Genomic DNA, 57,671 nt, shown 5'->3' with positions numbered 1-57,671 from the left:
ACCAAGCAGGAACTAAGCTGAAGAAGCAGAATGTTTTTGATGATTTTATTGGGGCGGCTGAGTGGCTGATTGCCAATGGGTATACTTCGCCTGCTAAACTAGCGATCGCAGGTGGCAGCAATGGGGGATTGTTGGTGGGTGCGTGTATGACTCAGCGTCCCGATTTATTTGCGGCTGCGTTACCATCTGTGGGGGTGATGGATATGTTGCGCTTCCATAAGTTTACGATCGGCTGGGCTTGGTGTTCTGAGTATGGTTCGGCTGACAATCCAGAGGAGTTTGAGGCGCTTTATGCTTACTCGCCTCTGCACAACCTCAAATCTGGCACGGCTTATCCGGCTACAATGATTACTACAGCCGATCGTGATGACAGGGTAGTACCCGCTCATAGTTTCAAGTTTGCAGCGGCTTTGCAGGCGGCGCACGCTGGCTCTGAGCCTGTTTTAATTCGCATTGAAACTAAGGCTGGTCACGGTGCTGGGAAGCCTACGGCTAAAATTATTGAGGAGGCGGCTGATAAGTGGGCTTTTTTGGTGCGGACTTTAGATGTAAGCTGACCCCACCGGGTGTGGTCTCTCACCCGTTGGTGATGTAGGGGACAAGGAGGACAAGGGAGACAAGGGAGACAAGGCCCAGAAGAAAAGCTTTTCGTTTCAACCAACTACTTATGACCACACCCGACCCCACCCCCCTACCCCCTCCCCGTCCACAGGGAGGGGGGGAAGAGAAGCGCCTCTCTTTACTTCGACTCGTTCCCAGGTTGAGATCGGCGATACGCACTCTACTTATTGGTGGATTGCGATCGCAACTTGAAATATGTGCGATATTAACAAGAATAGAGAATAGAGCTATCTGATTATAGGCTTTAATTTTGTATGGATCTTAATAGTTTGCTGATCTGGATAATCGGATTTTGGTGCATTTTGCTACTGATCTGGTTGACACGAATTCCCTTTAACCAATTGCGTGGCTGGGTGATAGTTACCCTATTTATTTTGGCGGTAACAGGAGGGATATTTTACCTGAATCCTAACGTGGCTGGTTTGATTGGTGGCAGTCTGTGGATAATACTGATACTGCTTCCCCTCAATGGTATGAAAAAGGCTAGCCAATTGATTTCTGTGGGGCGCTACGGTGAAGCTAGCAAACTGATGAAACGCTTGCGCTGGCTGCATCCTGCTGATGGATGGCTCGAACAACCGGAATTATTACGGGCGCTGGAAATGGGGCAACGTGGCAATATGGCTGATGCGATGAAAATCTTAAATCGCTATCAGACTAATGCTACTCCGATCGGTCTAAGTGCCACAGTTTTACTTTATCGAATGGGATCTCGCTGGGAAGAGTTACTCTTATGGATACGTAATAATTTACCTGAAAAGGTCTTATTTAAAGACTCGACTGTGGTGTCGTACTACTTGCGAGCTTTAGGGGAAACGGGGGATTTGAATGGTTTGCTGCATGAGTTCGATCGCTTTGAATCTTTTTTAGAGAAGGCGGGTGATGGGGCAGGGGTGAATACGGTGCGAATGTTTATTTTAGCATTTTGCGGTCAACCCGAACATTTGCAAAAATTGTTGTCAGGCCCGTTGGCGGCAATTTTTACCCAGAATATCAGCGAATTCTGGTTAGGAACTGCTGAAATGGCAGCAGGAAATCAGAATGTGGGTCGCGATCGACTGTTGGCTCTTTCAGATAGGGGCGATATTGGTTTAGATAATGCGATCGCACTTCGCTTGTCCCAGCCTCCCATCGCTCCCGAACAAGTCCTCACTGAGTCATCAAGAAAAATTCTCGCCCGTGTTGCTAATGAATTAAAGCAGGAAGGTCAATACGGCAGATCTGTAATTTTAAGCGGGAATAAATTTTATGCTACTTACGCGCTACTTTTGATAAATTTCCTCGTATTTGCGTTAGAAATAAGATCGGGTGGCAGCGAGAATCTTAATAATTTATACAATCTAGGTGCATTGTCTCCAAAAGCGGTTTGGGCTGGAGAATGGTGGCGTCTGCTTAGTGCAACTTTTCTGCACTTTGGCTTTTTGCACTTAGCGATGAATATGATGGCTCTCTATGCTCTTGGTTCTTTTGTGGAAGCTAGTCTGGGCATTTGGAGATACATGATATCCTACTTGATAAGTGGGATGGGGTCGATGTTAACGATCGCGGTTTTGTCTAGATTAGTAGATGTTCAAGATCAACTTGTGGTTGGTGCATCTGGCGCGATTATGGGTTTGATTGGCGTCATGGCCGCAATTATGCTCCGGGGTTGGCGAAAAGACAAATCTCGTGTTGCAGCTAAGGGTTTGCGAAGCATTTTATTGATTATTGGATTGCAAGTTATTTTTGACTTAGTGACTCCACAGGTTAGTATGTTGGGTCACAATTCCGGTCTAATAATTGGCTTTTTAATAGGTAATTTGTTATTAATTAACTGGCAAAGTAAGAAGTGAGAAAATGAATGCGATCGCACACTATCATGTAAAATCGGGCTATGGCTATGGATGCGAAATTCACCGCAGTTTTAGGCAGTATTTTCATCTTCGGCATATTGGAAAATTTGTTTCCGTTTTTCCAATATAAGCAGAGCTTTTCTAGAAGAATGTCTCAGAATTTTGCTCTGGGGCTGCTGAATGCGATCGCAACAAGTTTAACAACAGTTTTACTGTTAAAATGGGTCTGGCAGCAAAACATTTGGTTAGGTTTATTTCAAGGAATTAAACCAGTTTGGTTGGTTGGTATATTATCTTTTTTAGTTCTGGATGTGTATCTCTATTTTTGGCACCGATTAATGCACACTTGGCCTATGGCGTGGCGATTTCATCGCGTGCATCATACTGAAATGTCGATGAATATTTCCACAGCTTATCGTTTTCACACTGTTGAGGTGCTTTTATCGAATTTGCCTAAGATATTTTTGATTTGGCTGTTTGGCGTTAGGCCAATTCATGCAGTAATCTATGAATTAGCATTTACAATTATTGTGGTTTTTCACCATAGCAATTGGCATCTTCCAGAGCGTGTAGATAAATTTTTAAGTTATTTTATCGTTACGCCTAATTATCATCGCTTACATCACTCTCAAATTGTCAAAGAAACTAACTCTAATTATGCCAGTTTATTGACTATATGGGATAGATTATTTGGATCTTTTAGAGATAGTAGTAATCCTCAATTGATTAAATTAGGGTTAGTGGAAGAAACGCGAGAAATTAATTTTTTCAACTTGTTAAAATTGCCATTTTGATAGTAGAGACACGGCATAATTAACCTTATTTCGCAACGCCAAAATATCTCGGATGCCGTGTTCCTACTTATGTGGACTCGCACTGCCTTATGGCAGAAAGTTTAAAAATATAATATAATATCAATCAATACTGTACTGTTTACAGAACGAGGTAATCAATTATGTTATCAACTGATCCTAAACAAGAATCAATGATTAAGAGAATTGAGCAAGTTGTATCTATTTTAATGGAAGAACGTCCTTTATTTAAGGAAGATATTAATTATGCAGAAATGGTAGAACATTTAGCTAAAGTATTTGCAGAAAACTTGTCTTTTGAAAAATTTAATATCATATCAGAGCAAAGTTTTAAAAACCGTTGTAGTGGCATAATGTCATTACAACTTTTGGGTAAAATTGGCGAAGATTTTACTCCAGAACAAATGGCAATTTTTGATGAAGCAATTAAGCGGAAATAGATGATTATGAATTATTTATTAGAATCGCGCTATATAATTGTAGTTTAGGTAACAACAAATAAAACCTAAATTATTAATTTTCAAACTTTAGAGAATAGGAAATAGCTAAAATGACCACTTCTCAAAAAAGTTCTCAATTAATTGTTTCGCTTGACTTACAGTTGTTCCCAATAACCTTCCTATTTCATAACTAATACTACCAATCCATTCTCTAAAAGAACTTTGAGATTTAGTTTTAATACTTCTTTCAAAAATATCCATTTCATCAAGTTTCTGAATTAAACGCTGTCTTAATAATTGAGTTGTTGAAAGAGCATTTTCTACTTCCGATGCTTGAAAGGTATAGCCACAAGAACAGTGAAACTCACTATTCATAACATACCATTCTTTATAACAAGAATCACAGCGAACTTGTCTTTGATAAGGATCAACTAATAATTGTCCTTTAGATAAACAGTTTCTATGAAAATTCTTGCCCCAACTTTTTTGACACTTGGGACATTTAGGAAAACAAAAGGTAATCCATTCACTCATGATCTTAATTGTTTATTTTTTAGTAATAAACACTAATTAGTTAATCTCCCAACCCTTCTTTCCATCCTTCATTCCAACCTGTAATAATACCTCTACCTATATCTCTGAAAGTACCAACAACTTGGGCAACTATATAACCGAAAAGTTGAGCAATAGATTTAAATGCCTCAGTAAGATAAAATCTGAAACTAGCTTCAGATTTAGCTATAATACTTACTTCATCTGCTTCCATATCAGCAATTTGCTTAATCAGCCTAGCTTTAATTTTGTTTAAATCATCGCTAGGAATATCAGTTTCATTTTTTACATATTGTGCCATTTTAAATTTCCTCAAATAAATTAAGTTGATTCCACGAATGTTTTTTTACAATCCTTCTGCTTTTAGCCACTTTTCAAAAACCGCTTTATCGCTTGATAATCTAGCAAATTCTTCAGGCGGCATATTAGCAACAATGTCTGACATTTTTGATGGGCGAGGTTGTTTATTTTGCGATTTTTCTCGTCTTTTTTCCGCTGGCAATAATTGAGGATCGACTAATTCCAGAAAATCAGCTAATGCTTTTCGAGAAGCAACTACCCATCTTCTTTTATTGGGTACAGCATCCATCATGGCATCAAAAAGATGAGGTAAATTGTATCTTTTATTAGCAGAGTAACCAACTATTTTACCTTGCCAATTAGGAAGTACCTCTCGAATTTTTCTCTTAACATCAGCAATTCTTCCTTTTATATTTTCTTCTTGCTCCTCACTAGGTAAATTAGCTAAAGGATGCCAATGAGTTTCACCCGGATAGATCAAATCTACTTTATTTAAAGCAATAACCATCCTTTCTAACAGTTTAGGATGAATTAATTTTAATTCCACTTCAAGATATTCTTGTATTTGCGCGATCGCTCTATTTTGACCATCTAAAATCCATAAAGCTACATCAACATCTTTTAGAATTTTTTCATATATAGCAATATGTTCTTTTTGTTTAAGGCGACTTTCACCTAATCCTGGCATATCATAAGCGATTAATGCCCCATTAACTCCTTCAAGTTCATTCAATGATATTTCAATACCTCTCGCTGTTTGGGTACAGGCTTCAATATGACTAACTTCTAAACCTGCGTTGAACAGTGCATTGAGAGTAGAGGATTTTCCTACTCCTGTTTCACCAATAAAAGCAAAGCGAGGAGGAGGTTCATTATCTACCTTATCCTCAATCATTTGGTAGATTTCCTCGAAATGTTCTTTCGACATTTGTTGACCCGGTAGAAGATCTTTGACTATCCCCTGTAATACGTCTCGTAAATCCACAAATTTTTCCTTTTTTGATTTTTCGATACTTCTAGCCTAAACTTGAACTTTGGATTTAACTACTCTAAAAAAACGGATTTTCACGGGAGTTTTATTACAAAGTGTTAAGCAAAAAAACGGAAAAGTTCGGAAAAAACAGGATTCAGGTTAAGCTATAATGGGTGAAACCTTTACCCTGCATAGTTTTATGGATGTAAACGAAGTGTTACAATTTGTGGATAGGTTAGTTGTTGAACGAACTGGAAAACACCTAGATGATGTTCAAAGGGCTGTAGTTGAGGGAACTTGGCAAAGACAAACTTATGATGATATCGCCCAGAAATGTCATGTCACTAAAAATTATGTCGGTGATGTGGGGGCTGAATTATGGAAACTTTTATCTGAAGCATTAGGCGAAGATATAAAAAAGACTAATTTTCGTTCTAACTTAGAAAGAGTCTATATTGAATCATCTCAAAATATTTGTATTGGTACTAATCATAACTTTACTTTTAGTTCACAAATCTTAAATCAGCCTAATAAACAACATCAAGAAAGTAATACAAATACTCAATCTAAATCAACTAATCACGATTTAACATTAGCCCCTCAAATCATCAAATTTCATAACAGAGAATCTGAAATTAAAAACATTTCTAATTGGATATTTAATCAAAATATACATTTAATCTCAGTTTTAGGATTATCGGGAATTGGTAAAACAACTTTAGTTAAAAGATTTGTCGATCTCAATTTACAACAATTTGAAGTAATTATATGGAAAAGTTTAAAATTCCCCAAATCATTAGAGTTACTTCTTACCGATTTATTGAATGTTTGTCACCAAGAAGCTAAAGAAACTATAGACGCTAAATTAAAACAATTATTTAATATCTTCACTGATAAAAAATGTTTAATTATCATTGATGATGTGCAAAATATCTTTATCAGTGGTGAATTGGCGGGACAATATCAAACTGAATACAAAGATTATCAAAACTTTTTCACCATGATTACCGAAACTCAACATCAAAGTAATGTAATTTTAATTAGTCAAGAACAATGTGCAGAAATGGAGTGTTTAGATGAGGAATTATATCCTATTAGGTGTTTAGAATTGTCAGGATTAGATGATGTAGAAATTCTTAGAAATATGGGACTAAAAGATAGTTCGACTACGCTCACTAACCATGAGGAAAGTTGGTTAAAATTAATTAATTTATATGAAGGTAATTGCTTTTATTTAAAAAGCATTAGTATGTTAATAAATAAAAATTATGATGGCAAAGTTACTGATTTTTTAGCTGAGAATACTTTACATATTACCAATCAAATGCAGTCTCATTTTAGGGAAATATTTAACCATTTGTCACCTAAAGAACAAGAAATAGTATTACAATTAAGTAAATTCGATCGACCTATTTCTAGGGAAGATTTAAGACAAAGTTTAAACTTATCTTCAGTAGATTTTAATAATGGTTTACAATCTTTACAACAAAGGTATTTAGTAACGAAAATTAAAGAGGATAAAATTTTGTTTAAATTGTCTCTAGTTTTTAAAGAAACAGTTTTATGAAAATCAAATTGCTGAATTTAGCGGACATCAAGACTGGGTATGGAGTATCTGCTTTAGTCCGAATGGGAAATATCTGGTGACTGCATCGGATGTACAGAACTGCGAAGTTGTGGCGGGTGGAAGGATTAGAGGAATTGTTGGCGCGGGGGTGCGAGTGGTTGAAATTTTACTTTGCTTCCCATCGGGAGGCGCGGGAAAGATTGCAGGTGTGTGGGGATAGGCGGATTTGAATGAGGTACGTAGTTGCGCTTGGGCGCTAGATTTGGCGCTAAAGCGCAACTACGTACCTTTTTTTAGTTGTCAGTTGCGTAAGTTTGCATCTACTCAATAGCACCAGCTGGCTGTTTTCCCACTTCTCTAATTTCATCCTGAATTTGACACTTCAATGCCATTAGGGTTGCCATCTCATATAATTCTCTGGCTTTTTGTTCAGTAATTCTAGCAATTTCAAGGATTTCATTTAATTCTGCCAATTGCTTTTCATTTAAAGATGGTTCATTCATGGCCAATTTTCCAAACGAGTTTTCAGCCTATTTGCATTTATTTTAACTTCAATCACCTGTCCCAGCAAAGTCGCTAAATATTCTCCTCTGTCCTGGATTACCTCAGCAGTCGCATCAGCAGACGAAATACTATCAACGCAACTTTTCCTCTATTTCTGTTGCTAAATCGTACACTGCTTTAGGTTATATAGCATAAATATTTTTAAAAATAATCTTGACTAAACTCTTTTTTACTACTACTCTTTAAAAATCACCCATAAAATCAGAAACCCGATTTCTGACGAGTCCCGTCCCATTTCCCAACTATGAACATTCCCAGCAATCCCGCCACAGACCTCGCCAGCCAAATCCTGGATAGAGAAAACCAAGAAAAACAAGCACTAGCCCTACTTTTAGACCGATTTATCAGCCGAAACGACCAAATTTTAGTTCAAAAAATCGAAATGGGTGGTAGCGAAGCTTATATCGGTTCAGTCACCCTCGAATGGTTTGCCAGTCGAGTTCGCTTCGCCTCCCGCCTCCCGCTTTTCCGTCCCAAATTCAATCCCGACACCCAAAATATTGAAATTGACGCCGAAACCATAGAAGAAATTCAACAACGTCCCTTAGATTGGTCGCGCCAAGCACCTTTAGCGCAGTATTTAGCAGCGCGAAAACATCACAAATTCCCACCAGTTTTAGTAGTAATAAATCAACCTTGGGTAGATAACCCCAAAGCTGACGAGTGGGGAGAAAACGGAAAGGCAATTAAATCTGCCGCTGATTTTATGCCATTAGATAAAGATGCGAAAGTTGGTTTATTGAACGTTTCCGAAGATGTAACTATTTTTGCTTTAGACGGTCAACATCGCCTCATGGGAGTACAGGGATTAATGGAGTTAATCCAAACTGGGAAACTCCAGCGATATAAAAAGGAGAAGAAACCTACAGGCGCGGTAATTACAGTTGATGACCTCAAAGAGGAATACCAAGTAGACCCTGCTTATTTGCAAAACTTAGCTAAAGAAAAGATTGGCATTGAATTTATTTCCGCCATTGTTCCAGGGGAAAGCCGCGAAGCCGCAAGAAGGCGAATCAGGTCTATTTTTGTTCACGTTAATTTGATGGCGGCACCTTTAACAAAAGGACAGTTAGCGCAATTAGATGAAAATAACGGTTTTGCGATTATTGCCAGAAAAGTTGCCGTCACTCATCCCCTATTCAAAGATAAAGAAAATCGCAATCCTCGCGTGAATTGGGATAGCGCGACAGTCGCATCAAAAGCAACCGTTTTAACAACTTTGCAAGCCATGACAGAGATGTCAGAACGCTATTTGGGTCAAAAATTTCCTCACTGGAAACCATCCCAAGATAAGGGTTTAATTCCCATGCGTCCCGATGATGAGGAACTGGAAGAAGGGTTGGCAGAATTTCATAAATTATTCGATAATCTAGCCAATTTACCGAGTTTGCAGAGATTGGAATCCGGTGAGGAAACCCCCCAATTGCGCCGCTTCAGTTTTGAGAAAGATGGGGGGGAAGGGAATATACTTTTCCGTCCGGTGGGACAAGTTGCTTTAGCGCAAGCTTTGGGAATTGTGGTATTTCGGAAAAAGTTGTCGCTAAAAACTGTTTTCGATAAACTTCGCAAATTCGATACTGATGATGGTTTCAGCAATATGGAGTATCCAGAGTCGCTTTGGTATGGTGTTTTATATGACCCGAATAAGAAGAGAATTCTAGTTGCGGGAAGAGATTTGGCGACGAAATTAATAGTGTATATTTTGGGGGGAATTAATGATGATTTGGAACGTGCGGATTTGCGTCGGGATCTTGCTGAAGCGAGAACTTTTGAAGATAAAGCAGTAGGATTTAATGGGAAATTCGTTGCACCGAAGGAAGTGGGATTACCGCCTGTTTTGAATTAATTTTATTCTCACCGCAGATGAATCTAATTTTATCTGCGGTTAAAAATCTTTAATTCCATTCAAGACAGAAACCTGGTGAGATCGAACTCGCCTTCTATTTCCTCTCGCTTTCCTTTTTCAGAAATTAGGAGTAACAGAAGTGTTTCGGAATAGTTTACTGTTCCTCGTAATTCATCTTGCAAAATCTCCAGTCCACCATTAGCATATTCTTCAAAAATATGGATGCGTTGTTCTTCTGAATTTTCATCATTTGGAGAAAGGATTTGTGTGTTTTTAGTTTCTGCGATCGCTAACAACTTAATTACCGCATCATATCCCCTTGATATAAAAATTTCTATCCCTATTGGTAGGGGATCTCTTTTGGAGATTTCACCCAGAGGCGATCGCTTTTTTCGCTTTGCACCCAATGCTGCTGCAAATACCATCACATCAGCATAAGTTTGAAAAGGCCCAGTTGTTTCTTTGGAGATAGTTAAAGCTTTCACAAAATCAGCTTTATCTTTAGCAATTCTAATTTTACTCGCACTCATTTTAAATTTACTCCTTGTTCGCTTTAACCCAAGCCAGCTATTACCTCATCTACAATCTCATCAATACTTGGTATTGGCCAGGGAATAATAGAAGCATCTCGCTGATGTTTATGATCGTCAAATCCCAAGGGTGGTTTATGTTTGGAATTGTCGTACCTAAAGATAAGCGTTTTATCCGCCGCCTGATACTGATAGGAGTAGTCAATTCGCTCAATTCCATTCTTACCATTTACATACTCTCTCAGATAAATCTCTGAATCATTAATTAAGATCACCTTGCTAGTAACAAATATTTCGTCCTCATTCCTAAATTCAGATTTCAATTCAATCGATTTAGCCAATCCATAATCATCGAGTCTGTGGATGGCTATTTTTACAGACTCGATATACTCATTAAGTGACGACATATTCTAAACTATTTAAAACTTTTAAGTCTTCGTCTATACTAATCAAACAATGATATTCTCCAGCCCATTCTACATACTCCATATCTTTCCCCTCTAAGTCTTCAGCAGCCCATTCATCGATAAACTTTTCCGATGTTATATTATATTTGTTTTCAAACTTTTCCAAATTTTTTCGAGTGTGTTGCCTGCTATGTTCTAAAAGGGCAATCTTTTTACCGATCGCATTCTTAATCATTTCAGTCGCCCTTTCCATATATGGACTTTTCACAATTAGTTTTTCCATTGTATTGGACTCCTATTAATAACTCCTTATTCAATCTTAGCATAGATAAAATTCCCTTTCAACTTTGACTGAAAGTTTGGATTAGCCAGCGATTAATTTCTCCATCATCCTGTGTTTGTCTACGTTCTAATGCCTGTTCAACTAAGGATAATCTTAATCCTGGTAACACCAGCGATTCCCGAATTTCACCACTACGTCCTTCAGAAATAGAAAAGCCAATTACCCTGCCTGAATTTGCATCATTTACCCAGTATTCTTGCACTCCTGCCCGTTCATATAGTAACCGTTTCGGCCCCAAATCATCACTTAAAGTTGTGGTAGCAATTTCTAACACCAAAGTAGGTGGATCGTATTCATCCAAATCAACTGATGAATTACTTTCGGGAGGCACTCTTAAACCCGAACCAATGTAGAAAGATGAGTCAGGTTGAAATTCCCTTAACCCAGTCTTCCGAAAACTGGTATTAGTCAACTCAATAATTTCCAAATTCCTGATAGTTGCAAAAAGAACAATTAGATTAGCAACTATTGAATTTTGACGCCCATGACGAAAACCAAGTGCTGCCATTTCAATCCTCATATAACCGCGATCGTAATAAAATCTGGCATCTGCATAATCAGGATGATCCTCTAATTCTAGAAACTCTTCCCAACTTGCTTTCACCCAAGTATCAGTTACCAAATTACGCAACATCGGCGATGAACTAAAACTCATACTCCACCTCTGTAATCTCAGTATATTCAAACTCATTCGGACTTTGCCGCACCAAAGAATAGGGAACACTATCCAACTCAATTACATCTTCTTCGCAATCTGGTTTAGAAGAGTAATAAGTCAGCACATACTCCTTACCAATACGATTAGTCATTTCCTTTTCCACCTCACCCCGCCACTGCGTTTTAGTAACTAAAACCACCAATTGATTCGCCAATTTGGGAATAATCTTAGCAATTTGCCTGCGATATATTTCATCCAAACTGCCAAACGGCGAATCCATCACAATTGGAAATGTGCTGCTATCTGGCACCATCAATTCATCTTTAGTCCACTCTCGCACCCTGTCAATAATGCCACCAATAAATGATAGACTGAGAATTTGGTTTTCTCCCGTCGATGCGGCAACTGATGCTTCTCTACCAGATGTATTTTCTACTAGCGTTAACTCATATTTATCGGTGAGTTTTGGCAGGTAATTCTTAAATGAGATTGAACTGAATATCTCCTGAACCCGCTTTTCCAACTGCACCCGAAAATGCTTATCTAAACGATATCGAAAATCCGTTAAACGTTCGATCGCATCCTGAGTAACGGTAATGCGTCGCTGTGCGATCGCTTGCTTTGCCTCATTCAATTCCTGTTTGGCGATTTGCTTACCGAGATTTTCTATCTCAATATTTAAATCCGCAATCTTCTGCTTATTCTCTCCCTCTTCTAAAGTTAATTCTCGGATTTTACCTTCAATTTCATCCAATCGCTTTTGCAAGTTGCGAATCTCTTCTGCCGGATTCTTTCTTAATTCTTCGCTAATATTATCTAACTGCGTCTCAACGCGGGAAATTTCTTGACGGAACTGATTAATATTAGCTTGCTCTTTGTCAATATCCTCCCAAAGTTTCGGCGTTTGTTTATCAATTTCATCCACCTGTGCGATCGTGCGGATAGTCGTTTCTTCCACAGCAGCTATGCTAGCTTTATCTAACCAACTGCTGACATTTTCGTGAAAGTGATTTCCCTCGTGTAACTCTGCACCACAAATACAGCGTTTAGAATTCAGTAATTCATTAACAAATTCCTGTGAAATTCCACCAGTTAACTCACCTCGCTGTTTCAAATCATTTACGATCGCACGAAACTCAGCGCTTACTTCTGGTAGGAAAACCGCGTAACCTCTGGTTGAAATAGCTTTTTGTAATGCTTCTTTACTTTGTTTTAGTCTGTCTATGTTTGTGGTTTTTTGAGTTTCTAACTCTTTGCGTCTCTCTTCTAAATCTTTGGCACCGCTGACATCCCGAAAACGGTTGCTGGTTTCTTTTTTGAGCGTCTCTTGGTGCGATAACTCCTGGCTAATCTCAGTTTGGCGATTAGTTAATTTCTCAGTCTCTTTCTCTTTTTGTTCCTTCTGCTTTAATATTTGGCGCGTCTCCGTATTGCCAATCGATCTTAACTCTTCTTCCAAGGCTTTCTTCGCGTTTCCCAGATGCTCAATGGAACGATTTAATACCTTCATTCCCAGCATCGTTTTCGTTGCTTCTGCAATTTCTAGTTTATTGTCAGAACGCACAATTCTCTCGATCCTCTCTCCGTCAAAGAAGAAATACTGATGCAAACTTTCCGGTAAAATTCGCCCAATTATATCTTCGGGAAGCTGTTGTGGAAGGTTCCATCTCCCATCGTCTCCAGCTATCTGCATATACAGTTTACTTTCACCTTGTTCGATGGTTTCGCCTTTGTAGGCGCGACATTCTCGTTTAGCGCGATAGCGTTTATCGTCGTGTTCCCAAACAATTTCTACCCAACATTCTACAGATTCTCCCTGTTTTGCTTCTGCGATCGCTCTTTTATTCACCAACTGTTCTTCCGAAGCAAAAGCCGCTGTAAATTTCTCATACAGCACCCACGTAAACGCATTCAACAACGTCGTTTTTCCCGATCCGTTGTTACCGTGAATAATCGTCGTGTTTCGCTGTTCTTCCCCAGAAAGTAAAATTTCTGGCATTTTCCCATAAAAGCAGCGAAAGTTACAAATTTTGAGAGAAATTAACTTCATTTGACGCATTCCTTTATAATTGCGAGAATGTCGTCGTTAATGCCTTTGGGTTTTGACATATAAAGCTTATCCTTCTCAGCTTGTCTCACCCGCTCAATAATTTGCCGTACTTCTGGTGGAGCCGTCGCGAGGGGCTCTTGTACGTAACTTAGGCTGATTTCCTCACTCATGTCGTCCCTACCCTGAAAATTTGTGCTTATTCGATCGATCTTAGAACGTAAGTGCGTAGAGTGTAGCAACTGCTGACGATCGTCGGCGCTGGGAGTTATAATAGCCTGAAAACACGGCAACGAGGATGCCTTGCTTGCTTACACATATTACCCTTATTCCTTTTTGGATAAAAAGGGCAATTTTATGTTGTAAGATTTAAAAAATCAACTCCTCGTTGTTATGCGCGATCGACCAGAAAGTTCCAAAAACGAAAACTCTCATCCTTATAACTCCCGTCCCTTGTATACAGAGGCGTTTCTGAGAGCGCGAAAGCTACTCAGACGGGGAGAATGTCCAAGTCAACAAGATTTGGAACATATTTACGAACAGGGATGGGAAACTCATCTGGGATATTCCGAAAGAGAATTAGCTGAACAGTTTATGCGCGATTACGGGTTGAAAGATTGAAATGTTAGTCCAAGTAGCCTCCAAATGGGAAAAAGTAGAGCGTTGGCTCAAACAAACTGATGATTCGCAGTGGGTGAAGATTCAAGCAACAGGTGATTCTAACGGAATTCCTGTCACCCCTGCTAACATTCTCGAACTCACTCTCAAATGTGAGTGGGCAGAAATTGAAGATATGTCCGAACTTCTTTATAATCAGCAAGGCATAATGTTTCCTCACGGATTAGAAATTGGCTGGGGCGACCCATCTAAAGCTTACCGTGAAGGTAACTCATCCGACGCCGGAGTTTATTTTTTTAACGCTTACAAAAGAGAAAGCATGGAAAGCTTAGCTGAGTAAATAACTCAAGTTGCGGTGTTATATAAAATAGGGTGCATGACTGGCGATAAAATTAGCGATCGTATCCAAAATCCTGCTATCTGATTTTAAGAACTTGATCCCGAATTTGTTGGGGAAGGCTAATCTGTCCGGTGTCGGTGACTGTTGTAATAAACATTACTAAGATTGCTGAGTGAGTTAGGCTATTCAATTATAATCGCTTTTGGTGTCATCGCTAATCTCTAGTACGCCTGCTATGTTTGCGATCGCCTGAATGGGTTATCTAAATAGCGATCGCTTTCTATAAAATAAAATAGCGATCTCCTGAGAGTTGAGAAACCGGGTTTCTTCATACCATCTCTGTTAGGAGACAAAAATTCTCGCAGAAACCCGGTTTCTTTTTCCTCAGTTCTGGATTATGCTATGATAATAGTGGAAAGCAATATCATTTTCTATAAAATAAAAAAATTGCTGCATGAACAATTCAACACTGGAGGATTTATGTTAATCCAAAAAATCATACAAGAACTAAAAGATATACCAGAAAATAAGCTGACAGAAATTTATGATTTAATTCACGACTTCCGTTTAGGTTTAAATCAAGAAGATACCCAACATCGTACCCCTGGACTACTCATAGGACAACTAGGAGAGGCATTTTTTGAACCTCTACCAGAAGAGGAACTTCAGCAATGGGAATGAGCTACCTGCTTGACACTGAGAAATGTTATGATTAAAGAAATTTTTTTTCGTTAAAGACCAGTGCCGATCAATAACAATACAAACGGTGAAGCAATAGAACCATTAGAATCTATTAATGAATTCAAACGAGTTGTGGTGCCGACAACGCTATACGCATTTGGCAAAGATAAAATACAAAACAAAAAAGGAGAAACGATGTTAAGTCAGCAGCAAACTGTAAACAATATCGATCTATGGCAGTCAGTTGTCGCCAAAGAATTTGCCTATATTGAGAGTCGTAAAGAGTTTTTCAATAGTTGTACGGACAGGGTAGCAATTCTCCAAAAAGGATTACAAAATCCTAGAGAAAGAGGAACGGCATTGCGCTTGTTCTTTTACCTCACTTTGCCAGAACGTCAGAGTTTATTGGATGAGTTAGTGGATCTAGCAAGCGTCTCTCATTCGGATATCGAACTGTGCAGAGAAGCAATTCTTTCTCTGCCAAAAACCTGGTTATTGGTTAATATCGAAAACAGTGCCGAAGGGTTGTTAGCTGATGGGACGGATGAAGAGTACAGGCGGTTGTTAGAACTATATATTAATATTGATAAAAACCTAACTGAAAAGCTGGTTAAACGAGCGTTGCAGCATGAGGATGCAGATATTAGGGAAGCAGGAGAAGATTTCCAAAAATATCTGAACAATTGCTGAATTAATTAAGTTGCTAAAAATAAAAGAGCGATCGCCTTTATGTAGAAAAAAAGCTCAATTAGTAGGGTGCGTCAGACACTTAAACCCTGATGCGATCGTTCACATCTAATGTCTGACGCACCCTACAACTACAACTCAATAGGGAAAAATCGAACTACTTTTATGAAATTTTAATCCGAGTTTTTCCCTTCTACGATTTTAATTTCCTCTTCAGTTAATCCGTAAAGTTGATAAACCAGTCGATCTATTTCGATTTCTAATGCGGTTATGTCTGCTTGGGGGTTAGATTTTTTAGTAGTGAGGATTTGGTTAACTATTTGTTCTAATAATTTCTGATGTGGTTCTGTGCTTTTCGCGATGGGTATTTGAGAAACATACATCGGTTTAAATTCAAAAAAACCACCCTGTTTAGATGCGGCTATTTGTTGAATAAACCACCACATTAAAGATGAGTTAAGAATTCCTAAAGTATAATTGATGTTTTGGGGAATACAAATAGAGGTTTTATCGTTGCTGTAATATCCTGAAAAATCAGGAGCATATTCAACATTATTAGTAATTGCAGGAATAATAATTTTAGGTTGTTCAAATTCTTGCCAGTAAGCAATATTATCCTGAATTTCATACCATTGATAAGTACCTGCTTTTCTACCCGTACCAGGTGTAAGTTCTTTTTTATATTGACTCAAATAATTCTCAATTGCTGGATATTTTTTAATATCAATTCCTCTCCTAGTGAAAATTAGCCATAAATCTTGATAATCAACACACCAACGCTTAACATCTCGACCCCGTAAAAAAGGCTTTAACACCTCAGCAGAGGAGGGATGCTCCTTAATCAATCGATCGCGGGTAGCAAGATCTACAACAAAAGCTTCATTAAATCCTGTTTTAATACCATAATAAAATCTACCGTTTACATACTCTTCTAGCGGTGTTCCAGCGGTTCTGATTTTTGCTAATAAATCTAAAATTTGCGAAGATTCTAACCTCCACCCGTCAGATTTTAAATTTTCTTGTGAAATGCTCAAACCTTCCTGATGTAATACCGTTGCAAATTGGGCAATATTTTGGTGTTTCGTTGCATCCCATGACAAAGCCTGTACTTGGTTTGTGTCAGATGGAAATTTACTTAAAGCGATAATACTAGGATAAGCGATCGCCTCTTCAAAGACAGGGAAATCACCAAAATCAATTAAATTATAAATCGTTGTTTTCTCTGTCAACAGTTGACGTAACTTTTCCCCATAACCCGCTCTAAAATATTTATTAGAAGAGATATAAGTTAAATAACCCTTTGGCTTTAATAATTTCAAACTTAGCTCATAAAAATATACAAATAAATCAGCAATTCCTGTATAGCATTTATAGTTTTGTTGCAAACTTGGTTTAAGTTCCTTAATTTCTTCCTGTCTAATATAAGGCGGATTTCCAATCACCACATCAAAACCCACAAAACCCCCCTGATCATTCAACGCTTCAGGAAATTCAAAACGCCATTCCAAAGCATTCTCATAAATCTTACCGCTTTCAATATCCTCAATCTCAACTTTTAACTTATCAATCTCATTATTTAACTTAGAAATTCTTTGTTCCCGTTTCTTTTGATCGGCTTTAGTTTCCTCAAATAATAAAGTTTGATTTTCCAAATTATAAAGCTCACCCTCTAAGTTTCTTAATTTACTTTTATTTGGATCAATTCCTTGTAGCGTTATCCTCAAATTACCCTTAATATCATTAATCAGTCTTTCCATCTCCCGCTTCTGCTCCTTATTTTCAGCATGGCGGTAAGTTTGTACAGCATCGCGATAATTATCGATACTATATTGCTTTTTCTTTAAAGCTTGTCGCAAATCAGCATCCAATGAAAACCGACTAATCAAAGAATTACCGCATTTAATGTTAATATCAATATTCGGTAAAGTTTCTAACTCCATGAAATTACTGTCAGCTTTATAATAAGCATTTTTCAAAAGTTCAATCCACAACCGCAACCGACATATTTTCACTGAATTAGGATTAATATCAACCCCAAATAAACACCCTTCAATAATCATCTGCTTTTCGTGAAAGAGAGTTTCTTGTATCCGTTGACTTTCCTTACTTTTGGGATTATATTCAAACAATAAGCCATCATCATCAGTCACAACTAACTCATCATTCACCACCTCTATTTGATAATCTCTTAAAGTTTTACCTTGTCTATCCAGTAAAATTTTAAGTTCGCTTTTAATCGCAAGAATTTCATTCAGAGCAGAAACTAAAAAATGTCCCGAACCTACAGCAGGGTCACATATTTTTAAACTATTTATAATTTGATTCGCCTCTTTTTTATCCTCGATTTTTTCATACAATTGATTAATATCTTGGCAATTCCAGTTTTTAATTTCATTAAATTTCTGGACAACTGCTCGGCGAATAGTTTCGCGACACATATACATGGTAATGAAACCCGGAGTAAAGAAAGAACCATCTTTATATCCGTTAATTTTCTCAAAAATCAAGCCTAGAACAGAAGCATTAATTAATCTTTTGTTTTCTTCCTGAATATCTTCCGAACCTTCGCTACTGAAATCATAAGCATTGAGAAATTCAAATAAATATTCTAGAGCATTGATGTCTCCGGTGCGCTTTCTTCCGTTGCTATCTTTCAAGATAGTAGAGGAAAAAATCGGTAATTTTTCATCTCTGAGGTTACTGATAAAAATAGTGACTTGTTCAATATCTGTTGGTTCAAATAGGGAACTGTTTAAATAAGGAACATGGCTAAATATTTTTTGGATATTAGCGTCTCTTTCCGCTGCTTTGCGAGCCAATACGCTAAAAAATAGGCTATTTAAATCATCGTAATCTTTGATTTTACTTAAATCTAGAAATCCCCAAGACCGATCGTTTTTGTTGTATTGAATTAATTGCGCTTCTAATAATTTTAGAAATAGAATACGATTCATCCAAGTGATTGATAATTCCAACCCAACATTAAACAGTCTTTCTTCGTCAGTTTCCCCAAATTGTTTTGGATTTGATAGGCGAGAAATTTTATCTAAACTATCAAGTTGGATTATCGCATTCTCAATTAAGGAACCTGGATTTCTCGCTCCTGCTTTTTGGCGCTCAATCAGTTTTTTACTGCCTTGTTTAGTTTCCGTTAAACCAATAATATGTAATAATTCGTTATAGAATCCTTTGTCAAGACTATTACTATCGTTAGCAAAGGGTAATTTTAATAAATGCTCTGGTGAAAGTAGTTTAAATAGGGAAATTAGTTGATGCTCATTGAGGTTTTCTGAATTATTTAAAATTGCTCCATATTCTCGAAGATCGAAATGGGTAAAAATAATTGATGACTCAATGGCAGCAATGGCTGGTTGAGCAATTTCTTGATAGAAAAAATCTGTTTTTTTGCTGGATAATCGTCCGGCTTCAAAATCATTAAATTGCTTAATAAGAGTTTTATTTTCAATAAATGCTTTTTCAAAACTACTGGCATCAAAAATAAACCATTCATATATATTAGTGGCGATTAAATATTTGATTTCTAGATTGTTATGAGTCAAGCGATCGCGCAAAAAATATAAAACTAATTCCTGAAATGCTTTAGTATTTAAACGATCGACTTTCAGCATTTCGCTTTTATTGGTTGGCTTTTTAGCTTCCAAAATTACGCCAACGCTGGTTTGAGCGTCTTTACCATGATGAATAACGAGATCGTTACGTTCTTTAGTATTAATAAAATAATTAGAACTGTAATAGGTATTTTTTAATAAATCCGCAATCAGATTTTTATGAAATTCTTCTGATTCGGCTTCATTAATTCGAGCAATTAAAGTTATTAAATTATTTTTAAACAGTTCAATATCATTTCGGTTAGGTTTAACTTTCAAAAAGGCTTTATTTAAAGCTTGTCTTGGTGAAATTTTATTCATGTACCTTATCCTTTCCTTAATAATGGGAATATTGATATTTTATGAAAAATAGACAGATTACCATTATAAAAAAATAATACCCCAAAATTCCCCCCTTGTCAACTATCCCCACACCTTTCTTAATCAGAAAATATTCCCCTCCCCACTAAATATCCAACAAACCATAACGTTTTTGTAGACTCAACAACTTCATCCGCGCTTCCCCCGCATTGTCTGCTAAATCGGCAAATTCCACCAATCGCCGCAACTCCTTTCGCAGCAGATTGCGTTCGACTTCCAAAGTTTCTCTGTCGAGTTCTGGAGGGAGTACGATCGCATCAAATAAAGTTGCCCTTTCCTTACCCGGATGAGGTCGCAAAATTCGTCCCCGGCGCTGAATAAACTGACGGGGATTACCGCTACTCGCCAAAATTACGGCTGTTTTAATTGCCGGAATATCCACCCCTTCATCCAAACAGCGAATTGCCACCAAACCTTGCAATTCACCCGTCTCAAATTGACGCCGCAAATCCTCTCTTTCATCCAAAGAAGTCTTAGCGGTGTAAGTGTTTACCCGATAACCCAATTCAGTTCCCAAAATCTTAGTTACCGCCTTGAGTTGGTGTGTGCTTTCCACCGAACCATCACCGCAATAAAATAAAGTGTGACTACTCTCCAAACGAGTAAACATTAAATCGCGCAAAGCCTTTAATTTATTAGCAGCAGCCCCAATTAAACGCGCCCGTTGCATCAACAATGGCTTTAAATCTTGATTCTCCTCATCAGATATTCCGTCTGCTTGTCCTTCTCGTTGGCGATATAGTAGCGCTCGGCCAATACTTTTAGTTAATTTAATATAAGCTTGGCTTTCCGATTCTGTCAGTTCCACCAAGATTGGGTAGTACAAATAATGTACCAACGCACCCTGTTGAATCGCATCTCTGAGCGTGAATTCCGGTTGCAAAACAGGCCCAAAATAATCAAATAGCGATTGGGTGCCATCTTCATCAAAATACCTTTCTGGCGTTGCAGATAAAGCCAACCGCAACCCCACATTGCGAGGTAAACTTTCTTCCAATCGAGGTGCGCCCAAATTATGGGCTTCGTCTCCTATAATTAGGGTTTTTTCTGGGAAATATTTTAGCTGCGACTGCAAACCTTCACTTATGAGAGTGGAATTGGTAGTGATGACGGCGAGAAAAGATTCATTGCCAGAACGCACATTATATAGTTGTGTGGAAAGTCGAGTTTGCCAACTGTCCCGCTTCTCAAATGCTAAGATTGGCTCTATGCCAAATTTCTCGCATTCTCGCGCCCACTGGGTGACTAAATGACGGTAGGGACAGATGACAAGCAAGACTTGCAAACCAATTTTATTGTAGAGTTCAGTTGCGATCGCCAACGCGGTAATCGTTTTACCGCTACCAGTCGCCATTTTCAGCGTACCTCTTCCCTTATTGGCAAACCAGCTTGCGATCGCTTGTTGCTGATATCCCCGCAATTGTAGCGAGGGCGGTATCCTGGGACATCCCCGTGGTAGTTGCTTCGCCTGCGATAGATGGTAAGTACCTTTAGATGCAGCTACCGATAACAGTTTGTTGATTTCCAGTAACGGGTAAGCTATATCCTTGTTTTTAGGGAAAATTTCTTTGTTTTTTGTCTGATTTTGGACTTTATAAATACCTTTTGAGGACGATTTCACAACCCTACTGCCCCTGTTATTTAAGCTATTTGATTAATTTTATGGTTTGGGGAGGTGTAGTGGGTGCGATCGCTAAGCTAACACGCATCTAATTCGGATATTTCTAATCCGGCAATCAAACCTTCAATTCCTCTCCCACTCCCCCACTCCCCCACTCTCCCACTCCCGCTAAACATACAAATTAAATGCGTAGCAGCTTATTCATGTATTGTGCCATCAGCCATAGTCGCACCGCCCAGGTTAGCCCGCCTCAGATCCGCCTGTGTGAGGTTAGCTTCTGTGAGATTAGCCTGTCTGAGGTCAGCGTTCCAGAAACCAGCGAAAGCCAGATTAGCCTGTCTGAGATCGGCCCCACTCAGGTTAGCCTCGCTCAGGTTAGCGCCCCTGAGATCGGCCCCTCTCAGGTTAGCACCGCTGAGGTTTGCTCCCATCAGATTAGCGCTGCTGAGATTAAACCCACTCAAGTTAAACCCGCTCAGGTTAATTGCGCTAAGGTCTACATTAATACCCTCCTCCAAGCGGATAGAATGCGATCGCCACTTATTCCAAGTAGCAACATCCTTTTTGAGTAGAGTGAGTTTTGCTAATTTCCCCTGCAATAGTATACAAGCAGTATCCCGCACCTGCTCTGCTTTATCATCCAATGCCTGAACGATCGAATCCAAACCTGCTTCCCCATAATGGGGTGCTTCCATTAGCGCTGCAATTCGATGTTCTGCTACTGTACTCCGCAGTCGCTGCTTGACTCCTGCTAACCCTCCCAAAACCGCACCAGTCAAGGGAGGTGGAGTTTTACCACCAAGCACAACATCGTAGTGTCTGGGCTGACCGGGATTCTCTGGCATAGCACTTTTTTTTGAACTATAGCAGTCGCCTTGGCGATTAGAACAATCTTTACCATGATTTCAAAAGTTGTGAATATGGCGATCGCTAGGAGAGTATTTTGCCATCAGGCATAGTTGTTTCTTGGAACATAGCCCCGCTAAGTTTAGTCTTCCAAAGGGTTGCCTTCCAGAAGCAAGTCTTGCTCAAATTAGCCCTCCAGAGGATAGCTTCGGTAAGATTGGCAAACGTGAAGTTAGCTTCGCTAAGCTTAGCTTCCCTGAGATCCGCCAGAGTGAGATTCGCTTCGGTTAGGTTTGCCCTTCTAAGGTCAGCCCCCTCAAGGTTCGCTTCGCTAAGCTTAGCTAGGGAGAGGTCAGCGTCCCAAAAATTAGCTTTGCTCAACTTAGCCCCCCTCAAGTCAGCACCCCGAAGCTTAGCACGCCAGAGGTTAGCCCCCTGAAGGTTAGCCAAAGTGAGGTCAGCTCCCTGAAGGTTAGCTTCACCGAGCTTAGCCTTCCTAAGATCGGCCCCGCTGAGGTTAGCTTCGCTGAGATCGACCCCAATCAGGTCTATATCAAAAAGGTTCAGGTGGAGAGAGCGTTCTCTCCACTTATTCCAAAGAGTTATGCTTTCTTTAAGTAAAGAAAGTTGTTCTGATTTTCCAAACAATAAACTGGCTGCATTCTGCACTTCCTGTGTTTCATTTTCCACTGCCCCAACGAACAAATCCAAACCTGCATCCCCATACTGGATCGCCTCTTTTAACGCCTGAATACGATATTCCATCTCCTCACTTGTCAGTCGCTGTTTGACTCCTTCTAATCCTCCCAAAACCGCGCTACCCGGTGGAGGTGGCGTTTGACCGCCCAGCACAACATCGTATTTTTCGGGCCGATCGAGATTCTCTAGCATCGCACTCTAGCTTTCTTTTGCACTATATAGCAACCGCCTTGGCGGTTAGGGCATTCTTAATTCCTGAAATCCTTGATTCTAGACCCTTCTGACCCTAGTCCCTAGCTATACCAGGTGTGAACTACTCCAACGCTAGCTTAGATTAATTGAGCGGGACGAAAAGTGCCAACAACTTTAGATGTCTACGAAGCATTGATGAAGGAACCAGCAGAATGCTGCGCGACCTAAGAATCGAATTTCGCCAAAAAGAACTTTAAAAACTATTTGTGTATTGTGCAATTAGGCATAATTGCACCTTGGAAGTCAGCCCCTTCCATATTAGTCCTATATAGAAAAGCGTCGGTAAGGTCAACCCCTTTGAAGTTAGCCCCATATAGGAAAGCGTCACTGAGATCCGTGTTATTCAGGTCAGCCCCCATAAAGTTAGCCCCACTGACGTTCGCTTCTCTGAAATTAGCCCCGCTGACGTTCGCCCCACTGAAGTTAGCATCGCTTAGGTACGTCTTTTCCAGATTAGCTATCGTCAGGTTAGCCTCACTCAAGTTAGCTTCACTCAGGTTAGCCTCCCTAAGATTAGCCGTGTAGAGATTAGCCTCGCTGAGATTAATCCCCTTGCAGTTTGCTTGAAAGAAGTTCGCCCAGTGTAAGTCAGCACCGCAGAGGTTCGCCTGGTTGAGTTTCCCCCATCTGAAATTAAGGTAACTTAGGTTAAACCCTCTCAGGTCAGCCCCACTGAGGTCAGCTTCTTGGAAATTAACTTTGCTGAGGTCAGCCCCTTTGAAGTTAACCCCCTTGAGGTTAGCTTTCCTGAGATTAGCGCCCCTGAGATCGGTTTTGCAGAGGTTCGCACCGCAAAGGTTCGCACCGCAGAGGTTCGCACCGCAGAGGTTCGCACCGCAGAGGTTCGCACCGCAGAGGTTAACTCCGCTGAAGTCAACTCCGCTGAGGTCAACTCCGCTGAGGTTGATTTCGTTCAGGTCTACATCGTAACCTTCTAGATGTAGAGAACGCACCCTCCACTTATTCCAAATAGCTACATCATAAGTAAGTAGGATGAGTTGTTCCGACTTTCTCAACAGCAAGCAAGCAGCATCTCGCATTTCCCGTGCTTTGTCGTCTAGCGCCTGAATTATCAATTCTAAGCCTGCATTTCCATAGTTCAGCGCCTCCCTTAGCGCCCCAATGCGATGTTCTGCTACTTTGCTTTTCAGTCGATGCTTGACTCCTGCTAGTCCTCCCAAAACCGCGCCACTCAATACGGATGGGATTTTTCCGCCAAGAACGGTATCGTATTCTTTGGGCCGATCGGGATTCTCTGGCATGGCACTTTTTCTACTGCACTATACCAGTTGTAGCTTTTACTTTGGGGAAGCGCGTCTGTCTAAGAGTATTAGTCTGAGCTTAATTCATACCTACCAACTTGAGTTAGTAATAAAACTTAGTATATATGAGCGCACAGATTTCTATTATACAAATATACCCCAAACTTCTCACAAAGTCAAGTACGCGATCGCAATCACTTTAATTTTTTATCAAGGAATACATTCATAAAAATCACATAGATTAGCTTAGATCACCGCTGGAAGAGCATAGGTTTGATTAGTCATTTGACTGACTTGTTTTCTCTCTTTGTTCAACATATATATCTTCACACTAAGTACGGGAGAGCCAGATTTTCTTGTAACTTTCTGGCAGACAACTGGGGAGAGTGTCTAAATATGTGTAGATAGATTGAATACTCGCGTGGTCATTTTTTTAGGCTTTAATAAGCTGCTTAGCTAAGAGCATCTTACATAATGGCTGAAAGTTCATCCACGACAATAATCCGACCTTTGCACAAAGCGCGAATGAGGCGATCGATCGCGGTTCTTTGTTCTTCTTCAAGGGATTCATCCAACAAGGCTGCCATCAATCCATAGCGGTCTGCCAAGGTTATGCGACCGGAGGCGCTGACTTGAGCGAATAACTCAGAAATTGCGTTGGGGAGAAGTTGAAGTTGCATTGTGATTGGCTGAACTCGATACTCTTAATATCGCTTAAATTATTATGGCTGAGAGTGATTAAACCAGGGTACTCAATGTGACAATTAATGACCTCTGATAGTGAGTTAAAGCGGTTTGTCAGTGTGACGAAATTGTTGTTAACAGTGTGAGACAAATCACACACTTGGTGGCAACTATTTATATTTTGTGGAATTGATGTTATAGCGCTACGCGCATACATTAGGACGGTATTAAACGCTCAAAGCAAGGCGGGGACTGTGTTTGTACTAAAGCCGAAGCACTAAAGCCGAAGCACTTTGCTATATAGCAGTCGCCAAGGCTATTAGGACGTTCTTAATCCTTTCCCGCTGAAAGAATATCTATAAGGCCGCAGAGGGGCTCCAGGGGAATTTTAGATTTTGGATTTTGGATTGAAATACAGCGGCTTGCGCGTACTCTCGCCAGAGGAGCGCGGGCTTTAAGAAAAAGGGGAGTGCTAATTTAAGGCGGATTTAGGCCAAAATGTATAGGTATCAATATTGTGTGAGATTTTAAGTAACAATTTGCACAAGATATGAGTTATTTACTCATTTTTTAGAGGAATTGACACCAATCAAGCAGCTATAGCTGTGACTTGCTGTGGCGCAGGTTTTACAACGACCCATTTACCTGTTTTTGAGTCTCGATAAGTTATAAACGGGTTTGGTTTTAGTGGCTTTTCAGAGGGTGCGGTCATATAGATACTCTCCCGTTTTTCTTTAGTGAATATTCTAGGTTACTAACAATAGCTACTTGGGTGATTAAGGATTTGGTAAAAGGTGATAAAATACAGAAATTGCGGTGATTTAAATCACTCGATAGGTATCCGACACGCTAGCGCCGCTACGCGGAAGTCAAAAGTCAAAAATCTTTTGAATCGCTCCCGGCGCAGTGTAGACAGAGGTAGAGGGGGGAGAGGGCGATCGCGTCTATCCCCATCCCCTAACCCGTAATTAAGCCAATTGCTCTGGATCTAAACCCAATTCGCGCAGTTTTGCCGCCAGTCGTTCTGCTCGCTCCTCAGATGCTGTTGCTCGCTGCTGTGCTTCTGCTGATTGCTGTTCGGCTAAAATGGTTCGCTGTTCGGCTAAAATGGTTCGCTGTTGAGCTAAAATGGTTAGCTGTTCGGCTGCTGTAGCTCGCTCACTGCCGGTAGGAATCAACTCTCCATCTAAAGTCATCCACCTTAACCACAGTCGATCGATATTTTTATAACTGCCTCGCCACAAACCTAAACTCAGTTCTAGCTCAGGAATTGGCAAGCGTCCCTCAGTTAGTTCTGTAGATTCATAATGACCGCCGGTGAGGCGAAAAGCTTGCACGCGATCGGTATAGCGACTAAAAACAATGTAGTAGGGAACGCGCAAAATTCGCTCGTAAACTTGCCACTTGGTTGGTGGATTCCCCCGTTTGCTGGCAGTTTGACCCAAATCTTCTTCTTCTGTGCCAGGAGATAATAACTCAACTACCACAAACGGGCTAACTTGTTCTTGCCAGATCACATAACTTAAACGCATATCGCGTCCCTCGTATAACTGAGGTACTCCGACGACGGCGAACCAATCTGGACGTTTATACCAGTTGGGATGGTTGACATCGTAGTAGAGATTGAGGTCGATCGCACAAAACACGCGATCGATATCCCAATTGGGAGGCTGAAAAGTTATGTCTAATAATTGCGATTGGTCTAAATGAAATGTGTCTGGCAATCCTGGTTCCTCTGCATTTTCACTGGGTAAATCGTACATTGTCGGTAATGTCAAGCGTGGTGAAAGAGGCGGATCGGTTTGAGAAGGTAGGCGATTCATACTAATTTTGGATGGCGATTAAATGCTATTAATTCACGACTTGAGCGCCATGAAGTCGCGGATCGTCCGAGCCAGCTTTTGCTGATTTTACGGGGGCGTTAAATTTAGAAATTTGCCCGGTTTTTCTAGCATGGGGTACTGGATTACCAGTAGCTAAGGCTTCTAAATTTGCTGCCATGATGGTGCGCGGTTGTTCGCCAATGCTTTGTGCTATAGCTTCCCCATTGTTGCCAAAAAAGACAAAATGAGGAATCCCATCGACCCGATAACGCTCGATTTCTGGCAACCACTTGTTGTTATCCACATTCAGCATGACGAAATTTACTTTATCGGTGTACTGCTGTTCGAGTTCCCCCATATCCTTAGCCATCGCCTGACAGCTGACACACCAATTGGCGTAAAACTCCATTAGCGTTGGTTTGCCATTACTGAGGGCAACTTCCAATGGTGTGGAATTTTCCGCTAGAGTGGTGAGGGTAGAGGTGTCTGTCTGAGTTCGGATGCCAAACAAGAGGGCAACGGTGAGTGCGATCGCAGCCAAAACAACCAATAAATTTCTTAAGCGCCTCCCTACTGTCGATTCTGAGTTTTCTGGAGACGGCAGCGGCGATAATGGTGATTTGGTAGTCATTGGATTTCTTTAACAAAATGATTACGGTTTAATTTTAATGTAAATGAAGTTGACAGAGGCTATGATGCTACTTAATTTCTATCGATTCCTTATTTTACTTGTGGGTAGCGGGTTGCTAATAGCCGCTACCAATCCGCTACCGGAGATAGTAAATCACCCAAAACCGCAACTGGAGTTGGATATAACTCCCTTTCGAGGCGCTGGATGTATCGTTAACGAGTCTGATGCTCTCGATTGCGACCCGCAAGGGCCAGCGGTTGCTTTCGGATGTAATCGATTAAGCAAACCCTCTGATTTGCTGGGTGGACTGAAGCCGCCTCTTCCCTTGGTATTGTGCAAGCAAATCCCCTCGCGATCGCAGCCAGAACCAGGGGATTATTTCTACCGTACTGGTGGGTTACTTCCCAACTATATTCGTTATATTGTATTCAGAGATGGCAAGTTTAAGCTAGTCAAAAACCTGGCTGAGTTCAAAAAAATCTTTGCACCGATAGAATCTGCTGAGGAAGCTTTGAGCTATATTCTAGCGGTTAAAAATCTCGATGCTTATTACGGGCTGAAAGCTACTCCTGATTACGAATATTTTGTAGATAGAATAGAAGATACTCATGTCGTTAAAACCGAGCAAGGTTATTTAATGAATTTGTACGAAAAACGAGTATTTGGTTGTGGCCCTCATCCGATTTCGGTAGTAAATATTTTGGTAACGACTGGAGGTAATATCCGAGAGGTGAGTAGAAAAGAGGTTTATAAAAATCCAGCCGAAGATATGCTTTGTGTGGATTAACAGATTTTAGATTGCGAATATCAAAATGACCAACACTTTCAGTGGTGAAAGATCGTGAAAAAACGAGTTAAGCTGACTTTTCCCAAACGTGCGATCCAGATGCCTGTAGCTTATCGACTGGCCAAGGATTTTAACGTGGCTACAAATATTATCCGCGCTCAGGTTGCGCCCAATCAAGTTGGTAAGCTGGTGGTGGAACTGTTGGGCGATATCGATCAATTGGATGCGGCGATCGAATGGATGCGATCGCAGGATATCACAGTTTCCTTAGCCAGCCGCGAAATCCTGATTGACGAAGATGTCTGCGTCCACTGCGGTTTGTGTACTGGGGTCTGTCCCACGGAAGCCCTTACCCTGGAACCGCAGACGTTTAAGCTGGCATTTACGCGATCGCGCTGCATCGTCTGCGAACAGTGTATTCCCACCTGTCCCGTCCAAGCAATTTCCACCAATTTGTAGTCTCAAATCGCTCTACCTACGCAGAGGAAAAGGCAGATGAAAGTCGAGTCTATTCTGATTAAAAACTTCAAGCGATTTGACCATCTTGAAGTCTCGTTCAAAAATCAAACCCTTAACGAAGTTAGCAACCGATTTTTGCTCGTTGGAGATAACGGCACTGGCAAGACAACTCTGCTGCAAGCGATCGCACTTCCACTAGCCCTAGCAACCAGACAAATTCAAAATGTATCTGAATTTGACTGGTTAGGCTTTCTTCCCGGTCGCTACCAGCGCTGGGGACATCCACACATTGAACTAGAAGTATCGTTTGAAGATGAAGAAATTGAAGCCACAAAAGCCGTAGCGAGAAGATGGTTAGATGCACAGCCAGAACGCTTCGGAATCGAACCCGGTGATAGCAATTCTGTCCAAATAATCCTAGACGGTGAAAAATGTCGCGCTAGAACTAACTCAGAATACTTTCAGTTTTTGGGGCGCTACTACGCCAGACAGTTATTAAAAACCGATTCATCTATTCGTTCCGAATTTGCCAAACTTCCAGGCATTTTCTGGTTCGACCAATTCCGCAATCTCGGCTCAAATCCCTATCTAGTTGAAGCCACTGATAACGGATCGGGAGAGAGCAATAGTAGAATTTCTTTTGAATCAGGTGTAGCTCGCCTGCGTCGCTATCTTAATGGCTGGAAACTAGCACAGCAAGCTCGAAATCAACCTTATCGTATTGACTACTTGATGGAATTGGAGAATTCTTACAAAAGAATCTTTCCGGGACGGTCTTTTGCGGGTGTAGAACCTATGCCCGGAGTTGATTCACCCACAGCAGAAGACTTCTTCTTCCTACTAAATGACGGACACCGCACCTACGACATCGTGGAAATGTCAGCAGGCGAACAGTCAGTATTTCCTATACTCTATGAATTTGTCAGGCAACAAATTGCTCACTCAGTTGTATTAATTGATGAAATCGACCTCAATCTTCACCCACCAGCGGCACAGTTATTAGTGCGCCAAATTCCCAAACTTAGTCAAAATTGCCAGTTTATCTTTACCACCCATTCTGAGGCTGTTAGTGACGTAATCGGTGAGGACGAGACTTACCGTTTGCTTGGGGGGGCGCTGTGCCTGTAAATATTCTCTACTGCGAAGGAGTTTCCAAAAGTCCAGATTTGCGGGTTCTCTCTGTGATACTTCCCCCCGGTTGCGTGGTTAAGCCTATTGGTAGCAAACAGGGTCTTTCTCAAAGAATCCTTGGCGCACGAGATGTTAGATCCGGTTCAATAATAAAAGGTTTAAAAGACCGCGATTTTGATGATGATGACTCACCTCCAACAGGCACTTCTCGTATTTGGTATTTTACAGAAAATAATACCCTAATACAGATAGGTTGGTATTGGGAGAGAAAAGAAATTGAGAATTACCTGCTAGATCCTAAAGTCGTGAACCGATCGCTGGTTTCTCTTGCACCGCCACTTGATAAATACCGTGCAGCGTTGCAAACATCGGCAGAGAAAATTGCCGCCTATACCGCAGCTAGAATTGCACTATCGCTTTATCTGCAAAATCGACCCTCACCCCCTAATAATTTCTGGGGAGAAGAGAGAGACAAAAAAGAGGCTTATCGCTTTCCTAGAGACAAAGCTTTGGCAGAGGGAAACTGTCGCAGTGAAGTGAACAATATCGTTAGACAATACTCTCAACGACTAAGTTCTCCCCAAATCGATGTCATCAGTGAGTTTGAGCGATTACTACCAACTTGTTGCCCTGGTGGAAGTCGATTTCAAAATCAGAACTTTTTACAGCGCTTTGCGGGTAAGGATTTGCTCTACGGAATGCAGGATGCACTGCGGAGGTTCGGGTTTGAGTCTCCAGTTTTATTCCGCGAACGAGTCCTTAAAGGAATTGAAGATTCAGGCGAAGATGTGTGGACGTGGCTACCGGAGTGGCAGCGACTTCGGGAACTGATAGCAGAGTATGTTTCCGAATAGTCTAAACTCCAATAATCGACGTTTAAAGCTGAAAAATATCAGCTAAAACGCTGTCGTCTCCCTGAAGTCTCGTTTTCTTAGCTGGAGAATCATAAAGCACTATCAGCGATTTTTGATTTTCTTTAGTAGGAAAAAACGTCATTCCCTCAGCATGATCTTCTCCATCGCCGTAGGGAATGTCCAGAATTGGTGTAGGTTTTGATAACACATTTTCTGGCAAATTAACCCCATTTTCCAATCGGTAAATCCTCACAGGGCCATCTATATCCATAGTAGGCCCCGCCAAAATTAACAAGTCTTGACCGTCGATACACAAGTCACGAACTCCTAAGCCGTCAAGGTCAATAAAATGTTTTTTGTATCGCTTATCTTCTACTTTCTTAAGTTTCAAGCTTGTCGAATTAATTTCTTTGACTTTTATTTCCAGTACGATCGCCCAACCACGCAGCACTGGCCCACGCAAACCCAGAAAAATCTTATTCTTATAAACAGCTAAACCCTCTATGTCAAAACCATTATCTTTTCCCGGAATATTCGCTTTCAAGAATGGGGCAAGGTGAGGATCTTCTAAAAGGGCATCGGTGAGGCAATTGCCGCTTTTAGTATTTTCTAATTTAGCTGCCGTCAGTTGTTTCTCTGGATTTTCTGGGTGAGGACAAGACTTGTATAAGCGATCGCCCACTAGAGGAATTCTTGCTAATAAAAAGCGGTTTTTTTCGGGTTCGATAATTGCCAGATTTTGGATGTTTTCCAGGTCTGTTTTCTTAGAATTTGGTTTTTTGCGTTTCAGGCTGTGAGAACCAACTAACCACAGGTAGCCATCGGCGTAATCGAGCCCTTCAATATCAATTTCTTTGTCGGTATCGGTGATTGGGGGGACAAAATCTGCCACTACAAAGTGTTCGTGGTTTTCAAATGTATTGGGGGCACTATAGGACAGCCGCTCAATACTTGATGTTTCATCACAACCTAACCATAAATAGTTTCCAGGGGTGAGTGCAACAGCAGACAGACTTTCCCGGCTGTCTTGAATGCCTGACTTGAATCGGAGTAAAACTTGTTCAATCGTGGATTTTTTTTCTTTCATGTCTAATATTTTATAATTCAGATCGGATGGTAACGAAGTGGAACTGCAATGAAGTTTTGGAATACTGTTGACTGTTGACTGTTGACTTTTGAGAGTGAACAGCGAACAGTGAACAGCGAACAGTGAGCTTACGGTTATAACCGCGATCGATATAAGTCTAACAATTTGGCAGTCTCCCGCTCTCTAACTAAAGTATTAGCACACAAAATCCCAGAGGCAGCAACGGCGGGAACACCAATTCCAGGCATGGTGCTGTCGCCAACGCGGTACAATCCGGGGATGGGGGTGTGTGGGCCTGGAAATGTGCCTTTACCGGCGGCGATCGCAGGGCCATAAGTTCCTCGATCGCGGCGCAGGTAGTAGGCGTGGGTTAGGGGTGTACCGATGAGTTCGATGAGGATGCGATCGCGCAAATCTGGTATGATTTTTTCTAAAGCACGAAATAGAGATTGCGATCGCTCTTTTTTCTTCTCTTCATAACTATCATCACGCTGCCAATTCTGATAAGGTTCCAAAGTATAACAATGAACCACATGATGTCCGGTTGGTGCAAGATTTTTATCCCAAACAGAAGGAATAGAAATCATGCAAGTATTGCCAGGTCCCGTGATATCTCGATTAGCATCGTGAACAACTACATGATGTCCGGTAATATTTTCCAAACCTTCAGCGCGGATACCCAAATGCAAGTGCATAAAACTATCAACAGCAGGAATATCGAGAGACTGCTGGCGATATGAACTTGGCAAATCTTCTGGTTTCAGCAGTTTAGTATAAGTATCCCAGATAGTCGCATTGGAAATAACGATAGCTGCTTTAATTATTTCCCCATTACGCAACCTAACCCCGACAACTTGGCCAGATTCCAATAATATTTTGTCAACGTGGGCATTTAGTCGCAATTTTCCGCCCCAACGTTCTAAACCTCTCACTAAAGCATCAACAATTGCGCCACTACCTCCCACCGGATAATCGACGCCGATATTGCTGCGTTCCCCCAGCATGAAAGCTACTTCTGGCGCAATAGTTCCCTCTGCTTTCAAACCAGATAACAGAAAACATTCTAAATCGATTAGTCGCCGCACCCAAGGATCTTTTACCTCTTTATCCATCACCTCGCCAACGGAACCTTGTACTATTCCGATTTGAAGTAATAATTTTAATAGTGATGGCAGATATCTTGTTAGTAGGACGGGAATCACCTGGAAATCTGCGCGTAAAGCTAAAGTGGGAATACCTTTTAATGCTTCGTACAATTGCAGCAAAGGTTTTTCAAAGCGTTCGAGTTCGATCGCACCTTGCGGCGTAATTTCAGCAACTGCTTTTCGATAACGTTCCGCATTACTATAAACCGGAAAAGCGCCTTCTGGAAAATGATAATGTCCCAACGGATCGTAACTTACGGTTTCGACAGATTCGCCCAAAACCTCAAGCACTTGCCGCAAAGGATTGAGGCTTTGCGGGTGATTTAAGCCACAATAAAATGAAGGGCCAGAATCGAAGTGAAAGCCGCGTCGCGAGAAGCTGTGCGCCGCACCGCCCGGAATGGTGTGACTTTCGCAGACTAACACTTTCTTGCCGTAACGTGCGAGTAGTCCCGCAGCAGTTAAACCGCCGATACCGCTACCGATAACTATGACATCTAACTGCATCATCCACCTCTAAAACTGTAAATAAACCTCACCCCAGAAGTTGGGTTTTTTGAAGAAATCGGCTCTTTCGGAGTTGCTATGCTTGTTGAAAAAGCCGCCCATACTGGAGCTTTTTTATTTGGAAATCCCTAAAACCTCTCTCAAGTCGTTTTGAGACGACTTAAGCTATTAGCCAGGGGTTTGAACCCCTGGCGGGAGAAAAACGCAGATGTAAGATTTCAGTTATACAACTGGTTACTCTGCTTCACCAATTAGCGTAAAAGCTGCCCAATCTCTAGGATTCGGATTTTGTTTCATTGTTGTCAGCATAGCTTGCCGTAACGCTTGCGCCTTATCAATGTTTTTTTGCATATTTTGATAAAATTCCGTCATTAGAAACGCGGTGGGGCCATCGGGTATCGACCAGAGAGAAACTATCACGCTGGAAACGCCTGCACCAATGAATGCACGAGAAAGTCCGATCACTCCATCGCCGCTAATTCTCCCCCGTCCGGTATCGCAAGCGCTCAAAATTGCCAGTTGAGCATTTAATTTCAAACTGATAATTTCTCGTACAGTTAATAAACCATCATCTTTTCCAGATGGAGCGAGAGCTATTGAACTTTGGAAACCCGAAAAATCATCGAGCAATCCGTGAGTTGCTAAGTGAATAATTCCAGCGTTTGGTAACTGCTGCAAAATCTTAGCTTTTGTCGCCTGGTTTCCGGTAATTGCTTGGGTGGAGAGGAGAGTTGCGATCGCTTTTGCTTCTCTTTCCGCACCGGGTAAACTGGGCAACTGTTCCGGTGGTTTTCCCAGTTCGGATGGTAAACTAGGCATTGTTGGATTGCCAACGACCAACACATCTTTCTCCGAAATTCGTTGACGTTGCTGACGGGTAAAATCCAAGAGTTGAATAGCAGGTGCAGTGAGAATTGTATGCTGTTCAATTAAGTATTTTCCAGAAGTATCTTTTAAAGCTGGAAAAGCAACTAAAAACAAAGCATCCTGCGGAATGAAGATAACACGCGCCGCTGGCTCGGTTGGCAAAATATCAGCAATTGGTTTAATAAGAATTTGATGCAGCTGCTGTAATTTTTGCAGTTGAGAGCGTTCATCGGGCCTGACTTGCACTGCAATACCGCGACCTCTGACACCTATAGATTCGCGGCTGCTGGTAACAAAATCGTCCAAGGAATTTGGCAAAGATTTCAGGTCAACTTGGCGAAAAGAGATTTCACCTGTTGGTTTGATTACCCAAATAAAAAGGTCTGTTTTTTTGCCGGAATCATACATGATTGAATATTCAACCAACGTTGCCTTTTGGGTTTTGGCAATTTGTTTAATTTGCTCAATATTGGGTGAATTGATAGTTGTTTGATCGGTAGCTCTGCCTAGCCGCGTCGCCAATAACTCCACAAAAGCACGCGCCCTTCCCCTTTCGCTAATCTCTAGCGCTGCCTCAGTTTTATTCTGGGCAATCAAAGCTTTTTGTAAATCGCGATATGCGTCAGTTTGGGTTTCAAAAATTGAGACTTTATCGGCATCTCTTAATCCTGGCCGTAGAGATTCTTGAACACTAATCGCAGCCCGGAGCATTTTTTCTGCTTCGATAATATTTCCAGATTTCATCAGAGCATTGGCTATATTGCTCAAAGCAATTGCTTCCCCCGCCTTCTGACCGATTTCCCTGTAAATTGCTAAAGCTTGTTTGGAGAATTCCAAAGCTTTGGAATTCTCATTCAGACCGAAGTAAACTATACCTATGTTATTAAGGGCAGCTCCTTCACCTGCCTTATCGCCAACTTGTTTGTAAATAGCTAAAGCTTGTTGATGGAACTCCAGCGCTTTGGGATACTGACCCTGCTGCCGATAAACTTCACCGATGCTACTAAGAGTTCCTCTTTCGTCTGCCTTATTGCCGAGTTCTCTGTTTATTGTTAGAGATTGCTGCAAAAATTCTAGTGCGCGATCGTACTGACGCACCTCGTAATAAATTCCGCCAATATTGTGCAGACTAAGGCCAACGCCTGCTTTGTTGGCGAGTTCTTTGTTAATCGCTAAAGATTGCTCGTAGTATGTCAATGCTTGCGAATACTGACCCAGTTGTTGGTAAAGTTGCCCCATGTTATTGAGGGTCGTCCCAATGCCATCCTTGTTGCCCATTGCTTGCCTAATAGTTAAGGCTTGTTGAAAGAACTCCAATGCTTTAGCATACTGACCCTGGCTTTCGTAAACTCCAGCCAAGACATCAAGCGTGGTAGCTTCTTCTTCCCTATTGCCGACTTCTTTTTGAATGGTTAACGCTTGGCCCAGAAACTCCAGTGCCTGGGGATACTCGCCTAAATTCCTGTAAACTAATCCGATGTTATTGAGGATCGCTCCAACTTCGGTACGGCTACCCACTTCGCGGAAAAAGACTAAAGCCTGCTGGAGTATTTGCAAAGCTTCTCGATATTGACCTTCTTCGTACAGCTGGCCAGCCTTTTGGTAAAGCTGCAATGCCTGATTCCTTCGGCTTTGAGACGTTTGCGCCTGCGCTGGCAGGAGTGAGAATGAAGGAGTCAGGGGTAACGGGTGAAGGGTAAGCAGCAGAGTCGCTGTTGCAAAACTGAAATACTTAAGACAAAAGTTCATTGTTGTCAATAGGAAATCTCGTTCTCTGTTTTAACCTGAAAACCCCTTTAAGATCGAAGTATGAAGAAACTTTTCGAGCTTGGGGCTATGAAACGCATCGTCTTGATTGCTGGGTTTGAATCCTTCAACGCCGACTTGTACCGCAAAGCCGCTGATTTGGCTGTCGCAAGCTGCCCCGAACTGGATATCCGGGTGTTTAGCGATATTGCACTACGCACCGAACCCGAAGCCGTAGAAGCCGCACTGCAAGGCGCAGATGTCTTCTTCGGCAGTTTGCTATTTGATTATGACCAAGTTTTGTGGCTGCGTGAAAGAATTCAGCACATCCCCATTCGCCTAGTATTCGAGTCAGCCTTAGAATTGATGAGTCTCACCCAAATTGGTGCATTCAAAATTGGCGACAAACCTAAAGGAATGCCCAAACCAGTTAAATTTATACTCGACAAATTCAGCAACGGACGAGAAGAAGACAAACTCGCCGGATACATCAGCTTTTTGAAAGTAGGGCCGAAGTTATTAAAATATGTGCCAGTGCAAAAGGTGCAAGACTTACGCAACTGGCTAATAATCTACGGTTACTGGAATGCTGGCGGCACAGATAATGTCGTTTCCATGTTCTGGACTCTAGCAGAGAAATATTTAGGTTTAAAACTAGGAGAAATTCCGCCACCAGTCGAAACCCCAAACATGGGATTATTGCATCCCGATTATCAAGGTTATTTTGAATCACCAAAACAATATTTAGAATGGTATCGCCACAGGAGCAGAGGAGCAGAGGAGCAGAGGAGCAGAGGAGCAGACGAAACAGAAAATTTAGGAATCACCAATCCGGTTGTCGGCATTCTACTTTATCGCAAGCACGTTATCACAAAACAACCTTACATTTTCCAACTAATTCGTCATTTTGAAAAAGCAGGATTAATCCCCTTACCTATCTTTATTAATGGGGTTGAAGGTCATGTTGCTGTTCGAGATTGGATGACAACCGCTTATGAAACGACTCAAAGAAAACAAGGTAATATTGAAACACTCTCATTATCTAGCGAAGCAGTAGAAGTCGATGCGATCGTATCTACAATCGGCTTTCCGTTAGTTGGTGGCCCAGCAGGTTCGATGGAAGCGGGGCGTCAAGTTGAAGTTGCCAAACGCATCCTTACTGCCAAGAATGTGCCATACATGGTATCCGCACCGTTGCTAATTCAAGATATACACTCTTGGACTCGGCAAGGTGTTGGGGGCTTGCAAAGTGTCGTTTTATACGCGCTGCCCGAATTAGATGGTGCGATCGATCCAATTCCCCTTGGCGGTTTAGTCGGGGAAGACATCTATCTAATTCCCGATCGAGTAAAACGCCTTACTGGTAGGCTGAACAAATGGATATCACTGCGACGAACCCCACCATGCGATCGCAAAATCGCCATCATTCTCTACGGATTTCCACCCGGATATGGTGCCACAGGTACAGCAGCATTATTAAACGTACCTAAAAGTTTAATCAAATTCCTCCACGCACTAAATGATCGAGGTTACAACGTCGGAGATTTACCCGAAGATGGCGAAGAATTAATCCGCTGGGTGAAAGTAGCTGATGAATCTCTCCCGCTTGCTGAAGGAGTATCTACCGTCAATGTTCACACCCTCGAAAAATGGTTGGGATACCTATTAACAAATCGCATTGCAAAACAATGGAAATCTCTTACTGGTACAGGTATTAAAACCTATGATGATGAATATCATCTTGGCGGCGTGCAATTAGGAAATATTTGGATCGGCGTGCAACCACCTTTAGGAATATCAGGCGATCCCATGCGCCTAATGTTTGAACGCGATTTAACGCCTCATCCCCAATATGCAGCCTTCTACAAATGGCTGCAAAACGAATTTCAAGCAGATGCGATCGTTCACTTTGGAATGCACGGCACCGTTGAATGGTTGCCCGGTTCCCCATTGGGAAATACCGGCTATTCCTGGTCAGACATTCTCCTGGGAGATATGCCACATCTATATATATATGCGGCAAATAATCCCTCCGAATCGATGTTAGCCAAACGGCGCGGTTACGGCGTCCTGATTTCCCATAATGTGCCGCCTTATGGACGTGCAGGCTTGTATAAAGAATTGGTATCTTTACGCGACTTAATTTCCGAATATCGGGAAGACACGCAGAAAAATTACGTTCTCAAAGAAGCCATCTGCAAAAAGATAGTAGACACAGGTTTAGATACAGATTGCCCATTTGAAGATGCTAAACAGTTGGGAATTGCCTTTAGCCCGGAAAATGTCAGAATGTTTAGTGCCCATGCTTTTAACCATTATTTGGTCAACTTGTACGAATATCTGCAAGTTCTGGAAAATCGCCTCTTCTCATCTGGTTTGCACGTATTGGGAGAACCGCCGAATGATGAAGAAATGGCATCTTATCTAAATGCTTATTTTGGCGAAAACAAACAAACCCGGTTTCTTGGAGAAACCGGGTTTGTGGATACCCAAGAGTCTATCCAAATTCGCGATTTATTAATGCAAACCACAGATGAATTAACCAACCTGCTGCGGGGATTGAATGGCGAATATATACCCCCTGCACCAGGAGGTGATTTGTTACGTGATGGTGCGGGTGTTTTACCTACGGGTCGCAATATTCATGCTTTAGATCCCTATCGAATGCCTTCACCTGCTGCTTACGAACGAGGTCGAGAAATTGCCAAGAAAATTATCGCCCAACATCTTAAGGAAAATGGGCAATATCCCGAAACAATTGCGGTAATGTTGTGGGGTTTGGATGCGATCAAAACTAAGGGAGAATCTCTGGGTATTCTGTTAGAATTAGTGGGTGCTGAACCAGTAAAAGAGGGTACGGGACGCATTGTTCGTTACGAATTAAAGCCATTAGCAGAAGTCGAACATCCGCGCATTGATGTGCTGGCAAATCTTTCCGGTATTTTCCGCGATAGTTTTGTCAATATTATTGAATTGTTGGATGATTTGTTTCAACGCGCTGCTGATGCGGATGAACCGGAAGACCAGAATTTTATCCGCAAACACGCTTTAGCATTAAACGCAAAAGGTGTGGATAATGCAACTGCACGATTATTTTCTAACCCCGCTGGTGATTTTGGTTCGCTAGTAAATGACCAAGTTGTCGCGTCTAATTGGGAATCGGGCGATGAGTTGGCGAATACTTGGCAAGGTCGAAATGCGTTTAGTTACGGCAGAAAAGATAAGGGGGAAGCGCGAACAGAAATCCTCAATCAATTGTTGCAAACTACTGAAAGAGTTGTTCAACAAATCGATTCTGTGGAATATGGTTTAACTGACATTCAGGAATATTACGCCAATACTGGTGGTTTGAAAAAGGCAGCAGAGAAACAACAGGGTAAAAAAGTCAATGCGAGTTTTGTGGAAAGTTTCTCCAAAGATACGACGCCTCGGAATTTAGAAGATTTGCTGCGAATGGAATATCGCACTAAGTTGCTAAATCCCAAATGGGCTGATGCAATGGCGAATCAAGGTAGTGGTGGTGCTTATGAGATTTCGCAACGAATGACGGCATTAATTGGTTGGGGTGGTACTGCCGATTTTACTGATGATTGGGTTTACGAACAAGCGGCTGATACTTATGCTTTAGATGAGGAGATGGCTAAGAAATTGCGGGAGGCAAATCCAGAAGCGTTTCGCAATATTGTGGGGAGGATGTTGGAGGCGAATGGGAGGGGTTTTTGGCAACCGAGTGAGGAGAGGTTGCAGAAGTTAAGAGAGTTGTATGATATAACTGATGAAGAACTTGAAGGTGTAACGGTTTGATCGGGAGGTAGTGTAAGATGATTAATCCATTGATTGAGAAGGAAATTTTCGCTCAAGTGAATAAGTTGAGTGATGAACAACAACAGCAAGTGCTGGACTTTGCGCGATTTTTAGCGATGAAAAACCCTGTTGGCGTACCTGGTAAGGAGTTGCTTCAATTTGCTGGCACTATTTCCCATGAGGATGCGAAAATTATGTTAGAGGCAGCAGAGGAAAACTGGGGACAGGCAGATTTGAAAGGGTGGTCTGAATGAGTGGTAGATTCCTACTGGATACGAATATTGCCATTGCTTTCCTCGAAGGAGATACTTCAGTTGAGCAACTATGTGTACGGGCTGAAGCTGTATTTGTTTCAAGCACCGCAATTGGCGAACTCTATTATGGTGCTTACAAGTCGGGACGAGTAGCAGAGAACCTGGCACGGATAGAGGAGTTTATAGCTACTAATAATGTTCTACCGTCCAATACAGCAACAGCAAATCAGTATGGTCAAATAAGAAATCTTTTACGACAGAAGGGGCGACCTATCCCTGATAATGACATTTGGATTGCTGCCGTTGCCATGCAGCACCAATTGACCTTAGTGTCGCGTGACGCCCATTTTCAAGAAGTTGATGGGTTGGTGGTAGAAATGTGGTGATAGGGTAATATATCAGATTACAGCAAAACTCACAGCCAAGGGTGATTTGTGCGATCGCCCTCTCCTATCAAATCACAAAACCAACGTATCCCTTTGCAAAATAACTAACAATGTCAAACACATTTACTGCGGTATTTGAAAAAGTAGACGACTGGTATATTGGCTACGTTGAAGAGTTACCCGGTGCCAATGTACAGGAAAAAACCCTAGAAGAAGCTAGAGAAAGTTTGCGCGAAGCAATCGAATTAATCTTAATATCTAATCGCGAACTAGCCGAACAAGAACTTTCTGGTAAATCTGTAATTCGGGAACAGATTAAGGTCAGTATCTAATGAAGTGAAGAGAACTAATTCAGTATTTAGAAGCGAACGGATGCTTGTTTCTCCGCGAAGGTAAAAAGCACACCGTTTACTACAACCCATTAAACCGCAAAACATCTGCAATTCCAAGGCATACCGAGATTGTTGATATCCTTGCCAAGAAAATTTGTAAAGAGTTGGAGATACCTCTGCCTTAGCAATGTTGTCACTTGCTAAGCTGGCTGGTTTTGAAGGAAGACTGGGAGAAACGAGCGCTCGCTAACTTTCATTATCATAGAAATCCTGTTTTTCATTACTTACCCTTAACCCTTTGCCAGGATTAAAATCTATTATGCAGCCAGACGACCAACGGGAATTCATCAAAGAGTTTGTCGAAAATGCCAAAGATCACCTGTATATAATTGAGCAAGGTTTGCTGAATTTGCAAGTTGCCAAAGATCCAGAATCAGTGAATCAAATACTGCGTGCTGTTGAATCACTCAAACTAGGGGCTGAAATGCTCGGTATAAAAAGTATTGAGAGGACAGCCCACAGGTTAAGAAAATTACTCGAAATAGTGAGAGATTATCCCATCCAATTTGACCAAAGCCTAGCGTCACTATTTATCCAAATTTTTGATGCTTTGGATTTGTTGGTAAATGAATTAGAGTCTATATTTGGACTAAACGAAAACTTTTCTAGTCAGGTCGTTTCTGACATAGAATCTGTTTTTCAATCTCTTCAGGATAAACTAAATATGCCGATCAATCCCCGCGTACCTTTTGCAGAAATTGAGCAAATATTTCCGCTTTATAGTGCGGTACAAAACGCGGCTACTGAGTATGGAAAGCAAGCGGAAGTCAAAATTGAGGAGCAAGAAATCCTAATTTCTACATCAGTCCTAAAACACTTACCGAAATTACTAACTCACTTGATTAATAATGCTATTGCTCATGGAATAGAATTACCAGAAGTGCGGCAAGCAGCAGGCAAATCTCCAGTGGGTCAGATTAAAATTCGTGTCTTTTCCCAAGGGAATCAGACTGCGATCGCATTTTCTGATGATGGCGCTGGAATTGATATCGAACGAGTGAAAACCAAGGCAATTGAAAAAGGTCTAATTACAAGTTCTCAAGCTCAAACTATTTCTACCGCAGAGCTTTACGAACTCCTCTACCATCCAGATTTTACTACCAAAGATAAACGAGATTTGAGGGCTGGTCTAGGATTTGGGATGGATATAATTCGCACAGAGTTAAATAAAAAAGGAGGGGGTGATTACTACTAATTCAACCCCCGGAAAAGGAACTACTTTTACTATTGTTTATCCTTGAATAAGGCTTACCTAACTATTCTTTGAAAAGTGGCGATCGGAATCGCCCAACTTAACTCTTCCATCCGCTGAAAAAGTCCCTGGGATGGTGCAGATCCATCGGCGAATCTGTAAGCTTGAATCCCTTGCGGCGGAAATTTCAATCTGCCGTTAATTCCCACCAACTCACCGTTACTATTTAGTACTGGCCCGCCACTCATGCCGTCTTGAATCTCGTTAGAATAGCCGAGTTGGTATCCTCTGGGGAGCGATCGCTCTGCAATCATCCCCACATCCCCTTTAGTCACGCGAAACGCTCTCAAACCCCAATCGCGGGTATTTTCTATGGCATCCCGGTTAATCATGTACCAATTGGGAAATCCTGAAGCGTATACCGGATCGCCAACTGATAGGGAATCAGAGTCTCCCATACTAACAACTTGATAAGTGCGATCGCTCGTAAATTGCACCACCGCTAAGTCATTATCTCCAAACTGGGCAGAACGCTGTAACCGAGCCGGATATGTGCTACCATCGGCGGTTAAAATCCTGTAGCGATCGCCTTTCTTAGACACGACATGATCGCAAGTCAAAACTGTGTAGGTTTGCCCCTGGCGACCGATAATCACACCAGAACCACCCTCGTCATTGGCTAAAATCCGCACGGTCACTTGCCTAGCTATTTCTGCTACTGAAATATTATTCCGTGGGCGATTTTGGGCTAATTGAATTGGAAGGTTGTCCGTGTCCCCAAACCTGTTATGCAAATTGGGTGAAACTGCGATCGTAGATAACAGCAATATCCCATTTAATGAAGCGATCGCCGCCAAATTAATTACCGAAACGATTAACGATAGTACCACAATCAGTTTTGTCCCCTGAAAAGAGTTTTACAGACACCTATTAATTAGCCAACCTGGAGAGGCTAAATACTCCCCAGGTTGGCTACTACTCGAAATCAACAATCTATTCAATTTGAATTAGATACCGTTATTCCTACCCCCAGAATTATTTCCAGTTCCAGGTCGAGGAGTAACTACTCCACTGTTTCGCGATCCAAATGCTTCGTTGACAACTCTTTCCAAACTGAAAGTTCGTCGCTGTCTCGTTGTAGTTGTAGTTGTACTGTTGTTGGGTCTAAGCGAGTAGACTGGACGACCAGAACCTGTTGTACCAAATTCCAGCAAATTGGCTAGAACTTCATCTGGATTTTGGGCACTGCGGCGATCGAGAGTGAACAGCAAATTGTTGGAATTACAATTAGATGTTCCATTATTAACGTAACAAACAACAGGTAGATTATTGAGCGTTCCGGTTGTGAGGTATAAGTTGCTGAGACGACCTCCATTGCTGGCTACTGCTCTGGTCAATCTATCAGAAACAATGCGGCAGCGTTGTTGAGGAGTATAATCGGCACCGAACTCTGTGGTTCTCCAAACAACGATGGGTGATGTGGCTCGCTCGCCTCTTTCGGCGATCGTCGCATAGTTACGACCTTCGCGAACGCAACGAAAGTTTGTTGCTAATTCCTCAGTTTGATCGAGTTGGTTATTATCCTGGGCTTGCGCTTGGGATACGAACCCGACAACGCTAGAAAAAGTGAGGGCGGATACTAACAATTGAGCCAGGAATTTCTGGGATTTCATAAAGAACTCTTCCGATTAGGGCTACTTTTAAGGTACAATTTTTTTCAGGTGTTGTACCTCATCCATTTGAACTATCTGACAGGATGATTTGGCATAATGTTCCTAAAGACATTTTTTGATGATGCTGGCTCTTTAGTTGCTAATTTTGGTTAATGGATTATAAAACAGCGCGTAACTTTTTAATCGATCGGGGAACGGCTTTGCTAACCCAACGAAATCCCGATGACTTTCTGGTGCGTCTGCGATCGGGCAAAGCGCCAGTGCCGGGTCAGCTGACATCTATACTATTGGCGCTGAAAATTTCGTTCGACGCCCTCAAAGAGGAAACCTATCTCGATCGCGACCTAATTCTCGCACTGCATCTGTTGTGTTTTGAGAGTCGCCAGCTGTACGAAGTTGGCCTTAAATCTGGGATTGAGTGGCCCCCTATGTTGAATGAGGATTTGGATCGGATCGCGATCGCAGTCCGAAGTATCTTCGCTGGCACCTGGCAAGGCTAAGAACTAGGGGCTAGGGGCTAGGGGCTAGGGGCTAGGGGAAGAGAGGGAAGAGAGGGAAAAGGGAAAAGGGAAGACAGGGAAGATCTGCAAAATCCTACTCCCCCCTCTTCCCTAGTCCCTAGCCCCTAGTCTCTAGTCCCTTCATCGATTGCGGAGTTCTGATTCCAACTTGTCTAAATCGCTTTTGAGCAGAATTGTAATTTTGCCGGTGATGGGAAAACCCTGTCGGGGTTGGGCAATCTCTAACCAGTAGGCATATCTGTCGCCTAAGCGCAGTTGTCCTTGCAATGCTTCCTGTAAGGGGGCTGCTTGCCCGCGAGCTTCCCTCACCATCGCTTCGTTAGGATAAGCGTAGACTACCTGCGCTCTTTGGTAATCTTGATAGATATCCAAGCCATAGATAACTCGCAGGGATTCTTCGAGGCGATTCGCGGTCACACCATCGATCGCGTTAAACAAATCGATTTGTTCGGTGCGAATTACGCCGGGATCTCCCGCAGGAGTTGCTAAGCCCGGTGATAGGACGGAGGCTTGAAATATAAATCTCACTGCGGCGGTATCACTTTTGCGTACTAGCAGGGTTTCGCCACTGCTGGGTCGCAGGGTGGGATGGGCTTTAATCCATGCGGTAACTCGATCGGTTGTCTGACCCGGTAAGGCGTTGGCTTTTGAAGTAAAAAGTGTTCCCAAGCAGAACCAGGGAACGAGGGCAAAAGGCAAAAGAAAGACTAATTTAAATTTCATTCTTTTGCTTCACCTTCATCCTTTTTGTGGTTCTATGGCTACTTTAATTACTTTGCGATCGCGCATATCGTGAAACACTTGTTCTAAATCTTGCAGCGGTCGATATTCGCTAATCAGTAATTCAAACGGGATAACGCGACTTGCCAACAGCGATAGCGCCTCTCTTACATAAGTTGGTGTATTGTGAAACACTCCTTTGAGAGTCAGTTCGCTGTAGTGAAGTTGTTCTGTATTTACTGTAATTGTAGTATCTCGCGGACAACCACCAAATAAATTAACCGTCGCACCAGGACGGGCAGAAGCGATCGCACTTTCCCAAACCGCTGGCACACCCGTTGCTTCAATTACCACATCCGCACCCCATCCCTCTGTTACTTTTTTTACCTCTGCTGGGATGTCGCTAAATTGATGATAATTGAAAGTCTCAGATGCACCCAATTTTTTGCCAATCTCTAACCTTTGGTCATTGCCACCAAATAGGAATACTTCAACTGGATTTTGGATTTCGGATTTTGGATTTTGGATTGGGGAGTCGGAAAGTTTTGAGTTTTGAATCTCCTCTGCCCCTCTGCCCCCATGCGCCAAAGCTGCTACGAACATTAGCCCGATCGCACCATCTCCCAAAACTACCACGCGATCGCCTGCCTTCACATTAGAACGCGCCACCCCATGCAGCACGCAAGCAAGCGGTTCCGTCATCGATGCTAGGGCGTGGGGCAAGTCATCTGGAATCGGCAACAAGTTGTGCTGCACAATCGGGGCGGGAATTTTCAGGTATTCCGCAAATGTGCCGTTATTCCAAGTCAGGTTCGGACAGAGCGAATATTCCTGACGTTGACAAAAAAAACAATTCATGCAGGGAGCGGAGTTATTTGCTACTACGCGATCGCCCACCTGCCAATGTAAAACATTTTCTCCCACAGCCACAATCCGCCCTGATGCCTCGTGACCGAACAAAGTGGGAGGCCGTAGCATTTTGGCATGACCGCCGCGACGCCAGACCTTGAGGTCAGTGCCGCAAGTGGTTGCCGCCGCAACTTGAATTACAACTTCACCCGCGCCTGGAACGGGGTCAGGCACGGATTCCAGGCGTAAATTTTCTTGACCGTAAAGTACTGCTGCTAGCAAAACTTAGGAACTCACTGCAAAGAGCGGACGCGACTGCTGTTTTAGAGTATCACAATGCAGCATCCTGATGGAAAGCAGTGATGGGACTTCCTGGTAGCAGGATGTACAAAACCAATAGATGCCTTCATGGCGGATATGACGGAGTAGTCCACTTCCACAACAAGGACAAGTATTGCTGCGCGTATTCATCTGATCTTGCCTCTTCATTAAAATCTGTTAATTAAATTGAGAAATCAACGCTAATGCAGAAATGCCGACCTGGAAATGTATAATGATGTCAAAATCAAATGCTTGTTCGTAAACCGGGCTGAGTTCGAGCATTTTATAAATGTTGCTCTCCTGCTTGAACCCAATATGGATGTGCTTGTTATCTTCCCGACTCTGTTTAAATTTACCTTTTGGCCTTGTAATGGAAGAGTTCGGTTAACCGGATCGAGTTCTTCTCCTTATGAGTAAATTTACTCATTGTTCCGGGTCAAGCTCGTTATACTTAACTATAAAAGCGGTTATTTAGTTGCCTCATCTATCTGAAGGCTAATTTGCTATTTGGCGATCTTTTATGCAGAAATGCTTAATGAAGTTCTGTTTGGGCTTGGCTTGATCCCCGTACTGATTTCAGTATAATTACGTAGATTAAACAGCAGATCAATAATGGCCTCGTGATAATCACGTATAATTTTTCAACTGCTTTGGATCATTAAAACCAAAGTACGGGGATCGGCAAATATAGCCCTAGTGCGATCGCCACGTAATAGCTTATAAATTCTTTATAGCGGGTTTCAGTTCCATGAAGTACACCTGGTGAAACCGGGTTTCTTGAAGAAACCCGGTTTCTGGGGAACAGTTCAGATTAACCCTTTAATCACAACCATGTGTAGGGTGGAATTTTGTTCGATCGCCATTTTTTGATAAAATTCAATGTCGTAATCAATCAAATCTCGCAATCTAAAGTTACAGCGATGGCTTTCTTCCAAATTGCCAAATGCTTCATCCTGACTGTACTCTGTAGGCCAAATAATGATGATGTGTTTACTCCGGTACTGGCAAAATTGCAAACAATCGTGTACCTGGGAATAGAAAAAATGTTCTAGGACATCGCCGAAAACAATCAAGTCCGATCGCCAGTTAGAATTCTGCTTAATCCAGTCACGAAAATCAGCCACCACAATATCGTTGTAAACCCCTTCATAATTGGGTTTAAATTGGTCTACGTAGGGTTGCCAAACCTCAAAACCAACGATTTTAGCGGGAGGATGGGCTTGACGGCAGATTGTGCCCAGTCTGCCCGCCCCTATCCCCACATCAAAGATCGAACTGGGTTGAAATTGGCTGACAAAATTGTGCAACAATGGCTCAAAATCACCGGAGGAATAGGGCATAAAGTTTTTATTATAGCCACTTATTGCTAGGGACTAACGTGGGCAAAGTCGGCAATACCCAATATTGTTAGGTTAAGGGTATTTTTAGGCCCAGAAACCGGGTTTCTTTTAGCGCCAGACGAACAGTATTGGGGCTACAACTTCTTAGCCCCCCTTAAAAAGGGGGGTTGGATCTCTTAATACTCAGGAACCGAAGCATCAACTTCGCGACTCCAAGCAGTAATACCGCCTTTGACATTCGTACCCAAAATTCCAGCTTCCTTGAGAATACCCAGCGCTTTAGCCGATCGTCCGCCCATCTTACAATGTGCAATCAAACGATGACCGTTGAGCAATTCTTTAACCTTCTCAATACCATTACCGTTTTCGATATCCGGTAATGGCACTAAAACAGAACCGGGAATCTTAGCAATTTCGTACTCATTCGGATTGCGAACATCAAGCAGTAGAAAATCATCAGCACCGCTATCAAGCAGCTGCTTCAATTCTAGGACAGTCATTTCTTGCATTTCCATCTGGCGTTGAAGCTCCTCTGCCTTTGCTTGGGGAATACCGCAGAATTGTTCGTAGTCTATCAACTTTTCAATCACCGGACGGACAGGATTAGGTCGCAGTTTCAATTCCCGGAACTTCATTTCCAGCGCGTTGAAAAGCACCAGTCTACCGCTGAGAGTTGTGCCTTTTCCTAATATAATTTTGACGGTTTCCGTTGCTTGGATCACACCAATAATTCCCGGCAAAATACCCAAAACGCCACCTTCAGCGCAAGAAGGAACCATCCCTGGTGGCGGCGGTTCCGGGTACAAGTCGCGGTAATTCGGGCCACCTTCGTAGTTAAAGACGGTAGCTTGTCCTTCAAACCGGAAGATGGAACCGTAGACGTTTGGCTTATTGAGCAAAACGCAGGCATCGTTTACTAGGTAGCGGGTGGGGAAGTTGTCGGTGCCATCCACTACAATGTCATAAGGTTTGATGATGTCGAGGGCGTTTTCTGAACTAATCCGGGTTTCGTACAAGTCTATCTGGCAATTCGGGTTGATTTCCAGAATCCGGTTTTTGGCAGACTCAATTTTGGGTTTACCTACCCAAGATGTACCGTGTATGACTTGGCGTTGCAGGTTGGAACTGTCGACAATATCGAAATCCACAATACCTATACGTCCGATTCCTGCGGCGGCGAGGTACAGTAGCAGTGGAGAACCCAGTCCACCCGTACCGATGCAGAGGACGCTGGCAGCTTTGAGGCGTTTTTGCCCTTCCAGTCCTACTTCTGGTAAAATCAGGTGACGGGAGTAGCGTTCGTATTCTTCTTTGGATAACTGGATTTCATCCAGATTGGGATTGAGCATGGCAGTCTGATAGGGAAGAGCGGATTTAGATCCTATCTAAAAAGAGTATCCTTTGTGTGTTTGCGTTTCTCTAATTTTTATAATTTGTTTTATATTTCGGTGATAATTTCCTCTGGCTGAAACTGGTGGCTGTCGTCTAGACACCAGCTTTGCAGTTCCCCTGCTTTGCTTTGCGGCACTGAGACAATGATATAAGAATACACCGGCCATGCGATCGCGCGATCCATTTCTGAGGGAATCGCTGGGTTATCCGGGTGGGAGTGGTAAATGCCAATGATGTTGAGAGACCGATCGCGTGCTTGCCGTTGTGCTTTTAGCATATCACCAGGTGCGATCGCATATCGCCGCTTTTTGCTCGCCTCCCCTTCTCCCTCTGGGAAATCATCTGCCGCTTCAGCACTCCAGGCATTCTCGGTAGCCCAAATTTCCACTACAGTTTTCCCATCATCACCTGAATGTCCCACCACAATGCCGCAGCACTCTTCTGGATAGGTGCTTTCAGCGTGAGTGCGGATACCTTGGAGATGGTGAAGTTGAAGTTTGATAGTCACAAATAAAGGTAGCGATCGTGCAAGATCTGATATAGAGTCACCAATTAACTAGAGGTTATCTGATGTTCCTAACTATCAAAGATTTAGAACAAGTACAATCCGAACATCCCGATTGGCAATACGAGTTAGTAGATGGAAAGATTGTTATTATGGGCCCATGCGATTACACATCAGACGAAATTGGTTCTCGGTTACTAATTTTCTTAGGTATGTGGTTACTACCACGCAATCTAGGTCGCCTGACTGGTTCCAGTGCTGGCTTTATCTTACCTAACTCAAACTTACGTGCGCCAGATGTTTCCTTTGTCCGCGCCGAAAGACTTAAGCGCAGTCAGCGAAATTTTGTTGAGTTAGTTCCCGATTTGATGGTAGAAATTAAGTCTAAAACCGATCGCATTAAGCCCATCGAAGAGAAAATTGACTTATTCCTGAGACTGGGAACAGATGTGGGGATTTTGATCGACCCCGATAAACTAACTGTAACAGTTTATCGACTGAACGCTCAACCCCAAGTACTCCGCGATGGCGACATCCTCACCATACCAACGTTGTGCCCCGGTTGGGAATTGCCAATTGCCGAACTTTGGCCTCCTGTCTTCGAGTAAAGGCAATCAGGAATTAGTTTTTAGCCTTTCGATTAAAGATTCCAGCTTTTCTTTGACTTCCACTACTCCGCTGATGAGGCGATCGTACTCAGCGATATTTAAGTAGTCTAATTCATAACTGAATAATAGGTAATATTCCAACTCAATTGCTGAATCTGCTGCCACTTCAAGTAAATTCACTTGTTCCCCTCTGTCATCTCTGGCGCATCCCTGCGCGATTTTGATGGGGACGGCAGAACTAGCTAAACGAATCTGTTGCGTTAATCCCAGTATCTCCTTTTCGGGAAACTCGCTTGTCGTTTCATAAACTGCTACTGTCAGTTCATGGGCTTTTTCCCATTCCGGTAATTCTCTGAAGTCTCTCATCTTGTCTTTCGGCTATCTATCTGCATCTGTCAATGTTAAATATTATTTCATCAAATCGGCGCGATTGTTTTCTGGTTGCTTGGTGATACAATAGAATTATGTTTGAATAATTTTCTTAATAATGGTAATTTGTTCTAAATTTTTACAACCACAAACATCCCATTATTAAGGTAATCACTCTAATATACAGCAAAACCGCGTTGAGATCAACACTACTTACAAGAAAAATTTAATGTAAAGCACTGACTCCCAGATAGAGTTCGCCGACTTTGGGGTCATTCAACAATTCTATGCCGGGGCCAGAGAAGCGATCGCGTCCAGCCTCCAACACATAACCGCGATCGGACATTTCCAGAGCTTTCCGAGCATTTTGCTCCACCAGCACAATAGCAGTTCCCGTCTGATTAATCTGTTTAATCTGCTCAAAAACATTGTTTACCAGAATAGGAGACAATGCAGCCGAAGGTTCATCCAGCAGCAGCAGACTCGGTTCTAGCATCAAAGCTTTTCCCATCGCCAACATTTGGCGTTCCCCGCCAGAGAGAGTCCCAGCACGTTGGTGGCGGCGCTTTGCCAAAACGGGAAAAGAAGCAAAAATTTTATCCTTGAGGGGTTGTAAAGAGATATTGCGAATAAAAGCGCCCATATCTAAATTTTCTTCCACCGAAAGGGAAGGGAAAACATTGGCGATTTGGGGAACGTAGCACATTCCGCGCTGAACGATTCGATCGGATTTCAAGCCAGCAATGTTTTCGCCTTTGAAAGTTATTTTGCCTCGGTGGGGTGTGAGAAGTCCAAAGATAGTTTTAGCCAGCGTTGATTTACCGGCACCATTTGGGCCGATCGCCGCCACCAATTCACCAGGATAAATTTTGAAATTGACGCCTTGCAGGATATCCAAATCTTTGACATACCCTGCATAAACATCTTCAACTTCTAATAAGGGTTCGTTAGTCATTAGTCAGTTGTCAGTTGTCAGTTGTCAGTTGTCAGTTGTCAGTTGTCATTGGTAAATCTCTTCCCCTCTTCCCCCTAGCCCCTAGCCCCTAGCCCCTAGCTCCTTCTTCCGCTGTCAGTTGTCATTGGGAAATTTAAGATTGAAGAATGGCAGATTTCAAATTTATTTTGAATTGACAATTTTAAATCTGAAATCTGCAATCTAAAATTAACTACTGAGGAGTTTTTTGCAAATCTGGGCGTTCTTCTGGGACGATCGCCCCTTCTACAGGACATACTTGCAAACAAATGCCACAGTCAATACAGGTGGCAAAATGTTAGAGTCGATATGGGCATTGCTACCCCTACCTCTCCTTCAGAACCGGACGTGAGACTTTCGCCTCATCCGGCTCCTCAATAACTCCATCCTTGTTATGGATACGATTCAAAACGGGTTATCTTCGTAGCTCTTAAGGGAGCCGTCGTTAGCCGTTTTTGTGTCGTGGCAATGTTTGTGTAGAAGTCTTAGGTTATCGTAGGTATCTTTACCACCTAGCGATTTTGGTTTGTCATGGTCAACTTCTACAATGTCTGTACTTGTGAAGTACAGACCACAGTGGGTGCATTTACCCTGTTGTCTCTTGAGTAATTTTGCAACTCTGTTAGAGGTTCCAGGGTATTCTCCACGTCGTTTACTCCAGTAAATCCAGTTACCGTTGTATGGACTAGCTTCCCCTTTCACTTTGACGTGCCTTACAATTGGCGTCGCTGCATGATCGGCTAACTCTAATCCATCCTCTGTACTGAAACACCAATTTCGATCTCCTACTGTTCGCCAGTACTTGCCCTTATTGATGTCACCTTTCCCCCTATTCCTAGCCCAGGCTCTTAACTTATCCCATACCAAATGGTCAACCTTTGAGAAGGTTTCCTTGCTGACTACTGTTGAGTAATAGTTTGACCATCCCCTAATGATTGGATTCAGCTTGCTAATCAGGGCAGCTTGAGGGGCAGTCTTGTGAGCATCTATTACTTCAGCAATCTTCTTCAGGTGGGTTTTTATTTTGGCTTTGCTAGGGGTGATTAGTGTGTTAAAACCCAGCGGTTTTCCATGAGAACTCTTGGCACATCGGTAGTTACCTGATTTGTGCTGTTGGATGTGGAATCCTAGAAACTCAAACCCAGTATTACCTTCGTATTCGCTGTAGGTGTGGGTTAGTTTTGTTTTGTTTGGTTTTAACTCCAATCCAATGTCACTTAACCATTCTGCAATTATTTTCTGACAGGTTTGTACTACGTTGATATCTTCGTGTATTATCACAAAGTCATCTGCGTATCGAACTAAGCTCAGGGCTTGTCGGTTTTTCTCTTTTTGCCCCTTTAGCGTTTCTGCGTATTGCTTAACCCGCTCCTCCATACCGTGTAAGGCAATATTCGCCAGTAGGGGGGAAATTACCCCTCCTTGTGGTGTACCCTCATTGGTAGGGAATAACTCACCCTGGTCAATAACCCCGGCTTTGAGCCATGCTTTTATCTGCCGTCTCATTGTCGGGAAAGTATTGGCCTTTGTTAGTAGCGCTTCATGGTTTATACGGTCGAAACATTTTGCAATATCAGCATCCAGCACGTATTTGGCTTTTTGACTGATGATGTTGTAAATTGCTCCTATCGCATCGTGACACGAACGTCCTGGTCTGAAACCGTAACTGTTTGGCTCGAACTTGGCCTCCCATTCTGGTTCCAGCGTTAATTTTACTAACGCTTGCAAAGCCCGGTCATATACCGTCGGTATTCCTAGTGGTCGTTTTTCCTCTGTTCCTGGTTTGGGAATCATCACCCTACGGGCGGGTTTGGATTTACCAGTGATTCTCAGGCTGCTTGCCAAGGTCATACGGCGTCTTGGGGTCAATGTTTTCACACCATCCACGCCCGCTGTATTCTTCCCTTGATTATCCTGAGTGACCCTTCTAACCGCAATACACTTTGCAGACCAAGACCTAATCAAGGTCTTCTGAAGTTTGCGAACTGCTTTAACATCGCCACGCTCACTCGCTTGGAAAATTCGCTTTTGCAACTTGAAAGTTACCCTCTCCAGCTTTCGCCAGTTAAGGTCTTTCCATTCCACCGTCAGATTGTTCTGCGTATTAGACTTATTCATTGCTACTTGTCTTTCTTCCTTTTGGAGTTATCGTGTATCCGTCTGCATATCCTCACCATTACAGTGAGGCATTCGCTTCTGATACAATCCCGCCCCTACATACCGTTTGTTAGCTACTTACTGGATTTTCGACCTTCCAGAGATATATAAGGGTTACTTCGTTCCGATTACACCTGTTGAGTCTTTAGCGTGATGCTATCCACCGGGTTTGTGGGCGGTGCTTGTAGGTCGGGGATCGAATCGCCTACGCCCTATCCTTGCCTTTTGGCTTGGTGTTTTCCAGGGATTCCTGGATTAGCCGTTACACCATTTGGTATGACGATGGTTCAGACACATCTTTGCTTTCGCTACGCATGGACTCTTGCTCGACAGTTACCAAATTCGGCTATCAGTATTCTGTCTTTTACCCCCGCTTTACCCTGATGGTTGCTACCTCATCAAAATAGGGGATATGCTTTCACCTCTGCACTTGAGGGGAAGGACTTGCACCTTCAAATGTAATCAGTTGTCACCAGCCTCATCGACTGGGCTAACCGTCCTGCAAGCTTTTCAGCTTGCTTTAGGCTAAACGAATCGCACCGATCCAGTACCAGTCAGTACCTTTAGCATTTTTGCCTGGGCCTTCGTGAATGCAAGCAACGGGACAGGCGTCCACGCAATCGGCAACGCCTTCGCAAGTATTGGTAACAATCGTGTGCGGCAAAGTGTTCTCTCTCTCAAAATTCGGCAGACTAGACCGGATAGAAATCTTGTTCTAACCTACATTACGGATTTTAATGCCTTTTTTCTCACAGCGCTTCAATCGTTGGTGACCCTTCCCCTTCGATCCAGGCAATTTGGCGGATGCGGCGACGAAGAGCGTAGTCCCGGATAGCATCTCGATCGCGTCCGATCAAATCTATTTCCACTCGTACTAAATTAACCGAATCTCTGAGAGTTTGGGCATAAGCAAAAGCAGCGGGATAAGCTTGGGGAGTTTCGGGTACCACTAACCAGTCGATCCCAGGCGTTTGGTGGGGTAACTGAGCGGTAGGCAGCAAAGCTTGGTGAAGGTCTTCTATATTAAGGCCAAAGCCGATACCGGGAACGTTTTGTCCTTGGGGATGATAAAGGCTCAGCAATTGGTCGTAGCGACCTCCCTGTCCCAAAACGCGCTTTCCTGTTTCAGTTTCGCCGACTACTTCAAACACTATGCCAGTGTAGTAGTCAAAGGTTTGAATTAAGCTGAGGTCGAGAATCACCCTAGAAGCGATCGCAGATCCATCACTTAACTTCGGAAAACCTCCTTCTAGTAAATCTACAAGAGATTTAAGATGATTGAGAGCTTCTTGCTGAGGCGGCTGTAGTTCTAGATGGGCAACTTTTTGCAGCACGTCAGCTGGACGTCCGCGCAAATCTAGTAACATCAAAGCTCGATCGCGGAGTTCCTCTGAGAGAGGCAGTGTTTCCAGGGTAACGCGATCGAGATGTGCTAGAGCCCGCCGCACCTTATCTTGCAAAACATCCGGGAAAGGAGAAAGCAAACTTCGAGTCAGTCCCGCCTCTCCCAAAATCAAATACCAATTGCTCAAACCCAGAGTCTGCATACATTCTGCCAGCAGCAGCAAAATCTCCGCATCCGCCAGCAATCCGCCGCCGCCGATCAGTTCCACCCCAGCTTGGTAGAACTCCTGCTGATTGTTGTGGCTACCTTCTGGCGATCGGCGAAACACATTGGCATTGTAATACAGGCGCTGAGGATAGGTGACGCCAGCCATCCGGGTTACTGCCGTCCGTGCGATACTAGCAGTCAGTTCTGGGCGCAATCCCAGTCCCTCCTCCTCTGCATTTTGCAATTGCAGAACCGTTGAGCGATCGATCGCCCCGCCAGCCATCAGAGTATCCAACCGCTCGATCGTTGAAGTAATAATCCGGTGATAGCCCCACCGATGATATACCTGCTGCAAGCGGTCTTCAATCCAGCGTTTCTGGGCGACATCGAGGGGCAATAAATCCCTAGCACCAGGCGCATAAAAATTGAGTCCTTTCTCATCTGGGCGGTTAAAAGTTCCGCCTTTGGTATCCCCCCTTTTTGGAGGAAAAGAGGGGGGTGATTGATGCACCATTATTTTTTCTTCTCGTTCTTCTCTGACTTTTTACCAAACAGACCAAATAAACCACCACTGCTTTTTTCAGCTTCCTTCTTCTTAGCAGCAGAAGCGGATTTTTCTGCCAGCTTTTCCATCAATTTTTTGACTTCTAATGCTGTTGGTTCTTGAGGATTGAACTTCAAAGCCTGATTCATGTGAATCTTAGCCATTGTTCCCTGGTCTTGCTTCCAATAAGCCATTGCCAGTAGCGCGTGACAGCGACTGTTATTTGGCTCCATTTTGAGCGCATCCTTCATTTCCAAAAGCGCTTTAGCAGGATAGTTTTTGTCGAGATAATCTGCGGCGCGACGGCAATAAGTCTCAGTCGGTGAAGTTTCCTGCTTTTCAATTTTCTTTTCAGTCACAGCTGCTGTTACTTGTCCTGGTGGTTTTGTCGTACCTGCTGTTGTCGATTTTGGAGGAGTCTGTTGATCTCTAGTACTTTGCCCCAGACTCGCTTTTCTGAGCAAGTAAATCAAATTCAGTTCGCTGATTTCAGCAATTTGTTCTAGAACTCGATCGAGCGTTTCATATTCCTTCTCCGCCAAGCTTTGGAGTACGGTTTTATACTCTACATCCAAGTTGCCTGCTTTGTTTAACTTCTTGGCTGCTTCGCTATGAATTTCGATTTTGTTTTGTTCCTGAACGAGGCGTTTGCCCATGCGACTCAAAAGAGCATTATGTTCAGCCCGACTTTGATCCCCAAACAGGTGTTCGTAAGCTGGATTTACCAGTTTTGCAAATAACTGGCTTGCCTGCTGTTTTACTGGTTCGCTTTCCGCAGTGCAGCTGTCAGGATGCAGGCGACGGGAAATTTTGAGATATCGTTTGCGGATATCGTTGGGCGCAGCATCCAATGGGACTCCCAAAACTGCGTGGTGATCCGTAAACTCTAACTTGAATAGTCCTCGTTCTATATTAAAAGCCATAGTGTAGTTTCCGAGTTTTGCAGCGATTAAATCTAGTGTACTTCGCCACATCTAACGATGCGCTAGGGTAAATTTACGGCATTACTCCAACCCTGATAACGGACGAACCTGCATAAGTTCGCTACTGAGGCTGTGATGAATGTGACCGTTGGTGGCGAGAATTCGGCCTGAATCAATTTGCAAAGAACTGCGATCGTAAGCGGTTACCTTACCACCTGCCTCCTGTACCAGTACTATTCCTGCCGCTATATCCCAAGGAGAAAGTCCTCTTTCCCAGTATCCATCAAGACGACCGCAAGCGACATGGGCTAGATCTAGGGATGCTGAGCCGCTGCGCCGGACGCCTTGGGTAAGATGGGTGAGGTGACAAAACTCGGCGTAGTTGTTGTCAGCTGTCTCTCTGCGATCGTAGGCAAAGCCTGTAACCAACAAGCTCTTGCTCAGATCGGATGTTGCGGAAACTCGGATGGGGCGACGGTTGCGCGTTGCGCCCAAACCTTTGGCAGCGCGAAACAGTTCGTTGTGAAATGGATCGAAAATAGCACCTACTTGGGGAATTCCGTCAATCAAAAGTCCGATCGAGGTGGCGAAAAAGGGGTACTGGTGGGCAAAGTTGGTAGTACCATCTAGGGGATCGATCGCCCAGAGGTATTCACTTTTATTTTCTCCCAGTCTCCCTGATTCTTCTGCCAGGATGGAATGGTCGGGAAAGTGGCGGCGTAAAATTTCCAGGATGGTGGCTTCGGCGGCTTTATCTGCTGCCGTTAGTAAATCCCCCGGACGCCCTTTTTCTTCAATCTCTTCTAATTTTCCTAAATAGGATTGTAGGACTGTACCGGCTGCCAGAGCGGCTTCGGTGGCAATCTCCAGGAATGTTTGCAGTTGTTCGGGGGTGTTGCGATTCATCTTTCAGGGGCTAGAAAAGTCAAAAGTCAAAAGTCAAAAGTCAAAAGTCAAAAGTCAAAAGTCAAAAGTCAAAAGTCAAAAG

At 42.6% G+C, this 57,671-nt stretch carries 57 protein-coding genes and 3 pseudogenes (1 of these 60 running past the window's edge); 24 read left to right on the top strand and 36 right to left on the bottom strand.

The features are described from left to right. From LAY57_RS10650 to LAY57_RS10635, 4 genes are all read left to right on the top strand, one after another. Positions 1–557: the final stretch of a prolyl oligopeptidase family serine peptidase gene (locus tag LAY57_RS10650; RefSeq protein ID WP_249066400.1), read on the top strand. Its footprint begins 1,510 nt before the window's first position; only the last 557 of its 2,067 coding nucleotides appear in the window; its start codon lies off the left edge, out of view; it ends in the stop codon at positions 555–557. 318 nt (positions 558–875) lie between these two features. Beyond that, entirely contained in the window at positions 876–2,453 is a 1,578-nt protein-coding gene (locus LAY57_RS10645; RefSeq protein ID WP_249066399.1) for a rhomboid family intramembrane serine protease, read from the top strand. Positions 2,454–2,602: 149 nt separating this feature from the next. Then, positions 2,603–3,247: a sterol desaturase family protein gene (locus tag LAY57_RS10640; RefSeq protein ID WP_249066398.1), complete on the top strand. Its 645-nt coding sequence runs from the start codon at positions 2,603–2,605 to the stop codon at positions 3,245–3,247. Between the two features lie 161 nt (positions 3,248–3,408). Then, positions 3,409–3,705, top strand: a complete 297-nt coding sequence (locus LAY57_RS10635) for a hypothetical protein (protein ID WP_249066397.1) — start codon at positions 3,409–3,411, stop codon at positions 3,703–3,705. Positions 3,706–3,810: 105 nt separating this feature from the next. Here LAY57_RS10635 and LAY57_RS10630 read toward each other — a convergent pair whose 3' ends face one another. The 3 genes from LAY57_RS10630 to LAY57_RS10620 are packed head-to-tail and all read right to left on the bottom strand — an operon-like array spanning position 3,811 to position 5,542. Next, positions 3,811–4,239, bottom strand: coding sequence for a hypothetical protein (locus LAY57_RS10630; protein ID WP_249066396.1), 429 nt, complete (start codon positions 4,237–4,239; stop codon positions 3,811–3,813). Between the two features lie 40 nt (positions 4,240–4,279). Further along, complete coding sequence (locus tag LAY57_RS10625; RefSeq protein WP_249066395.1) at positions 4,280–4,558, bottom strand: hypothetical protein; 279 nt, start codon at positions 4,556–4,558, stop codon at positions 4,280–4,282. A gap of 45 nt (positions 4,559–4,603) precedes the next feature. Next, positions 4,604–5,542 (bottom strand): GTPase family protein, encoded by a 939-nt coding sequence (locus tag LAY57_RS10620; protein ID WP_249066394.1) that lies wholly within the window; start codon positions 5,540–5,542, stop codon positions 4,604–4,606. 157 nt (positions 5,543–5,699) lie between these two features. On the opposite strand from LAY57_RS10620, the gene LAY57_RS10615 reads away from it, so the two are divergent. From LAY57_RS10615 to LAY57_RS10605, 3 genes and pseudogenes are all read left to right on the top strand, one after another. After that, entirely contained in the window at positions 5,700–7,097 is a 1,398-nt protein-coding gene (locus tag LAY57_RS10615; RefSeq protein WP_249066393.1) for a helix-turn-helix domain-containing protein, read from the top strand. A gap of 7 nt (positions 7,098–7,104) precedes the next feature. Beyond that, positions 7,105–7,149: pseudogene (locus tag LAY57_RS36195) on the top strand (hypothetical protein); the annotation flags it as partial. A 37-nt stretch (positions 7,150–7,186) separates the two neighbouring features. Beyond that, positions 7,187–7,327 (top strand): hypothetical protein, encoded by a 141-nt coding sequence (locus LAY57_RS10605; protein WP_249066392.1) that lies wholly within the window; start codon positions 7,187–7,189, stop codon positions 7,325–7,327. Between the two features lie 90 nt (positions 7,328–7,417). Here the strand turns inward: LAY57_RS10605 and LAY57_RS10600 are convergent, their stop codons facing one another. Then, complete coding sequence (locus LAY57_RS10600; protein WP_249066391.1) at positions 7,418–7,600, bottom strand: hypothetical protein; 183 nt, start codon at positions 7,598–7,600, stop codon at positions 7,418–7,420. A gap of 305 nt (positions 7,601–7,905) precedes the next feature. Between LAY57_RS10600 and LAY57_RS10595 the strand changes: the two genes are divergently transcribed. Continuing rightward, positions 7,906–9,507 carry a DGQHR domain-containing protein gene (locus LAY57_RS10595; protein ID WP_249066390.1) on the top strand — a complete coding sequence of 534 codons (1,602 nt, stop codon included), beginning with the start codon at positions 7,906–7,908 and terminating at the stop codon, positions 9,505–9,507. A gap of 59 nt (positions 9,508–9,566) precedes the next feature. Here LAY57_RS10595 and LAY57_RS10590 read toward each other — a convergent pair whose 3' ends face one another. The 6 genes from LAY57_RS10590 to LAY57_RS10565 form a co-directional block, all read right to left on the bottom strand. After that, positions 9,567–10,037, bottom strand: a complete 471-nt coding sequence (locus LAY57_RS10590; RefSeq protein ID WP_249066389.1) for a DNA phosphorothioation-associated protein 4 — start codon at positions 10,035–10,037, stop codon at positions 9,567–9,569. A 23-nt stretch (positions 10,038–10,060) separates the two neighbouring features. Next, positions 10,061–10,444 (bottom strand): toxin-antitoxin system TumE family protein, encoded by a 384-nt coding sequence (locus LAY57_RS10585; RefSeq protein WP_249066388.1) that lies wholly within the window; start codon positions 10,442–10,444, stop codon positions 10,061–10,063. Then, entirely contained in the window at positions 10,431–10,712 is a 282-nt protein-coding gene (locus tag LAY57_RS10580) for a hypothetical protein (RefSeq protein WP_249066387.1), read from the bottom strand. Before LAY57_RS10580 ends, LAY57_RS10585 begins: the two co-directional genes overlap by 14 nt. A gap of 73 nt (positions 10,713–10,785) precedes the next feature. Beyond that, positions 10,786–11,442 (bottom strand): Uma2 family endonuclease, encoded by a 657-nt coding sequence (locus tag LAY57_RS10575; protein WP_249066386.1) that lies wholly within the window; start codon positions 11,440–11,442, stop codon positions 10,786–10,788. Then, on the bottom strand, positions 11,432–13,495 hold the full coding sequence (locus tag LAY57_RS10570; protein WP_249066385.1) for an AAA family ATPase: 2,064 nt from the start codon (positions 13,493–13,495) through the stop codon (positions 11,432–11,434). Before LAY57_RS10570 ends, LAY57_RS10575 begins: the two co-directional genes overlap by 11 nt. Continuing rightward, positions 13,492–13,665, bottom strand: coding sequence for a hypothetical protein (locus LAY57_RS10565; protein ID WP_249066384.1), 174 nt, complete (start codon positions 13,663–13,665; stop codon positions 13,492–13,494). Before LAY57_RS10565 ends, LAY57_RS10570 begins: the two co-directional genes overlap by 4 nt. 220 nt (positions 13,666–13,885) lie before the next feature. Between LAY57_RS10565 and LAY57_RS10560 the strand changes: the two genes are divergently transcribed. The 4 genes from LAY57_RS10560 (at position 13,886) to LAY57_RS10545 (ending at position 15,821) form a co-directional block, all read left to right on the top strand. Beyond that, positions 13,886–14,113: a hypothetical protein gene (locus tag LAY57_RS10560; RefSeq protein WP_249066383.1), complete on the top strand. Its 228-nt coding sequence runs from the start codon at positions 13,886–13,888 to the stop codon at positions 14,111–14,113. A gap of 1 nt (position 14,114) precedes the next feature. Next, positions 14,115–14,450, top strand: coding sequence for a hypothetical protein (locus LAY57_RS10555; RefSeq protein WP_249066382.1), 336 nt, complete (start codon positions 14,115–14,117; stop codon positions 14,448–14,450). A 480-nt stretch (positions 14,451–14,930) separates the two neighbouring features. Then, positions 14,931–15,131, top strand: coding sequence for a hypothetical protein (locus LAY57_RS10550; protein WP_249066381.1), 201 nt, complete (start codon positions 14,931–14,933; stop codon positions 15,129–15,131). A gap of 60 nt (positions 15,132–15,191) precedes the next feature. After that, positions 15,192–15,821, top strand: a complete 630-nt coding sequence (locus LAY57_RS10545) for a hypothetical protein (RefSeq protein WP_249066380.1) — start codon at positions 15,192–15,194, stop codon at positions 15,819–15,821. Positions 15,822–15,991: 170 nt separating this feature from the next. Here LAY57_RS10545 and LAY57_RS10540 read toward each other — a convergent pair whose 3' ends face one another. From LAY57_RS10540 to LAY57_RS10505, 8 genes are all read right to left on the bottom strand, one after another. Further along, on the bottom strand, positions 15,992–19,747 hold the full coding sequence (locus LAY57_RS10540; RefSeq protein WP_249066379.1) for a class I SAM-dependent DNA methyltransferase: 3,756 nt from the start codon (positions 19,745–19,747) through the stop codon (positions 15,992–15,994). Positions 19,748–19,892: 145 nt separating this feature from the next. Further along, positions 19,893–21,245: a DNA phosphorothioation system restriction enzyme gene (locus tag LAY57_RS10535; RefSeq protein ID WP_249066432.1), complete on the bottom strand. Its 1,353-nt coding sequence runs from the start codon at positions 21,243–21,245 to the stop codon at positions 19,893–19,895. 380 nt (positions 21,246–21,625) lie between these two features. Then, on the bottom strand, positions 21,626–22,273 hold the full coding sequence (locus LAY57_RS10530) for a pentapeptide repeat-containing protein (RefSeq protein ID WP_249066378.1): 648 nt from the start codon (positions 22,271–22,273) through the stop codon (positions 21,626–21,628). A gap of 85 nt (positions 22,274–22,358) precedes the next feature. Beyond that, on the bottom strand, positions 22,359–23,165 hold the full coding sequence (locus LAY57_RS10525) for a pentapeptide repeat-containing protein (RefSeq protein ID WP_249066377.1): 807 nt from the start codon (positions 23,163–23,165) through the stop codon (positions 22,359–22,361). A gap of 260 nt (positions 23,166–23,425) precedes the next feature. Then, positions 23,426–24,487 carry a pentapeptide repeat-containing protein gene (locus LAY57_RS10520; RefSeq protein WP_249066376.1) on the bottom strand — a complete coding sequence of 354 codons (1,062 nt, stop codon included), beginning with the start codon at positions 24,485–24,487 and terminating at the stop codon, positions 23,426–23,428. A 467-nt stretch (positions 24,488–24,954) separates the two neighbouring features. Beyond that, a complete protein-coding gene (locus LAY57_RS10515; protein ID WP_275993826.1) occupies positions 24,955–25,167 on the bottom strand; it encodes a hypothetical protein in 213 nt (70 codons plus the stop codon). Between the two features lie 972 nt (positions 25,168–26,139). Beyond that, positions 26,140–26,994: a Uma2 family endonuclease gene (locus tag LAY57_RS10510; protein WP_249066375.1), complete on the bottom strand. Its 855-nt coding sequence runs from the start codon at positions 26,992–26,994 to the stop codon at positions 26,140–26,142. A gap of 28 nt (positions 26,995–27,022) precedes the next feature. Continuing rightward, the gene (locus LAY57_RS10505) at positions 27,023–27,625 is read right to left on the bottom strand and encodes a thioredoxin family protein (protein ID WP_249066374.1); all 603 of its coding nucleotides are present in this window, start codon (positions 27,623–27,625) and stop codon (positions 27,023–27,025) included. Positions 27,626–27,686: 61 nt separating this feature from the next. Between LAY57_RS10505 and LAY57_RS10500 the strand changes: the two genes are divergently transcribed. The 4 genes from LAY57_RS10500 to LAY57_RS10485 are packed head-to-tail and all read left to right on the top strand — an operon-like array spanning position 27,687 to position 30,856. After that, positions 27,687–28,412, top strand: coding sequence for a hypothetical protein (locus LAY57_RS10500; protein WP_249066373.1), 726 nt, complete (start codon positions 27,687–27,689; stop codon positions 28,410–28,412). A gap of 54 nt (positions 28,413–28,466) precedes the next feature. Further along, positions 28,467–28,871: an NIL domain-containing protein gene (locus tag LAY57_RS10495; RefSeq protein ID WP_249066372.1), complete on the top strand. Its 405-nt coding sequence runs from the start codon at positions 28,467–28,469 to the stop codon at positions 28,869–28,871. Between the two features lie 36 nt (positions 28,872–28,907). Next, on the top strand, positions 28,908–29,999 hold the full coding sequence (locus tag LAY57_RS10490) for an AAA family ATPase (RefSeq protein ID WP_249066371.1): 1,092 nt from the start codon (positions 28,908–28,910) through the stop codon (positions 29,997–29,999). After that, positions 29,990–30,856, top strand: a complete 867-nt coding sequence (locus LAY57_RS10485; protein ID WP_249066370.1) for a hypothetical protein — start codon at positions 29,990–29,992, stop codon at positions 30,854–30,856. The genes LAY57_RS10490 and LAY57_RS10485 overlap by 10 nt, the downstream gene beginning before the upstream one ends. Before the next feature lie 22 nt (positions 30,857–30,878). Here the strand turns inward: LAY57_RS10485 and LAY57_RS10480 are convergent, their stop codons facing one another. From LAY57_RS10480 to LAY57_RS10470, 3 genes are all read right to left on the bottom strand, one after another. Beyond that, positions 30,879–31,943, bottom strand: coding sequence for a DUF3616 domain-containing protein (locus tag LAY57_RS10480; protein WP_249066369.1), 1,065 nt, complete (start codon positions 31,941–31,943; stop codon positions 30,879–30,881). A 134-nt stretch (positions 31,944–32,077) separates the two neighbouring features. Beyond that, complete coding sequence (locus tag LAY57_RS10475; protein WP_249066368.1) at positions 32,078–33,598, bottom strand: phytoene desaturase family protein; 1,521 nt, start codon at positions 33,596–33,598, stop codon at positions 32,078–32,080. A 231-nt stretch (positions 33,599–33,829) separates the two neighbouring features. Next, positions 33,830–36,211 (bottom strand): CHAT domain-containing protein, encoded by a 2,382-nt coding sequence (locus LAY57_RS10470; RefSeq protein WP_249066367.1) that lies wholly within the window; start codon positions 36,209–36,211, stop codon positions 33,830–33,832. A gap of 87 nt (positions 36,212–36,298) precedes the next feature. Here LAY57_RS10470 and bchH point away from each other — a divergent pair, with 87 nt between their 5' ends. The 6 genes from bchH to LAY57_RS10445 all read left to right on the top strand — a co-directional run bounded on the left by bchH (position 36,299) and on the right by LAY57_RS10445 (position 42,239). Further along, positions 36,299–40,012 (top strand): magnesium chelatase subunit H, encoded by a 3,714-nt coding sequence (bchH, locus tag LAY57_RS10465; protein ID WP_249066366.1) that lies wholly within the window; start codon positions 36,299–36,301, stop codon positions 40,010–40,012. Positions 40,013–40,029: 17 nt separating this feature from the next. Then, a complete protein-coding gene (locus tag LAY57_RS10460) occupies positions 40,030–40,266 on the top strand; it encodes a DUF2281 domain-containing protein (protein WP_249066365.1) in 237 nt (78 codons plus the stop codon). Further along, on the top strand, positions 40,263–40,652 hold the full coding sequence (locus LAY57_RS10455; RefSeq protein WP_249066364.1) for a type II toxin-antitoxin system VapC family toxin: 390 nt from the start codon (positions 40,263–40,265) through the stop codon (positions 40,650–40,652). The genes LAY57_RS10460 and LAY57_RS10455 overlap by 4 nt, the downstream gene beginning before the upstream one ends. 110 nt (positions 40,653–40,762) lie before the next feature. Next, entirely contained in the window at positions 40,763–40,984 is a 222-nt protein-coding gene (locus LAY57_RS10450; protein WP_249066363.1) for a type II toxin-antitoxin system HicB family antitoxin, read from the top strand. A 17-nt stretch (positions 40,985–41,001) separates the two neighbouring features. Next, positions 41,002–41,169 carry an addiction module toxin, HicA family gene (locus LAY57_RS36470; RefSeq protein ID WP_420839080.1) on the top strand — a complete coding sequence of 56 codons (168 nt, stop codon included), beginning with the start codon at positions 41,002–41,004 and terminating at the stop codon, positions 41,167–41,169. A gap of 134 nt (positions 41,170–41,303) precedes the next feature. Further along, the gene (locus LAY57_RS10445) at positions 41,304–42,239 is read left to right on the top strand and encodes an ATP-binding protein (RefSeq protein WP_249066362.1); all 936 of its coding nucleotides are present in this window, start codon (positions 41,304–41,306) and stop codon (positions 42,237–42,239) included. 53 nt (positions 42,240–42,292) lie between these two features. On the opposite strand, the gene LAY57_RS10440 is transcribed toward LAY57_RS10445, so the two are convergent. Then, the gene (locus LAY57_RS10440) at positions 42,293–43,126 is read right to left on the bottom strand and encodes a S1C family serine protease (RefSeq protein ID WP_249066361.1); all 834 of its coding nucleotides are present in this window, start codon (positions 43,124–43,126) and stop codon (positions 42,293–42,295) included. A gap of 117 nt (positions 43,127–43,243) precedes the next feature. Continuing rightward, positions 43,244–43,909 carry a COP23 domain-containing protein gene (locus LAY57_RS10435; protein ID WP_249066360.1) on the bottom strand — a complete coding sequence of 222 codons (666 nt, stop codon included), beginning with the start codon at positions 43,907–43,909 and terminating at the stop codon, positions 43,244–43,246. Positions 43,910–44,061: 152 nt separating this feature from the next. On the opposite strand from LAY57_RS10435, the gene LAY57_RS10430 reads away from it, so the two are divergent. Continuing rightward, entirely contained in the window at positions 44,062–44,409 is a 348-nt protein-coding gene (locus LAY57_RS10430) for a Dethiobiotin synthetase (protein WP_249066359.1), read from the top strand. Between the two features lie 141 nt (positions 44,410–44,550). On the opposite strand, the gene LAY57_RS10425 is transcribed toward LAY57_RS10430, so the two are convergent. The 5 genes from LAY57_RS10425 to LAY57_RS10405 all read right to left on the bottom strand — a co-directional run bounded on the left by LAY57_RS10425 (position 44,551) and on the right by LAY57_RS10405 (position 49,560). Next, complete coding sequence (locus LAY57_RS10425) at positions 44,551–45,153, bottom strand: hypothetical protein (protein ID WP_249066358.1); 603 nt, start codon at positions 45,151–45,153, stop codon at positions 44,551–44,553. Positions 45,154–45,168: 15 nt separating this feature from the next. Next, positions 45,169–46,281 (bottom strand): zinc-dependent alcohol dehydrogenase, encoded by a 1,113-nt coding sequence (locus LAY57_RS10420; RefSeq protein WP_249066357.1) that lies wholly within the window; start codon positions 46,279–46,281, stop codon positions 45,169–45,171. Positions 46,282–47,126: 845 nt separating this feature from the next. Continuing rightward, positions 47,127–47,660 (bottom strand): class I SAM-dependent methyltransferase, encoded by a 534-nt coding sequence (locus tag LAY57_RS10415; protein ID WP_249066356.1) that lies wholly within the window; start codon positions 47,658–47,660, stop codon positions 47,127–47,129. 176 nt (positions 47,661–47,836) lie between these two features. After that, complete coding sequence (gene moeB / locus LAY57_RS10410; protein WP_249066355.1) at positions 47,837–49,009, bottom strand: molybdopterin-synthase adenylyltransferase MoeB; 1,173 nt, start codon at positions 49,007–49,009, stop codon at positions 47,837–47,839. An 89-nt stretch (positions 49,010–49,098) separates the two neighbouring features. After that, on the bottom strand, positions 49,099–49,560 hold the full coding sequence (locus LAY57_RS10405) for a M67 family metallopeptidase (RefSeq protein ID WP_249066354.1): 462 nt from the start codon (positions 49,558–49,560) through the stop codon (positions 49,099–49,101). A 62-nt stretch (positions 49,561–49,622) separates the two neighbouring features. Here LAY57_RS10405 and LAY57_RS10400 point away from each other — a divergent pair, with 62 nt between their 5' ends. Then, on the top strand, positions 49,623–50,165 hold the full coding sequence (locus LAY57_RS10400) for a Uma2 family endonuclease (protein ID WP_249066353.1): 543 nt from the start codon (positions 49,623–49,625) through the stop codon (positions 50,163–50,165). 6 nt (positions 50,166–50,171) lie between these two features. Here LAY57_RS10400 and LAY57_RS10395 read toward each other — a convergent pair whose 3' ends face one another. The 8 genes and pseudogenes from LAY57_RS10395 to LAY57_RS10360 form a co-directional block, all read right to left on the bottom strand. Next, on the bottom strand, positions 50,172–50,531 hold the full coding sequence (locus LAY57_RS10395) for a four helix bundle protein (protein WP_249066352.1): 360 nt from the start codon (positions 50,529–50,531) through the stop codon (positions 50,172–50,174). Positions 50,532–50,760: 229 nt separating this feature from the next. Then, positions 50,761–51,489 (bottom strand): ABC transporter ATP-binding protein, encoded by a 729-nt coding sequence (locus tag LAY57_RS10390; RefSeq protein WP_249066351.1) that lies wholly within the window; start codon positions 51,487–51,489, stop codon positions 50,761–50,763. 211 nt (positions 51,490–51,700) lie between these two features. Beyond that, positions 51,701–51,802, bottom strand: a pseudogene (locus LAY57_RS10385) (4Fe-4S binding protein); the annotation flags it as partial. 110 nt (positions 51,803–51,912) lie between these two features. Continuing rightward, positions 51,913–53,625 (bottom strand): group II intron reverse transcriptase/maturase, encoded by a 1,713-nt coding sequence (gene ltrA, locus LAY57_RS10380; RefSeq protein ID WP_249066350.1) that lies wholly within the window; start codon positions 53,623–53,625, stop codon positions 51,913–51,915. A 580-nt stretch (positions 53,626–54,205) separates the two neighbouring features. Beyond that, a pseudogene (locus LAY57_RS10375) lies at positions 54,206–54,328 on the bottom strand (ferredoxin family protein); the annotation flags it as partial. Between the two features lie 85 nt (positions 54,329–54,413). Then, complete coding sequence (locus tag LAY57_RS10370; RefSeq protein WP_249066349.1) at positions 54,414–55,730, bottom strand: ATP phosphoribosyltransferase regulatory subunit; 1,317 nt, start codon at positions 55,728–55,730, stop codon at positions 54,414–54,416. Further along, complete coding sequence (locus LAY57_RS10365) at positions 55,730–56,683, bottom strand: J domain-containing protein (RefSeq protein ID WP_249066348.1); 954 nt, start codon at positions 56,681–56,683, stop codon at positions 55,730–55,732. The genes LAY57_RS10370 and LAY57_RS10365 overlap by 1 nt, the downstream gene beginning before the upstream one ends. Positions 56,684–56,764: 81 nt before the next feature. Then, entirely contained in the window at positions 56,765–57,589 is an 825-nt protein-coding gene (locus LAY57_RS10360; RefSeq protein WP_249066347.1) for an inositol monophosphatase family protein, read from the bottom strand. Positions 57,590–57,671 lie beyond the last annotated feature (82 nt).

Origin of the sequence: Argonema antarcticum A004/B2, assembly GCF_023333585.1 — a bacterium.
Lineage (GTDB): Bacteria > Cyanobacteriota > Cyanobacteriia > Cyanobacteriales > Aerosakkonemataceae > Argonema > Argonema antarcticum.
Note: the sequence above shows the minus strand (reverse complement) of the source record. Positions and strands in the feature narration are given on the sequence as shown.

Excerpts from the sequence above, each read along its gene's own strand:
- LAY57_RS10365 (WP_249066348.1), bottom strand. The coding sequence starts at position 56,683 with ATGGCTTTTAATATAGAACGAGGACTATTCAAGTTAGAGTTTACGGAT.
- moeB (WP_249066355.1), bottom strand. The coding sequence starts at position 49,009 with ATGCTCAATCCCAATCTGGATGAAATCCAGTTATCCAAAGAAGAATAC.
- LAY57_RS10435 (WP_249066360.1), bottom strand. The coding sequence starts at position 43,909 with ATGAAATCCCAGAAATTCCTGGCTCAATTGTTAGTATCCGCCCTCACT.
- LAY57_RS10560 (WP_249066383.1), top strand. The coding sequence starts at position 13,886 with ATGCGCGATCGACCAGAAAGTTCCAAAAACGAAAACTCTCATCCTTAT.
- LAY57_RS10530 (WP_249066378.1), bottom strand. The coding sequence starts at position 22,273 with ATGCCAGAGAATCCCGGTCAGCCCAGACACTACGATGTTGTGCTTGGT.
- LAY57_RS10630 (WP_249066396.1), bottom strand. The coding sequence starts at position 4,239 with ATGAGTGAATGGATTACCTTTTGTTTTCCTAAATGTCCCAAGTGTCAA.
- LAY57_RS10505 (WP_249066374.1), bottom strand. The coding sequence starts at position 27,625 with ATGACTACCAAATCACCATTATCGCCGCTGCCGTCTCCAGAAAACTCA.
- LAY57_RS10415 (WP_249066356.1), bottom strand. The coding sequence starts at position 47,660 with ATGCCCTATTCCTCCGGTGATTTTGAGCCATTGTTGCACAATTTTGTC.
- LAY57_RS10575 (WP_249066386.1), bottom strand. The coding sequence starts at position 11,442 with ATGAGTTTTAGTTCATCGCCGATGTTGCGTAATTTGGTAACTGATACT.
- LAY57_RS10635 (WP_249066397.1), top strand. The coding sequence starts at position 3,409 with ATGTTATCAACTGATCCTAAACAAGAATCAATGATTAAGAGAATTGAG.
- LAY57_RS10490 (WP_249066371.1), top strand. The coding sequence starts at position 28,908 with ATGAAAGTCGAGTCTATTCTGATTAAAAACTTCAAGCGATTTGACCAT.
- LAY57_RS10565 (WP_249066384.1), bottom strand. The coding sequence starts at position 13,665 with ATGAGTGAGGAAATCAGCCTAAGTTACGTACAAGAGCCCCTCGCGACG.
- LAY57_RS10585 (WP_249066388.1), bottom strand. The coding sequence starts at position 10,444 with ATGTCGTCACTTAATGAGTATATCGAGTCTGTAAAAATAGCCATCCAC.
- LAY57_RS10395 (WP_249066352.1), bottom strand. The coding sequence starts at position 50,531 with ATGAGAGACTTCAGAGAATTACCGGAATGGGAAAAAGCCCATGAACTG.
- LAY57_RS10390 (WP_249066351.1), bottom strand. The coding sequence starts at position 51,489 with ATGACTAACGAACCCTTATTAGAAGTTGAAGATGTTTATGCAGGGTAT.
- LAY57_RS10370 (WP_249066349.1), bottom strand. The coding sequence starts at position 55,730 with ATGGTGCATCAATCACCCCCCTCTTTTCCTCCAAAAAGGGGGGATACC.
- LAY57_RS10400 (WP_249066353.1), top strand. The coding sequence starts at position 49,623 with ATGTTCCTAACTATCAAAGATTTAGAACAAGTACAATCCGAACATCCC.
- LAY57_RS10470 (WP_249066367.1), bottom strand. The coding sequence starts at position 36,211 with ATGAACTTTTGTCTTAAGTATTTCAGTTTTGCAACAGCGACTCTGCTG.
- LAY57_RS10450 (WP_249066363.1), top strand. The coding sequence starts at position 40,763 with ATGTCAAACACATTTACTGCGGTATTTGAAAAAGTAGACGACTGGTAT.
- LAY57_RS10425 (WP_249066358.1), bottom strand. The coding sequence starts at position 45,153 with ATGAAATTTAAATTAGTCTTTCTTTTGCCTTTTGCCCTCGTTCCCTGG.
- LAY57_RS10540 (WP_249066379.1), bottom strand. The coding sequence starts at position 19,747 with ATGAATAAAATTTCACCAAGACAAGCTTTAAATAAAGCCTTTTTGAAA.
- LAY57_RS10590 (WP_249066389.1), bottom strand. The coding sequence starts at position 10,037 with ATGAGTGCGAGTAAAATTAGAATTGCTAAAGATAAAGCTGATTTTGTG.
- LAY57_RS10525 (WP_249066377.1), bottom strand. The coding sequence starts at position 23,165 with ATGCTAGAGAATCTCGATCGGCCCGAAAAATACGATGTTGTGCTGGGC.
- LAY57_RS10515 (WP_275993826.1), bottom strand. The coding sequence starts at position 25,167 with ATGCAACTTCAACTTCTCCCCAACGCAATTTCTGAGTTATTCGCTCAA.
- LAY57_RS10600 (WP_249066391.1), bottom strand. The coding sequence starts at position 7,600 with ATGAATGAACCATCTTTAAATGAAAAGCAATTGGCAGAATTAAATGAA.
- LAY57_RS10550 (WP_249066381.1), top strand. The coding sequence starts at position 14,931 with ATGTTAATCCAAAAAATCATACAAGAACTAAAAGATATACCAGAAAAT.
- LAY57_RS10500 (WP_249066373.1), top strand. The coding sequence starts at position 27,687 with ATGATGCTACTTAATTTCTATCGATTCCTTATTTTACTTGTGGGTAGC.
- LAY57_RS10595 (WP_249066390.1), top strand. The coding sequence starts at position 7,906 with ATGAACATTCCCAGCAATCCCGCCACAGACCTCGCCAGCCAAATCCTG.
- LAY57_RS10625 (WP_249066395.1), bottom strand. The coding sequence starts at position 4,558 with ATGGCACAATATGTAAAAAATGAAACTGATATTCCTAGCGATGATTTA.
- LAY57_RS10570 (WP_249066385.1), bottom strand. The coding sequence starts at position 13,495 with ATGAAGTTAATTTCTCTCAAAATTTGTAACTTTCGCTGCTTTTATGGG.
- LAY57_RS10555 (WP_249066382.1), top strand. The coding sequence starts at position 14,115 with ATGTTAGTCCAAGTAGCCTCCAAATGGGAAAAAGTAGAGCGTTGGCTC.
- ltrA (WP_249066350.1), bottom strand. The coding sequence starts at position 53,625 with ATGAATAAGTCTAATACGCAGAACAATCTGACGGTGGAATGGAAAGAC.
- LAY57_RS10640 (WP_249066398.1), top strand. The coding sequence starts at position 2,603 with ATGTCTCAGAATTTTGCTCTGGGGCTGCTGAATGCGATCGCAACAAGT.
- bchH (WP_249066366.1), top strand. The coding sequence starts at position 36,299 with ATGAAACGCATCGTCTTGATTGCTGGGTTTGAATCCTTCAACGCCGAC.
- LAY57_RS10360 (WP_249066347.1), bottom strand. The coding sequence starts at position 57,589 with ATGAATCGCAACACCCCCGAACAACTGCAAACATTCCTGGAGATTGCC.
- LAY57_RS10460 (WP_249066365.1), top strand. The coding sequence starts at position 40,030 with ATGATTAATCCATTGATTGAGAAGGAAATTTTCGCTCAAGTGAATAAG.
- LAY57_RS10430 (WP_249066359.1), top strand. The coding sequence starts at position 44,062 with ATGGATTATAAAACAGCGCGTAACTTTTTAATCGATCGGGGAACGGCT.
- LAY57_RS10605 (WP_249066392.1), top strand. The coding sequence starts at position 7,187 with ATGTACAGAACTGCGAAGTTGTGGCGGGTGGAAGGATTAGAGGAATTG.
- LAY57_RS10615 (WP_249066393.1), top strand. The coding sequence starts at position 5,700 with ATGGGTGAAACCTTTACCCTGCATAGTTTTATGGATGTAAACGAAGTG.
- LAY57_RS10480 (WP_249066369.1), bottom strand. The coding sequence starts at position 31,943 with ATGAAAGAAAAAAAATCCACGATTGAACAAGTTTTACTCCGATTCAAG.
- LAY57_RS10475 (WP_249066368.1), bottom strand. The coding sequence starts at position 33,598 with ATGATGCAGTTAGATGTCATAGTTATCGGTAGCGGTATCGGCGGTTTA.
- LAY57_RS10455 (WP_249066364.1), top strand. The coding sequence starts at position 40,263 with ATGAGTGGTAGATTCCTACTGGATACGAATATTGCCATTGCTTTCCTC.
- LAY57_RS10445 (WP_249066362.1), top strand. The coding sequence starts at position 41,304 with ATGCAGCCAGACGACCAACGGGAATTCATCAAAGAGTTTGTCGAAAAT.
- LAY57_RS10520 (WP_249066376.1), bottom strand. The coding sequence starts at position 24,487 with ATGCCAGAGAATCCCGATCGGCCCAAAGAATACGATACCGTTCTTGGC.
- LAY57_RS10510 (WP_249066375.1), bottom strand. The coding sequence starts at position 26,994 with ATGAATCGCCTACCTTCTCAAACCGATCCGCCTCTTTCACCACGCTTG.
- LAY57_RS10645 (WP_249066399.1), top strand. The coding sequence starts at position 876 with ATGGATCTTAATAGTTTGCTGATCTGGATAATCGGATTTTGGTGCATT.